The sequence below is a fragment of the Rathayibacter festucae DSM 15932 genome (genome assembly GCF_004011135.1).
Taxonomy (GTDB): domain Bacteria; phylum Actinomycetota; class Actinomycetes; order Actinomycetales; family Microbacteriaceae; genus Rathayibacter; species Rathayibacter festucae.
In genome coordinates this window covers 1,412,362-1,470,032 of the sequence record NZ_CP028137.1, presented here as the reverse complement: position 1 = coordinate 1,470,032, position 57,671 = coordinate 1,412,362, and the positions used below count along the sequence as shown (strand labels likewise).

The window sequence follows — 57,671 nt, the reverse complement described above, 5'->3', positions numbered from 1 at the left end:
GGACTTCAGTGCCGTCGTGACGCACTCCGAGATGGTCGCGATCACCGGCTCGTCGGGGAGGGGCAAGTCGACCCTGCTCTACATCCTGGGTCTGATGGCGACGCCGGAATCGGGACGAGTCCGGATCGACGGCGTCGATGTGAGTGGCATGAGCGATCGATCGAGGTCGGAGTACCGAGCCGAGAACATCGGGTTCGTCTTCCAGGACGCCGCTCTGGATCCCACGAGGACAGTCCTCGACAACATCGTCGAGACGGCTCTCTATCGCGGGTGCAGGGACTCGGCAGTGGAGCTCACAGCGCACGGGCTGATGGAGCGCTTCGGGGTCGCCCTGCGCGCCTCGGCGAGACCCCATCAGGTCTCCGGCGGCCAGGCGCAGCGGATCGCACTGTGCCGGGCGCTCATCAACGATCCGACGATCATCCTCGCGGACGAGCCGACGGGGAACCTCGATCCGGACTCCGCGGCGGTGGTCGTCGACGCACTGCGAGAGCGCGCCCGATCGGGATCCTCGGTGATCGTGGTCACTCACGACGAGACGGTCGTCGCCTCCTGCGATCGGAGGATCCGCCTGTGAAGCGGAGATTCGTCCTGCCCGTGCTCCGGGAAGCCCTCGCCTCCTCGCTCGCGCAACCGGTGACCTCCCTCCTCACCCTGGTGATGGTGGTGGCGATGTGCGCCGGGATCGTTCTGACGACCGGGCGGACCGTGGGAGCGGAGCAGAGCGTTCTCGCGACCGTGGACTCGGCGGGAACCCGTTCCATCCTGGTCCGAGCAGAGGCGCAGGCGGGCCTGTCGTCGGACGCACTGGAGAGGATCTCCCGACTCTCCGGAGTGCAGTGGGCGGCGGCGTTCTCGGATGCCACTGACGTCGGGAACTCCCGGATCGCGGAGGGGAGGAAGGTCGCTCTTCGATCGGCGTGGTCCTCCGACTTCGCAGAGCTGGGCATCGATGCGGCGCGCTCTCCCAGCGGGTCGGCGTGGGGGTCCGAGGAGGCGCTCGCGGCACTGGGCTTCGCCGAGGAGACCGGCTCGGTCTCGACGGGCAGTGGAGCCGGGGTCGACGTCGTCGGGACCTTCGCCTGGTCCGAGTACCTGTCCTTCCTCGGCCCGTCCGTCCTGGTCCCGATGCCTCCGTCCTCGACCGGGAGCGTGGGCTACGTGATCGTCATCGCCGAGGGACCCGAGTTGGTCCGCCCGCTGACGCGTTCGATCGGCTCCCTTCTGGCTCCGACGGACCCGCAGGGCGTCACCGTGACCACGAGCGCTCGGTACGCGGACCTGCGCGCCGTTCTCGAGGGCACTCTCGGAGGTTTCGGGCGAGATCTCGTGGGTCTCATCGCCGGCGCGGGCGCCGTCCTGGTCGGTGCGACGCAGTACGGTCTCGTCCTGATGCGACGGAAGGACTTCGGACGTCGGAGGGCTCTCGGCGCCACGAGGGGCCTCATCGTCCTGCTCGTCGTGTGTCAGGTCCTCCTCGTCGCGACGGTCGGCGCTCTGCTCGGGACGGCGGGTGCCGCCGTGCTCCTGGTGGCCGGCGGCGACCCGCTTCCCGGCGTCGACTTCCTGGCCGCCACGGGGACTCTGGCGATCGTGGTCTCCGTCCTCGCCGCCCTGGTCCCCGCGCAGAGAGCGGCGAGCAGGGACCCCCTGCACGAGCTGAGAGTGCCGTGATCCTGTCGGACGCGAGCGTCCGATGGACGCGCTCCTCCGTTCGACAGGCTCCTCCGTGTTCGACAGGCTCCTCCGTTCGACAAGATGTGCTGTTCCGGACCCCGGTGAACAGCAGATCCTGGCGAATGGCGCACGGATTCGCTACGCGGTGACGGCCCGGGCGGCTCGGGTGCGCGTCCGCAGCCGGTAGAGGCTGGTGGTCGCGGCGATGAAGAGGTCGGTGCCGTCGGGCCCGCCGAAGCAGACGTTCGCCACGACCTCCGGCACGGGCACGAACAGGAGCTCGGCGCCGTCCGGGGCGAAGACGTGGACGCCGTCGCCGGCCGAGGACCACACCCGGCCGCGTTCGTCGACAGCGATCCCGTCGGGCAGGCCGTGTTCGATCACCGCGAAGAGGCGGCCGTCGCGGGCGCCGATCCCCCGGTCGACGACGTCGTAGGCGCGGATCCAGTGGCCGGGGCCGTCCTCGAGGCCGCGCGCGCTGTCGGTCACGTAGACCGTCGCGCCGTCCGGGGAGAAGGCGATGCCGTTCGGCTGCACGATGTCGGTGACGACCGGCGCGAGGCCGTCCTCGGCACTCCAGCGGAAGACCCAGCGCGCTCCGTACTCGCGCTCGCCCGGGTGCCCCTCGGCCGGCTGCCGGATGCCGTAGTCCGGATCGGTGAACCAGTAGGAGCCGTCGGGCGCGACCGCGACGTCGTTGGGCGAGTTCAGCCGGCCGCCGTTCCAGCTCGAGACGAGCTCCTCGACCGTGCCGTCCGGCCGCTCGCGCTCCAGTCGGCGCAGCCCGTGCGAGCACTGGACCACGCTCCCGTCCGCGTCCAGCAGCCGGCCGTTGGTGAACTCGACACCCTCGCGGTGCACCGAGGTCTCCCCGGTCGCGCTGTCCCACTGCAGGATCCGGTCGTTCGGGATGTCGCTCCAGCGCAGGCGCCCCTCGGCCGGCATCCAGAGCGGCCCCTCGCTCCAGACGGCGCCCGTCCACAGCCGCTCGAGTCCGCCGTCGCCCTGCAGGAGCGCCTCGGCGTCCGTTCGTCTCTCGTCCGTCCGTCTCTCGTCCGTTCGTCCCTCGTCCGCTGTCTCGTCGCTCATCGGCTCCCGCCCGTCCTCTCGTCGTGGTCCTCGCGGAGGGCCGCCCGGACGGCGCCCTCCAGCCTTCCCGTGTCCCCGAAATCCCTGCCGCGCTCCGCCACGACGGTCCGGAGGACCTCGTCGCTCCCGGCGCCCGCGGCGCGCAGCTCCATCACCCGATCGAGCACCCGGCGCAGATGAGCGTCGTAGCCGTCGATCAGCTCCGGACCTCCCGTCGGGCCGTGGCTCGGGACGATGATCGCGGGCGCCATGGAGCGCAGCCGCTCGAGGCTCCGCAGCCACGGTCCGATCCGCGAGTGCGGGCTCGCGAACGCCGGAGCACCCGCCATCGCGAGGTCGCCGGCGAACAGCACCCGGTCCTCCCGCACGAGGGCGACCGTGTCGCCCTCGGTGTGGTTCGTCCCCATGGCGGTGATCAGCACCGCGACTCCGCCGAGGTCCAGCTCGATCGCGTCGTCGAAGACGATGTCGGCGGGCCGGAACACCGCCCCCTCGAGCAGGCGCCGATAGTGCGGGGACGCCGCTCGGAAGTCGTCGGCCACCGCCGGGGCGGTCGTCTCGAGCTCGCGCACCTGGCTGCGCGCGCGCAGCAGCACGACGTCGGGAGGGAAGGCGCCGGCACCGAGATCGTGCTCGGGATGGGTGTGGGTGGTGAGCAGCAGCAGCGGGCGCTCCCCCGCGACGGACCGCGCGGCGGCGAGGACCCTCGCGCCGTTCTCCGCGCCCATCCCGGTGTCGACGACCAGGGCCCTGCGCTCGCCGACGACGATGCCGACGTTCGGGACACGGGCCCGCGAGCCGTCGGGGACGAGGTGCACGTGCTCGGAGAGCCGGTGCAGCGTCTCCGGCCGGATCAGCGGGTCGGGCAGCTCGGTCGTGTCGGGCCCGGTCATGCCGGGATCACCGCCGTCGACTCGCGCACGACCAGCTCGCATTCGTGCGGCAGGACCCCGCGCCGTTGCTCGCCGCCGAGCATCGCCAGGACAGACTCGGCGGCGAGGCGCCCGAGCTCGTCGAGCCGCGGATCGACCGTCGTCAGCGGCGGACGGGAGGCCAGCGCCATCACGTCCCAGTTGTCGAAGCCGACGACCGAGACGTCCTCGGGCACCCGCACGCCGTCCTCCTGGAGCTGCTCGACCACGCCGCGCGCGATCTGGTCGCTCCCGCAGAAGACGGCGTCGTAGGGCCGCCCGTCGCGGATGAGGATGCTGGCGGCCTGCCGCCCCCAAGCCTCACTCCAGCTGCCCCACATCGCGGTGACGTCCTCGGCAGCGACCCCGGCCGCGGCGAGCTCGTCGAGCATGCCGGCGTAGCGCAGCCGAGCGGCCAGGTGCTTCTGCGGTCCGGAGATGTAGGCGATGCGGCGACGGCCGAGGGCGAGGAGGTGCGAGACGGCGAGCCGTCCGCCGTGCTCGTCGTCGATGACGATCGACAGGTCGTCGGGCTGCTGCGACCGGGCCAGGACGTAGCAGACCGGGACCCGGGTCGAGATGGCGATCGGCGGCCGGGTCTCGGCGCGCCGGCCGGTGACGATCACGGCGTCCACCCGCCGGGCCAGGAAGGTCTGCAGGTGGTGGTTCTCGCGGATCGGATCGCCGCGGCCGTCCGCGAGCAGCACCGAGATCTGCCCCGCGCTCAGAGCGTCCTCGACACCGAGCATGAGCGGGATCGCGAAGCGGCTGAAGCTGTCCGTGGTCAGCAGGCCGATCGTGTACGCGCGGGTGGTGCGCACCTCGCGGCGAGCGACGCCCGGGTCGTAGCCCAGCCGACGGGCGACGCCCTCGATGTGCTCGCGCGTCTCGCCCCGCATCCGGCCGGTTCCGCTCAGCGCCTTCGACACCGTGCTCAGCGAGACGCCCGCCTCGCTCGCGATCCGCGCCAGCGTGATCCGCTGTCCATCCATTACGCACCTCCTTTGCGCAGTCAGTTTTCCCACTGTTCACCGGCACCGCAAGGCCGATTTGAGAAAGATTGGGAAAGTTTTGCTTTGTGCGCACTCCGACTCCGACACTGGGTGAGGCCCACGGCCCTGTCATCTCGAAGAGGAGAAATCATGAACAGACCGACGCGATTCACGGTCGGCGGCGCGACCGTCCTGGCCGCGACCCTGGCGCTCTCCGCCTGCGGAGCGGCGAGCGGCAGCACCGGCTCCGGCGAGGCGAGCGAGCTCACGATGTGGGCGCGCTCCTCCACCCAGGACTACACGGAGGCGCTCGTCGACGCCTACAACGAGTCGCACGACACGCAGATCGAGTTGACGATCGTCGCCTCGGAGAGCTTCCAGCAGAAGGTCGGCGCGGCGGCCGGAGCAGGCTCGCTCCCCGACATCCTCGCGTCCGACGTCGTCTACGCCCCCAACTACGCCAAGCAGTCGGTCTACCTCGACATCACCGACCGCATCGCCGAGCTCCCCTACGCGGACGATCTCGTCAAGGCGCACGTCGACGCCTCGACCTTCGACGGCGAGAGCTACGCCGTCCCGCACAAGGTCGACTCGAGCTTCATCTTCTACAACAAGGACCTCTTCGCGAAGGCGGGACTGGACCCGGAGAACCCGCCGACCACCTACGACGGCATCTACGACGCCGCGAAGGCGATCACCGCCCTGGGTGACGACACCTACGGCGCGTACTTCCCCGGCAGCTGCGCCGGCTGCAACGCCTACACCTCCTTCGGAGTGGCGAAGGCCGCGGACGAAGTGCCCTTCAGCGACGACGGCGCCACTGCCGACATCGACAGCGACGCGCTCGCCGACTGGTTCGGCCTCTACCAGCGCCTCTACGCCGACGGCCTCGTCGCTCCCGGAGCCTCGACCGGCGACTCCACCACCCAGCAGGAGCCCTTCCTGCAGGGCAAGGCGGGCATCTGGCCGAACGGCTCGTACTCCATCCCGTCCGTCAATGAGACCGTCGACTTCGACTGGGGCTACATGCCGCTCGCCACGGCGGACGGCAGCGGCACCGGCACGTTCGTGGGCGGCGACGTCATCGGCATCTCCGGAACCTCGAAGAACGCCGACGCCTCGTGGGACTTCATCCAGTGGACGCTGGAGGAGGACCAGCAGGTCGACATCGTCGCGAAGTCGGGCAACCTGCCTGTCCGCGTCGACCTCGCCGAGAACGAGTACACCGCCGCGGACCCGCGACTGGTCGCCATCACCGCCGGTCTGGCGAACGGCTACACCCCGTCGACCCTGGCCTACGGCGAGGCGATCAACTCCCCGAACGGTCCGTGGCTGACCGCCATGCGCGGTGTCGTCTTCAACGGCGAGTCCGGCGCGCTGGCGGACGGCCAGTCGGCGATCCAGTCCCTGCTGGACGGGGCCTACTGATCGTGGCCACCACCACTCTTCCCGCGGGGGCGGGGGCGGCGCCTGCGCTCCGTCCCCGCGGGCGGACCGCCGCCTCGCGCGAGCAGCTCGCCGGCTGGGCGTTCATCGCCCCGACGGCGGCGACGATCCTCGTCCTCTTCGTCCTGCCCCTGGGCATCGTCGTGTTCATGTCGCTGAGCGACTGGCCGCTGCTGGGGTCGCCCACGGTGATCGGCATCGGGAACTACATCGACATCTTCACCGACCCGGGCTACATCGGCGCCATCCTCTTCACGCTCGGCTACACCGCCCTGGCGACCGCCTCGATCTTCGTGCTCGCCCTGGTGCTCGCGGCGTTCCTCAACTCCACCCGGCGCGGAGCGAAGTTCTACCGAATCGCGATCTTCGCGCCCTACGTCGTCGGACTCTCGACGGCGAGCCTGATGTGGGTCGTGAACTACAACGACCAGGTCGGGATCTTCGCGCAGGCACTCCGCTGGCTCGGGATCGTCGACGGTCCGGTCGGCTTCTTCGACACCCCGCTCAGCGCCACCCTCGCGGTGACCTTCATGATCGTCTGGAAGTTCGTCGGCTTCCAGGTGGTGATCCTCCTGGTCGCGCTGCAGTCCATCCCGTCCAGCGTCAACGAGGCCGCCCTGATGGACGGCGCCAACGCGTGGCAGCGGTTCCTGTTCGTCACCCTGCCGTTCCTGCGGCCGACTCTCGCGCTCCTGCTCGTGCTGTCGGTCACCGGCTCGCTGCTGGCCTTCGACCAGTTCACCGTCATGACGCAGGGCGGACCCGACAACTCGACCGTGACGATGGTGATGTCGATCTACAACACCGCCTTCACCTCGTTCGACCTCGGCAAGGCCGCCGCCCTGTCGATCATCATGCTCATCGCCCTCGTGGTGATCAACGGCGTGCAGCTGCGCCTGGTGAAGGGATCCGAGAAATGAGCACCACCGCCGTCCGACCTCCCGCGACGACTCCTCCGGAGCCCTCCCTGCACGCGAAGCCGCCCCGGCGCCGGGAGGGCTGGCGCTCGAGGGTGCGGGGCGTCCCGTTCCACGTCACCGGCATCGTCCTGGCGTTCCTCTTCCTCTTCCCCCTGCTCTGGTCGGTGCTCAACTCGTTCAAGACCCCGGGCGAGGCGAGCGCCGCGCCGCCCACGCTCTGGCCGCAGGAGTGGAGCACCGCGAACTACGACGAGCTCGTGCAGAACGGTGAGGGGCTCGGCCAGTACGTCGGCAACTCGCTGATCGTGGCGACGGTCTCGGTCGTCCTCACCATGGTGATCGCGACGCTGGGCGGCTACGGCTTCGCCCGCTTCCGGTTCCGCGGCAAGAACCTCGTCTTCCTCGCGGTGATCGCGGTGCTGATGGTGCCGCACGCCACGCTCGTGCTCCCGCTCTACTTCATGTTCGCCCGGGCCGGCATGCAGGACAGCCTCGTCGCGGTGGGCCTCGTGCTCACGGTGTTCCAGCTGCCCTTCAGCATCTTCCTGATGCGCAACAGCTTCGAGGCGATCCCGGTGGAGTTGGAGGAGGCCGCGCGGGTCGACGGCGCCTCCTCGATCGCCGTCTTCCTCCGCGTCTCGCTGCCGCTGGTGCTGCCGGGGGTGGTGACGGTCGCCCTCTTCGCCTTCCTGGTGTCCTGGAACGAGTTCTTCATCCCGCTCCTGCTGCTGAACGACGGCTCGACGTTCACCCTCTCGGTGATGCTCGTCAACATCCGCACCGGCGCCTACGGATCGATCGACTGGGGGCTGCTGCAGGCCGGCACCACCGTCGCGATCCTGCCCTGCCTGGTCCTCTACCTGCTGCTGCAGCGCTTCTACATCGGTGGTCTCACCGAGGGCGCCCTGCGCGGCTGACCTCTTCCACGCCCTTTCACGAACTGAGGAAACACCTGTGACGATTCACGCCTCCTTCGACGCGCTCCCCCTCGGGTCGGTGCGTCCCGCCGGCTGGCTGCGCCGCCAGCTCCGGATCCAGGCCGACGGTCTCTCCGGACACATCGAGGAGATCTGGAAGGACCTCGGTCCCGACTCCGGCTGGCTGGGTGGGCCCGGCGAGAGCTGGGAGCGCGGCCCCTACTACCTCGACGGCCTCGTGCCGCTCGCGCACCTGCTCGACGACGACGCCCTGATCGAGCGCACGCAGAAGTGGATCGAGTGGATGCTCGCCAGCCAGCGGCCGGACGGGCAGTTCGGCCCGGCCGGCAACGACGACTGGTGGCCGCGGATGGTCGCGGCCAAGGTGCTGCAGCAGCACGCGGAGGTCACCGGCGATGCCCGCGTGCTCCCCTTCCTCGAGCGCTACTTCGAGCACCAGCTGCGCGAGCTGCCGACCCGGCCGCTGCACGACTGGGCCGCCGCGCGCGCCGCCGAGAACGTCCTCGCCCTGGCCTGGGTGCAGGAGCGCGCCCCGCGGGACGAGTGGACGCGCCTGGCCGAGTTGCTCTTCGGCCAGGGACCCGACTGGGACGACGCCTTCTCGGACGGCCTGATCACCGGACGCGCGATGTACTTCGACCACCGCACGCACGGGCCGAACGTCGCGATGGCGCTGAAGAACCCGGCGGTCCGCGCCCTCATGCTCGGCGGCGACGCCCACGAGGCGACCCAGCGCGCGCTGGCGAACCTGGACCGCTGGCACGGGCAGGTGCACGGGCTCTTCTCCGGGGACGAGTGGCTCGCCGGCCGCGAGGCCAACCGCGGCGTGGAGACCTGCCAGATCGTCGAGTACATGTTCACAATGGCGATCGCCGCCCGGGTCACCGGCCGCTCGGAGTACTCCGACCTCCTCGAGGGAGCCGCCTACAACCTGCTGCCCGCCTCGTCGGACCCGCGGATGGTCGCGCACCAGTACCACCAGCAGGCGAACCAGATCGAGGCGTCGACCGCCGACCGGGACTGGTCCTACAGCACCAACGGGGCCAACGTCTTCGGGTTCGAGCCGCACTTCGGCTGCTGCACGGCGAACTACCACCAGGGCTGGCCGAAGTTCGTCGCGGCGCTGTGGCTGCGCCGAGACGACGCACTGGCCGTCACCGCCTACGGGCCGAGCGAGGTGCGCGCGAGCATCGGCGGCGGCGAGCTGCGGATCGAGGAGATCACGGACTACCCCTTCACCGAGACGGTCACCTTCCGCGTGGTGTCGTCCACGACGACGGAGCCGATCAAGCTCCTGCTGCGCGTCCCGGGCTGGGCGACCTCGTTCGACCTCGCGGTCGCCGGCGAGGCTCTCGATGCGAGCCCCGACGACGACGGCTACGTCACCGTCGATCGTCTCTGGACCGAGGGCGACGAGGTCGTCCTGCACCTCCCGATGAGCCCGCGCCGCATCCGCCGCGAGCGCCAGGCCGTGGGAGTGCGGGTCGGGCCGCTGGTCATGGTCGCGACGCCCGACGAGTACTGGCGTCCGGTGCCGGAGGCTCGGGGCATGGGCGAGTGGGAGGTCTTCCCGCAGCGCTCCTGGAACCAGGCGCTCTACCCGGACGCCCCGGTCCCGCTCGAGGAGTGGGACGTGCGCCGGTCTCCGGTCGGCGACGTGCCCTTCGACCGCGCGGATCCGCCCGTCCGCGTGCACGCGGTCGGCATCCGCGACCTCGCCGAGTGGACCCGCGACGGGGCGAGCGCGAGCCACCCGGTCGACGGTCCTGCGCCGGCGCGCTGGATCAACACCATCGACCTCGTGCCCTACGGCACCGCGCGGCTGCGGATCGCCGAGTTCCCGACCGTGCGGCCGGTGATCGGGGCCAAGGTGCCGCCGGACTTCACCGGCTGATGCAGCACTGCACGAGCCACCACCCGACCCCGTCGGCGGACGTCGCCGACGACGAGAGGACCCTCATGACGATCCCCCTGGCCGTGACCACCGGAGACCCGGCCGGCGTCGGCCCCGAGCTCATCGTGCGGCTGCTCGACGAGCTGCGGGGCTCGGCCGCCGACCCGCTCGTCGTCGTCTCCTCCCGCGAGGAGCTGGCGGAGGGGCTGGAGCGGAGCGGCCTCGCGGTCGCTCTCGACGGGATCCTGGAGCCCGGTCGCGTTCGCCTGGTCGAGCCGGCCGGCTCCTGGCCGTCCGCTCGCGGTGCCGTGAGTGCCGCGAGCGGACGGTGGGCGCTCGCCTGCCTCGAGCGCGGACTCGAGCTGCACGCGGCGGGCGAGATCGGCGGGCTGGTCTTCGGCCCGCTGAACAAGACGTCGCTGCACGAGGCGGGGATGACGGAGCCGGACGAGATGCGCTGGTTCGAGAACCGCCTCACGGGCTCGCACACGGCCTCGGAGGTGAACGTCACCACGTCGTTCTGGACCTCGCGGGTGACCTCCCACGTCGCCCTCCGCGAAGTCGCGGACCTCGTCACGAGCGACCGCGTCCTCGAGTCGATCGTGCTCCTGCACGATCTACTGGTCGGCGCGGGCACTCCGGCCCCGCGGATCGCCGTCTGCGCGCTCAACCCGCACGCCGGCGAGCACGGCCTCTTCGGCGACGAGGAGATCACTCGGATCCGCCCGGGAGTCGAGCGCGCGGTCGCCTCCGGGCTCGATGCGGCGGGGCCGTTCCCCTGCGACACCCTGTTCCGGAGGGGCTTCGACGGCTCCTTCGACGGGATCGTCACGATGTACCACGACCAGGGCCAGATCGCGCTGAAGACCCGGGCCTTCAACGGCGGGGTGACGCTGGAGGCCGGGCTCGACCTGCCGATCTGCACGCCGGCCCACGGCACCGCCTTCGACATCGTCGGCACCGGAGCGGCGACGCTCGACTCGACCCGCAACGCCTACCGGCTCGCGCGGCGCCTCGCCTCGGCCGGCGTCTCCGCTCACTGAGTCGCGGCGGCCTCGACGGTCAGCCCGCGGAGCACCGCGGCGATCGTCACGCGCTGGGTGAGCGCCGCGTCGGCGTCCACGGGCCACTGGCTCACGGTGCCGACGTGCGCCGCGACGACGGCCTTCGCCAGGACGGACGGCTCGACGATCGGGACGCGGCCGTGCACGGCGGCGAGAGCGACGAACCGCTCCCCCAGCTCGCGGGGGACGCGGCCGTCGTCGATCAGCATCAGCGCGGCGAAGGCGGGGTCGGCGGCGGCCCGCGCCAGCAGCACCGACCGCAGGGAGAACCACTCGCGGCTGGTGGGCAGCGCATCGAGGAGGGCGCGCACGGCGTCGTCGAGCGTCTCCTCGCGGCCGTCCTCCTGCACCCGGGCTTCGAGGGCGAGGTGGAGCCGCCCCCACACTCGCGCCGCCTGCTCCTCGTGCAGGGCGAGATAGAGCTGGTCGACGCCGGCGAAGTTGGAGTAGAAGGCGCCGCGGGTGAAGCCGGCCTGCGCGCAGATGTCCTCGACGCGCTGGCCGATGGTGCCGCTGCTCTCGAAGAGGGTGGCGGCCGCCGCGAGGAGGCGTCGTCGCGTCTCGCTCCGACGCCGGACCGGGGTGGGCTCGCCGTTGTTCACAGAGTCAGCCTAGGCGCGACCTTGCTCGGCGCGCACTTTTTCAGTACGTTCTGTATTCGATGCGAAGCGTATTGAGTTCAGAACCGAAACCGACGAACGAAGCGACGGGACGGGGTCGACGGAGGACGCCGTGGCCGTCCTTGGCGGCCGTCGGCCTCGTCGGTGCGGTGCTCGCCTGGCTGAACCAGGTGCCGTGGTGGGGCTGGCTCGTCGTCGCTGCGGCTCTGGCAGTGGTGGCGTTCGCCGCGAGGACCTGGCGTCCCCGGCGCTGGTTCGTTCGAGGAGCGGCCTGGATCGCGGCTGCGACAGTCGTCGGAGCGGCGGCGCTCGCGGCGGGGCCGCCCGCGGCGACCCGGACCCTCGACGGTCCGCGCACCGACCCGGTGGCCACCCGGCAGGGCGATGTCGTCGGGGTCCGGAACTCCTCGGCCGGCGTCGACGCGTTCGCCGGCATCCCCTACGCCGCTCCGCCGGTCGGGGCGCTGCGCTGGGCGGCGCCGAGCCCGGCCCCGCAGCGGTCGACCGTCCTCGTCGCCGACGACTTCGGACCCTCGGCCGTCCAGCCCGAGCCGTCGTTCGTCTCCCGGGCCGCCACCCGCGTGCTCGACCTGCCGCTGGAGGAGACGCTGCTCGGCGGCTACGACACGGACGAGGACAGCCTGCACCTGAACATCTGGCGGCCGTCCGCCGCGGCCGCCGAGCCCCGCCCCGTGCTCGTCTACCTGCACGGCGGCGGATTCGTGGCCGGCTCCGGCGCTCTGCCCGCCTACGACGGCACCGCGCTCGCGTCGCGCGGCGGCACCGTGGTCGTCACACTCAACTACCGGCTCGGGGTCTTCGGCTTCCTCGCTGAGGACGCCCTCGGCGGCAGCACCCCGGGCAACCAGGGCCTGCTCGACCAGGTCGCCGCGCTGCACTGGCTGCAGGACAACATCGCCGCCTTCGGCGGAGACCCGGACCGGGTGACCGTCGCCGGTCAGTCGGCCGGCTCGGGCAGCGCCTGCCTCCTCGGCGCCTCGCCGCTGGCGGCCGGACTCCTGCACGGGATCATCGGCGAGAGCGGCGGCTGCCTGGGAACGGCGGGCGATCGCGACCAGGGCGACCTCTACGACACCGCCGCCGTGGCGCGCGAGGCGGCGGTCGGCCTGAGCGAGGCCCTCGGCGGGGCGAGCCTGGCGGAGATGCGGGCGATGCCGGCCGCGCGCATCGCCGAGGCCGCGAAGAGCCTCTCGACGCACTGGTGGCCGACCGTCGACGGCGTGGTCCTCGTGGACACCCCGAGCGCCGTCTACGCGGCCGGGCGGCAGAACGACGTCCCCCTCCTCCTCGGCAGCAACTCCGACGAGACGTCACTCGACCTGATCAGCGGCGTCGACTCGGACCCCGAGACCTTGGCCCGGGAGGCGCGGGAGGACTACGGCCAGGATGCGGACCGCTTCCTCGAGCTGTACCCGGGCGGCGACGCGGACCAGGTCACGGAGTCGCGCCTGCGGGCCGGCACCGACGAGTCGATGACCGCGCCGATGCGCCGGTGGGCGCTCGCGGCCGCCGCCTCGGGGTCGGCGCCCGTCCACGTCTACTCCTTCACCCGCACCCCGCCCGGCCGCGGCCTGGAGCGCTTCGGCGCGTACCACGGCGCGGAGGTCATGTACGCGTTCGGCAACCTCGGCGCGGACGGCGACGCCGACTACACGGCCGTCGACCGCCGGCTCGAGAGCGAGATGAGCGGGCGCTGGCTCGCCTTCGTCGCCGGCGACGAGCCGGACACCCCCGGCGGGGAGCGCTGGCCCACGTTCCAAGAGTCTCCCGACAGCGTCCTGGAGTTCGGCGACGTCGTCCGCGTCACCGGCCGCCCCACCCCGGATGCGGTCGACTTCTGGCTGAGCCGAACGAGCTGACCCGGAGCCGTCAGGCCGTCTTCGTGGTCGGCCGGACGTCCGGGTCCTTGCCGAAGCGGCGGACGAAGGTCTGGCGCAGCTCCTCGAGCTGCTCGCGCTCGCGGTCGCTGATCGGATCCGCCTGTCCCGCAGCGATCCGACGCTGCAGACTGTTCGCTCGCCTGATCACCTGAACCATGGGAACCACCTCCGTCTTCCATTTTCCGTCGCCTCGGGCAGCGTGTCCATGCTCCGCGGGGGCGCCGATCACGACGCGCTCGCGACCGCGTCGTCCGCGCTGGCGGAGGACCGCGTTCTCCGGTCGTGGGGTGACGGGTCTCGCTCGTTCGGGGGGTAGGGACGGCGCGAGATGACGGCCGGGACCCGTTGTCGCGGGTCATCGCGAGTGCCAGGGTCGGCACTGGGCGAGTCGTGCAGGCGCCCGGTCGCTCCGTCCGTAGAGGAACCCGCTGATGCGTTTCACTATCCGCCGATCCACTGTCCGCCGATCCGCTGTCCCCCGCAGTCTCGCCGTCGCCGTGCTGGCCGTCGCGCTCATCGTCTCGGGCGCTCCCGCCCAGGCGGCGCCCGCTCCGGCGCAGGCGGCGGCCGCGGCGGCAGCGGCGGCTCCCGTCGTCGGCCCGATCACCGGGGTCGCGTCGAAGCGCTGCCTCGACGTGCCGAACGGGTCGACCGCGAACCGGACGATCGTCGTCCTCTACGACTGCAACAGCGGCGCCAACCAGAAGTGGACGATCGCCACGACCGGCGAGATCACCGTGTACGGCGGCGCGAAGTGCCTGGAGGTGCGCAACCGCTCGACGACGGCCGGGGCCGACGTGCAGATCTCGGACTGCGTCGGCGGGGACGGACAGCGCTGGCGGGTCGAGAGCGACGGCACGATCCGCGCTGTCGCCTCGGGCCTCTGCCTGAGCGTGAAGGACCGCAAGACGGCGAACCGCTCGTCCGTGCAGATCGCGGCCTGCGCCGGCGGCGACTGGCAGAAGTGGCGGACCAGCGCGGTCGTCGCGGACACGACGGCCCCGTCCGCGCCGGGGAGCCCGCGGGTGACGAACCTCGCCTGCCGCACGGCGACCTTCTCCTGGAACGCGTCCACGGACGCCGTCGGAGTGGCGGGCTACGACGTCTATCACGACGGCCAGTTCATGAAGTCCGTCGCCGGGAACGTCCTGTCGACCGGCCTCGACGTGGTGCCGGGCGCGCAGTGGGGCCTCTACGTGAACGCCCGTGACGCCGCCGGCAACGTCTCACAGGCCAGCGCCACCGTCGCGGTGACCATCCCACAGTGCAGCACCGACACGCAGGCGCCGACGAGCCCGACCGGGCTCACCGCGCGGGCGTCCGGCACCGCCGTCACCCTCACCTGGACCGCGAGCACCGACGACGTCGGGGTCCGCAGCTACACCGTCTTCCGCGGCTCCGCGCAGGTCGGCACGGTCGCCGGCAGCGGCACGACGGCGCCGGTCACGACGTTCACCGAGAGCGGCCTCGCGGCGAACACCGCCTACTCCTACACGGTCGCGGCCGTCGACGCCCAGGGCAACACCTCCGCACGCAGCGCCGCCGCCGCGGTGACGACCGGCGGCGCCTGCAGCACCGCGTTCTGCACCGTCACCCAGACCGCCACCGACACCGACATCCCCTGGGGGCTGACCACCGTCCCCGACGGGACCGTGCTCTACTCCCGCCGCGACGCGCAGGACATCATCCGACTCAACCCCACGACGGGCGTGAAGACGAGCCTCGGGACCGTGCCGAACGTGCAGAGCACGGACGGCGAGGGCGGCCTGCTGGGCATCGCGGTGTCGCCGACGTTCGCCACCGACCAGTGGCTGTACGTGATGCACACCTCCCCCACCGACAACCGGGTGATCCGACTCAAGCTCGTCGGCGACCGCTTCGACACGAGCACGGTGCAGGTCCTCGCCTCCGGGATCCTGCGGAACAAGTACCACAACGGCGGGCGCCTGCGCTTCGGCCCGGACGGCAAGCTCTACGTCAGCACCGGCGACGGCCAGAACACCGCCACCGCGCAGAACCTCAACTCCCTCAGCGGCAAGATCCTGCGGATCAACCCCGACGGCTCGATCCCCTCGGACAACCCGTTCGGGAACGCCGTCTGGAGCTACGGGCACCGGAACCCCCAGGGTCTCGCCTTCGACTCGCAGGGCCGTCTGTGGGAGCAGGAGTTCGGCAACAGCGTCATGGACGAGACGAACCTCATCGTCCGCGGCGGCAACTACGGCTGGCCGGCCTGCGAGGGCACCAGCGGCAGCTGCGGCACCGCCGGCTTCCTCGCCCCGAAGGCGACGTACCCGACCTCCGCGGGCTCCTGCTCCGGCCTGACGGTCGTCCGCGACGTCGTCTACATCGCCTGCCTCCGCGGCACCCGCCTCTACCGCGCGCCGATCACCGGCGACGCGCTGGCCACCCCGACCTCGGCTTTCGTCGGCACCTACGGCCGCCTGCGCACCGTCGAGCCCGACGGCCGGGGCGGCCTCTGGATGACGACCTCCAACACCGGCGACAAGGACAGCATCCCGAACAACAGCAGCGAGAAGATCCTCCGCGTGACCCTCGGCGGCTGACCCGCGAGATCGGCCTGCAGACCCGTCTTCTGACGCTGGTGGATCTCGATACGCCCGCTGCGCGGGCTGCTCGATCAACATGCATCCGCGCCGGTGGATGGGCGTGCCCCCATTCATGCTGGTCGAGTAGCCGCCGCAGGCAGCGTATCGAGACCCACCGTCCTCAGCGAGGTGGTCTGCAGACCCGCCTTCCGACGCGGGTGGATCTCGATACGCCCGCTGCGCGGGCTACTCGATCAGCATGGTTCCCCGCTCCGCGGGCTGCTCGATCAGCATGGATCCCCGTTGCGCGGGCTGCTCGATCAGCATGGATCCCCGTTGCGCGCGCTACTCGATCAGCATGGATCCTCGCTGCGCGGGCTGCTCGATCAGCAGGCATCCGCCCTTCCTCGTCGTGTGAAGCGTGCTCGGCCTTCCACGGCGCGATTGACTACGCAGTCAAACCGTGTTGTACTCGTCGGACGGCGCCGTTGACTGCGCTGTCAACCTCGGATCCGAGGACGAGCGAAGGAGCTGCGACGTGGACGCATCGAAGGCTGTGCCGCAGCCGGACGACCGCGGTCGCCGGGTCTCGATGGCCGACGTGGCCCGCGCCGCCGGCGTGAGTCAGAAGACGGTCTCCCGCGTCGTCAACGGGGAGGCGCACGTCTCCCCCGAGATCGGCGAGCGCGTCGCCACGGCGATCCGCACCCTCGGCTTCCGGCCGAACGCCGCCGCCCGAGCCCTGGTCACCCAGCGGAGCCGCCGGATCGGGATGGTGACGATGAGCACCTCCCTCTACGGTCCGTCCGCGATCCTCGACGGCGTGGAGCAGGCCTCCCGTGCCGCCGGCTACTCCCTCAGCGTCGTGCGCACAACGCAGAACAGCGGCGCGGAGCTGCAGGAAGCGGTCGACGCCCTCGTCGACCAGGGCGTCGACGGCATCATCCTCTCGGAGCCGGTCGATCTCGGGCATCCGCGCCTCGCCATCCCCGCCGACGTCACGGTGCTCAGCTTCGACCACCCGAGCGAGGCGCACCGCCCGGAGGAGCTCGTGGTCGGCACCGACGAGGCCGGGGCCGCCCGCAGCGCCACCGAGCACCTCCTCGCCCTCGGCCATGAGACGGTCTGGCACATCGCCGGCGCCGGCACCTGGTCGGCCACCCGCCGTCGCATCGACGGCTGGCGGACCGCCCTCGCCGACGCCGACGCCGCCGAGCCGCCCGTGCTGAGCGGCGACTGGAGCCCGCGCTCGGGGGCGGAGGCGATGGCGTCGATCCTGCACCGCCGCGATGTCACCGCCGTCTTCGCCGCCAACGACCAGATGGCCGTCGGGGCGATCCACGCCGCCGAGGCCGCCGGCCTGCGCATCCCCGAGGACCTCAGCGTCGTCGGCTTCGACGACGACCCGATCTCGGAGTTCCTGCACCGGCCGCTCACCACGGTCAAGCAGGACTTCGCCGAGGTCACGCGCATCGCGATGCACCGGATGATCCGCACCCTCGACGGCCATGCGCCGACCGAGCGGCACCGCTCGGTCCCCGCCCAGCTGATCGTCCGCGCATCCAGCGGGCCGGCGAACCCCGAGCGCGCGGCGCTGGCGCCCGCGTCGCCCGTCCCTGTCCCGTAGCTCCCCGACCGCGCCCTCGGCTCCCTTCCAGCTTTCTCCCCGTCCCTTCCCACCGCCGTCCGTGCGGTCAGCACGAGCCGCCTCCGCGCGGTCCCTCCGGCGCGCCCGTCGGCCCGTCCCTCCCCCTTCTCCGAAGGAGCTCCTCCATGCACCCACTGTCCCCCGCGCTCTCGCGCCGCGGGCTGCTCCGTCTCGGCGCCGCCGCCGGCGGCTCGGCGGCCCTCGCCTCCCTGCTCGCCTCGTGCGCCGCGACCGGCCCGCAGGCGGCCGTCGAGTCCGGAGCCGTCGACCTCTCGTTCTGGACGCACGACGACGGCTACGTGACGTTCTTCACGGAGGCGCTCGCCCTCGCCGATGCGCGCACCGACTTCTCCTACTCGCTCGATGTCACCAAGATCGGCGCGACCGACATCGTCACCAAGCTGATCGCGCAGGCCGTCGCCGGCTCCGGCACGCCGGACCTCGTCGGCATCGAGGTCGCGAACTTCGCCCGCACGCTCCGCGGCTCGATCGCCCCCGAGCTGCTGGTGGACCTCACCGAGGCGACCGCCCCCTACCGCGACGACCTGATCGCCGCCCGCGTCGACGCGTTCAGCAAGGACGGCGCCCTCTACGCGCTCGACTCCGACACTCCGCTCGCCGTCTACTACTACCGGGAGGACGAGTTCGCGCGCCTCGGCGTGCCGACCGACCTCGAGACCTGGGAGGAGTTCGCCCGCGTCGGCGGCGAGATCAGCGCGCGGGAGGGCGTGTCCTTCGGCGCGCTCTCCGTCGGAAGCGATCTGCCGCAGGTCGTGCAGGGCTACCAGCTGCTGCTGATGCAGCGCGGCGGACAGCTCTTCGACCGCGACGGGAACCTCGACCTCGCCACTCCGGAGGCCGAGGAGGCCCTGCAGTTCGCGGTCGACGGACTCGCCTCCGGCTTCTTCACGACCGTCGCCGACTACTACGGCCCGAGCATGCAGAGCGGCCTGAAGCAGGGCTCGATCCTCGGCGTCGACATGCCCACCTGGTACTCGAGCTACGGCATCAAGCCGAACGTGCCCGAGCAGGCCGGCCTCTGGCGGGTGAAGACGCTCCCCCGCTTCGCGAACGGCGGCAGCCGCACGGCCGTGGGCGGCGGCACCGGCTTCGCGGCGGTCACCGGCAAGGCCAACAGCGACGCCGCGGTCGAGCTCGTCCTCGCCGCCTACCTCGATCCGGCCCAGCAGGTGAAGCGCTACCGCGACCTCGGCTATCTGCCGACGCTGCGCTCGGTCTACGACGACCCCGAGCTCGCGACGATCACCGACGACTACTTCGGCGGCCAGGCGCTCTTCGACGTCTACGGCGAGATCATCGACGAGGTCCCGTCGCTCTTCCAGAGCCAGGACCAGCAGATCCTCACGACCGTGCTGTCGGGCTACCTCCTCCAGGCCTACAAGGGCACCCTCTCCCCGGCGCAGGCGCTCCGCGCCACGGCCGAGGACTTCCGCGGCCAGGCCCGCAGCTAAGGATCGATGATGTCGACTCTCACCACGGCCGGGGCGCCCGCCTCCGCTCAGGACGGCCGCGGCGGCTCACCGCTCGAGGCCCGGCGCGCCGCGAAGCGGAAGCGCCTGAACACCTCCGGCGGGCGGGCCCCGTACCTCTTCATCGCGCCGTTCTACCTGCTCTACGCGCTGTTCATGATCGTCCCGGTCGGGGCGGCGATCTACCTGAGCCTCACCGAGTGGGTCGGCCTCGGCTCGCCCGAGTTCGTCGGGCTGGCCAACTACGGGAACCTGCTCGGCGACACGAGCTTCGGCGTCGCGCTGGTGAACACGCTGATCTACACGCTGATCGCGGTGTTCGTGATCGTGCCGTGCTCGCTGCTGATCGCACAGGGCCTGAACGCCCGCGGGCTCAAGGCGCGCGACCTCTTCCGGCTCACCTTCTTCATCCCGATGGTGCTCTCGCCGATCGTCATCGCGCTGATCTACAGCCTGATCTTCGACCGCAGCTACGGACTCCTGAACTCGCTGATCCGCGCGGTCTTCGGGTTCGGCGACATCGACTGGCTCGGCGACCCGACACTCGCCAAGGTCGCGATCGGCTTCGTCCTGCTCTGGCGCACGGTCGGCTATCTGACGATCTTCTTCCTCGCCGCACTGCAGGCCGTGCCGAAGGAGCTGTACGAGGCGGCCGAGCTCGACGGCGCCGGTGTGCTCGCGAAGTTCCGCACCGTGACGCTCCCCGCGATCCGCCCGGTGACCGCGTTCGTCGTCGTCACCTCCTTCATCAGCGCCGCCCAGCTCTTCGACGAGCCGTACCTGCTCACGCGGGGCGGACCGGGCGAGGCGACCCTCTCCGTCTCGATGTTCATCTACCGCGCCGCGTTCGAACGCCAGCAGTTCGGCTACGCCGCCGCGGCCGGAGTCGTGCTCTTCGTGCTCGTCTTCGCCGTCAGCCAGATCCTCAACCGCGCCCTCGCCATCGGGAGAACCTCATGACCGCCACCACGGGAATCGTCACCGCCGACGCTCCGGAGCGCCGCCTTCCGCGGAGGCAGCGCCGGGCGAGCGGCGGCGAGCGCGCCCGCCGAGGACTGCTCTACGTCACCCTCTCGGCCCTGCTGCTCGTCTTCGTGTTCCCGCTGCTGTGGGCGCTGAGCGGCTCGTTCAAGAACCGCGGCGACATCTTCTCCACTCCCCCGTCGCTCGTCCCGAACCCCGCGACCACCGACAACTACGTCAACCTGCTGACCACGCAGCCCTTCTGGGCCTGGTTCGGCATGAGCGTCGGCACCTCGCTGCTGGCGACCGCGGTCTCGGTCTTCGTCTGCGCCATGGCGGGCTACGGCTTCGCGAAGTTCGCCTTCCGCGGCAAGAAGGTGCTCTTCACGATCATGTTCTCGTCGCTGTCGGTGCCGTTCGTCGTGATCCTGGTGCCGCTGTTCATCCTGATCGTGAAGGCGGGGCTCTCGAACCCGTGGTTCGCGCTGATCGTGCCGTGGGTCGCTCCCGCGTTCGGGATCTTCATGATGCAGCAGTTCATCGTCCAGTCGATCCCGGACGAGATCATCGAGGCGGCCCGGATCGACGGCAACAGCGAGTTCGGCACCTTCTGGCGCGTGGTGCTGCCGCTGCTGCGCCCCTCCCTCGGAGCGCTGGGCGTCTGGGGCTTCCTGCAGAGCTACAACAGCTTCCTCTGGCCGCTCGTGCTGCTCTCGGACTCGTCGCAGTACACGATCCCCCTGGGCCTGAACATCCTGTTCGCGTCGGAGAACCGCTCCTACGACCTCGTCCTGGCGGGCGCGGTCCTCGCCTCGGTGCCGACGATCCTGGTGTTCTTCCTGCTGCGCAAGCAGCTGCTCGACGGGCTGACCGCGGGCGCCGTCAAGGGCTGACACCCCCACCGCCCTCCTCCGCCACTCCTCTCCCGAACGTCCGAAAGGCCCTCCCATGCAGCACCTCACCGACCGCATCCTGTTCGGCGCGGCCTACTACCACGAGTACCAGCCGACCTCGCGGCTGGGCCGCCGCGACCTCGCCGAGGACTTCCGGCTGATGAAGGCCGCGGGCTTCACGGTCGTCCGCGTCGGCGAGTCGGTCTGGTCGACCTGGGAGCCCGAGAACGGGGTCTTCGAGCTCGACTGGCTGCAGCCGGTGCTCGATGCGGCCCACGAGCACGGCATCGCGGTCGTGCTGGGCACGCCGACCTACGCGGCGCCGATGTGGCTCGCGCGGCTGTACCCCGAGATCAACGTCGAGCGCTCGAGCGGTCGGCCGATGGGCTGGGGAGCCCGGCAGGAGATCGACTACTCGCACCCGGCCTTCCTCTTCCACGCCGAGCGGCTCATCCGGAGGATCGTCGAGCGCTACGCCGCGCATCCGGCGGTGATCGGCTTCCAGGTCGACAACGAGCCCGGCAACGAGATCTTCCACAACCGGCAGGTCTTCCAGCGCTTCGTCGACCACCTGCGCGCGCGCTACGGCACCGTCGAGACGCTGAACGACGAGTGGGGGCTGACCTACTGGTCGCACCGCCTGTCGACCTGGGCCGACCTGTGGACCCCGGACGCCAATCAGCAGCCGCAGTACGACCTGGCCTGGCGCCGCTTCCAGGCCTCGCTGACCACGGACTTCATCGGCTGGCAGGCCGACATGGTCCGGGAGATCACCGCGCGGGCCGGCCGCGACGACCAGTTCGTCACCACCTGCATCTCCTACGAGCGCAGGACGGTGCAGGACGAGGAGCTCGTGCGCTCCCTCGACATCGCCGCCGGCAATCCCTACTACCGGATGCAGGACGGGCTCGAGCTGCCGGACGCGCGGGTGTTCGATCAGCACTGGACGACCTCGGGCACCTGGGCGCTCTACGCCACCGCGGACCGCATGTACGGATCGAAGCAGGCGCCGTTCCTGGTGACCGAGACCGATGCGCAGGCGATCGGCATGCCGTGGTCGAACGAGCCCGGCTACGACGGTCAGTGGCGCCAGGCCGCCTGGGCTCTGGTCTCGCGGGGCGCGACGATGATCGAGTACTGGCACTGGCACACGCTGCACCACGGCGCCGAGACCTACTGGGGCGGGATCCTGCCGCACTCGCAGGAGCCGGGCCGGGTCTACGAGCAGATCGCCGCGCTGGGAGCCGACTTCGCCGCCGCCGGCGACCGGGTGACCGAGCTGACCCCCGACTCCGATGTGGCGATCCTGTTCTCGAACGAGAGCAAGTGGGCGCTCGAGGAGTACCCCTCGTTCAGTGATTCGGCGCACGGCACCGGGGCCGCCCGCGGCGTGCCCGTCGCGTCGACGCGCACCTTCCAGACCATCTTCGACTCCTTCGCGCGCGGCGCCTTCGAGGCGGGGCTGCAGTCGAACACGGTGCACCCCTCGCAGCTGACCGAGACGACGCCCGCCGCCTACGCGGCCGCGCATCCCGTGCTGGTCGCCGCGGCGTTCACCATCGCCGACGACGCGCAGCTGCAGTGGCTGGAGGCGTACGCGGCCGCGGGCGGGCACCTGGTCGTGGGCGTGCGCACCGGCTACGAGGACGAGGAGGCGCGGGCCCGGCTGCAGCGCAAGCCCGCCTTCCTCGACCGGGCCGCGGGCGTGCACTACGACGAGTTCGCGAACCTCGCAGTCCCGCTGCCGGTCGTCGCGGAGTCGGGCTTCCCGCTGCCGGTGGGCGCCACGGCGACCCTGTGGGCGGACGGCCTGCAGCCCGACGACGCCGACGTGCTGGTGCGCTACGTCCACCCGCACCACGGCCGGTTCGCCGCCGTGACGACGCGCGCGCACGGCGCGGGCCGGGTCACGACCGTCGGCACCGTGCCGGACCTCGAGCTGGCGCGTGCCCTGATGTCCTGGGCCGTCGGCGACCCCGCTTCGGGTTGGCGCCGCGCGACCGCGTCGCAGACGGTCACCAGCGCGACCAACCGCCACGGCGAGCGGATCCGCTTCGTGCACAACTGGTCCTGGGAGCCCTCGGTGTACCCGCTGCCGGCTGCCGCCACCGACGTGCTGACCGGAGCCGAGCTGCCCGCAGGCACCGAGCTCGAGCTCGGCCCGTGGGACGTGCGGGTCCTCGCCGCGAAGGACTGAGCGACCGGCCCGGAGACCCACCGTGCCTGCAGACCCGGCTCCTGACGCGGTGGATCTCGATACGCCCTTCGGGCTACTCGATCAGCATGCACACGCACCCGCGGATGCGCGTGCCCCTTCATGCTGGTCGAGTAGCCCCGCAGGGGCGTATCGAGACCCACCGCCCTCAGCAGCGCGGCCTGCAGCCCCGCCTCCTGGTGCGGGCGGGGCTCCACGTCTGTGCCAAGGTGGTCACGCGCCGGGTCTCCGGGCGGGCGACGCGGTGTGAAGGGGGTGGCCGACGCATGAGCGATGCGGCTGCAGGATTCTCGACGGCGCGAGCCGAGGATCCGCCGGCCTCACCCGAGGTGCTCTCAGGCCGTGGCGCCCCGCGCTCGGTGCGCGCGCTCCGGCTCGGCGTCGGCGGCGCGGGCCTCCTCCTGACGCTGGTGCTGCTCGTCCCGCACGCACCGGCGCTCCCCGGGCTGTGGCTGGCGTTCCTGGTGCTGCTCGCCGCGATGTGGATCACGGCCTCGTTCCGGCTCGAACTCGCCTCCGGCATCGGCACGGTCACCTTCGGGGTCGGCGTCTCGGTGCTCGCCTTCCTGGCCCAGGACGTGCCGCGCGTCCAGGCGCTGCTGCTCTGGGTGCTCGCGATCGCGCTCTTCCAGGTGATCTCGCGGCGCCCCTGGGCCGCCGTCGTCTACTGGACCGGACTCGCCGCGCTCTCGGGCGGGGCGTTCCTGCTCGTCCTCTCCCTCTTCCCGCAGTCGGGCTGGTGGCCGGTCCTCGCGGCGGTGCCGGCGGTGCTCGCCTACGGACTGCTCTCGATCGGGGCCGAGTACCTGCAGGCCTGGCTGACCCTGGCCGACGTCAGCGACGTGCCGCGGCCGGCGCTCCGGCCCGACCGCGTGCTGCTCGCCCTCGGCCTCAACATCGTGCTGGTGGCCCTCGCCTACGGCGCGCACCTCTCCGCCGGAGTCGAGCGCATCGATCTCGGCGCCGGCCTCGAGATCCGCTCGGCGAACACGCTCCTGATCGTCGCGCTGGCGGTCGCCGTGGTCAGCCAGTACCTCCGTCGCGCCCGGATCGAGCGCAAGCTGAACGGCCTGATCGAGGCGGCGCTGGCTCTGCCGTGGGGCGACCAGGAGGCGATCTTCGAGACGCTCGAGCGGGCGGCCCGCACGGCGATCCCGTCAGCGAGCACGCGGATCTCCGCCACTCCCGGGCGCGCGTTCGAGCTGTCGGCGCCGATCGCCACGCCCGGTCTGGGCCTGCGGCACGTGGTCCTGACGCGGCGCCCCGACTCCGGCGGCTTCACCACCCTCGAGCACCGCACCCTCCTCGCCCTCGCGCACATCGCGACCCAGGCCCTCTACGATCGCCGCAGCACCCGCGTGCTGCGCGATCAGGCCACGACCGACTCGGTCACCGGTCTCAGCAACCTCCGCGGCCTGTACGAGGAGTTCGCGGCGATCAGCGACCAGGAGGAGCGGGCGGTGCTGTTCATGGATCTCGACGACTTCAAGGCCGTCAACGACACCCACGGCCACTCGACGGGCAACACCGTCCTGCAGGAGGTCGCCCGTCGCATCCGCGAGAGCGTGCGCGGGGACGACGTCGTCGCGCGCATCGGCGGCGACGAGTTCGCCGTCCTCCTGGACTCGGTCACCGCCGGAGCCGTCGCGCTCCGGATCGCGCGCGCGGTCGAGCGGCCCCTGGTCGTCGGCGACGCCGAGCTCCACCCCCGCATCAGCATCGGCGCCCCGGTCGCTGTCGACGGCGGCTCATTCGACCGGGTGATGCAGGAGGCGGACGAGCGGATGTACGAGACGAAGAAGGAGCGCAAGGGCGAGGAGGCGCAGGCGGCGGCGGTGCTGGAGGCCGAGACGAAGGAGCTGGATCTCGTCGCCGAGGTCCGCGCCGCCGTCGCCGACGGGACGGTGCGGGTCGCCTTCCAGCCGGTGATCGACGTCGCCGAGCGGCGCATCGTCGGCTTCGAGGCGCTGGCCCGCTACACCCGGACCGACGGCACCGCGCTGAGCCCGATCACCCTCGTCGACATCGCGCGCTCGCTGGGCCTGCTGGACGAGCTGACGGTGCAGATCGTCGACCAGGCGGTGGCCTGCATGATCGAGTTCCGCGCGATCGATCCGTCGGTCACGTTCCTGAGCGTCAACATCGAGGCGGAGCAGCTGATGCACGACGGCGTCACCGACGTGATCTGCGCACATCGCACCGCCGACCAGGGCATCCAGCTCTGCCTGGAGCTGACGGAGGGCTCCATCGGGCACGTCGACGAGGCCGTCATCGAGCGGGTCCGCGCCCTCACCGCGGACGGCATCGCGATCGCGCTCGACGACTACGGCCAGGAGCACGCGGCCGCCGCGGCGCTGCTGACGGTGCCGCTGAGCATCGTCAAGATCGACCGCGTCTTCCTCGCCGACGAGGAGAACCCCCGGCACGCGACGATCCTCCGCTCGATCATCAACCTGGTCTCGGACCTCGACATGCACACGATCGTCGAGGGCGTCGAGACGCCGTCCGCGCACGAGCTGCTGACGAGCCTGCACGCCGACCGCGCCCAGGGCTACTTCTACGGCCGCCCCCTCTTCCCGGAGCTGGTCAAGGAGCGCCTGCGCGCCACGGGCACGGCGGCGATGCCGGAGCAGCCGTCGGCGTAGCCCGCGGGGCGGCGGCCGCCTGCTGATCGCGCAGCCCGCGGAGCGGGCCCTGCAAGCTGATCGAGCAGCCCGCGGAGTGGGCCCTGCATGCTGATCGAGTAGCCCGCGGAGCGGGCGTATCGAGATCCACCGTCCGCCGGAGCCGGGTCTCGATACGCGCTGCGCGCTGCTCGACCGGCATGTCTGCGGCGTCTCTTCCCCGTAGATCCACCGTGCGGCGGAACCCGGCTCCTGGTGCGCGCCGCTCGAGAGTCACGCGGCGGCGTGCTCGTCCGCTCTTGACAGCCGCGTCTAACGCGCGTTAGTTTGCTTCTGGAGCGCGACAGGGAGGTTGCCGGATGACACGCAGAGCAGTCACGATGAGCGACGTGGCGCGCCACATCGGCGTCTCCCGCTCGGCGGTCTCGTTCGCCTTCAACGACGAGAAGCAGGTCTCGAGCGAGACGAAGGCCCGGGTCCTCGCCGCGGCGGCCGAGCTCGGCTACCGGCCGAACGCCGGCGCCCGCGCCCTCGCCGGCCGCACCACCGACCTGTTCGGACTGGTCACGGACATCGTCTCGACCCCCTTCGCCGGCGAGCTGATCGCCGGCGCCCAGGAATGGTTCTGGGAGCACGGCAAGTCGCTGATCATCGTCGGCACCCCGACGCCCGACCGCCCGGACAGCAAGTCGGTCGAGATGATGCTCGAGCACCGGGTGGGCGGCGTGATGATCGCCACGACCTACAACCGCGCCATCGAGATCCCGCGTGAGCTCGACGACATCGACGTCGCCCTCGTGCACTGCTACGACGAGGCCGGCACGCACCCCTCGATCGTCCCCGACGAGCAGGACGGCGGCTACACGGCCACCCGGCTGATGCTCGAGCGCGGACGCCGCCGCATCGCGCTCGTCGGGATCGACGAGCACCTCGACGCGGCCCGCGGCCGCCTCGCCGGCTACCGGCAGGCGCTCGAGGAGGCCGGTGTCCCGGTCGACCCCGCGCTGATCGTGGCCGGCGGCGCGGATGCGACATCGGGCTACGACGCCACGAGGGCCCTGCTCGCCCGCGCGCGACCCGACGGCCTGTTCTGCGGCAACGACCGCATCGCCATGGGCGCCTACGACGCGGCTCGCGAGTCCGGCCTGGGCATCCCGACCGACCTCTCCATCGTCGGCTTCGACAATCACGAGGTCATCGCCGCGTATCTCCGTCCCTCGCTCACCACCATCGCCCTGCCGTTCCGCGAGATGGGCCGGCTCGGCGCCGAGCTCCTCGTGCGCGGCCCCGGCGATCACGACGTGCCGCGGCTCACCGTCCGCTGCCCCCCGATCCTGCGCGACTCGGTCTGACCCCGACCCCGTCTGACCGCGACCCCGCCCGACCCCGGCCCCGCCTGACCCCGACCCCTCCACCGAGACGGCTCCCTCCCCCACCCCTGACTCCCTCCGCCCCGGCGGAGGCGCACCCCGCGGCGACGATCCCGGCCCCCGGCGCTCGCCCGTTCCATTCACAGTCGAAAGGAAAAACCATGTCCCGACCTTCTGCGCGACGCTTCTGGCGCGCGTTAGTAGTCCCCACGGTCCTCGCCACCGCGGTCGCCCTCGGCGCCGCCGGCTGCACCACCGCTCCGAGCACGAGCACCGGCGACACCCTGCGGATCGCCTCGATCGGCAACGCCTCCTTCACCCGCAACTTCAACCCGTTCTCGCCGTCTGCGCTCAAGATCACCAACCGCGCGATCTACGAGTCGCCGATGGTGACGAACCTCGCGAAGGGCGAGATCGAGCCCTGGCTGGCCAGCGGCTACCAGTGGAGCGACGACGGCCTGCAGCTCACCTTCACGCTGAACGACGGCCTGACCTGGTCGGACGGCGAGGCGCTCACCGCCGCGGACGTGGCCTACACCTTCGGTCTGGTGCGGAAGGTCCTCGGCGACGCCACCTACGACTACGTCGACTCCGTCGCGGCTCCCGACGAGAAGACCGTCGTCTACACCTTCAACCGCCCGTACACCCCGGGCCTCTACGAGCTCGGCGTCCAGGTCGTCGTGCCCGAGCACGTCTGGAAGGACGTCGACGACCCGGCCACCTTCCAGAACCCCGACCCGGTCGGCTCCGGCCCCTTCACCCAGGTGCAGAGCTTCTCGGCGCAGTCCTTCGACCTGCTGCGGAACCCGGACTACTGGCAGAAGGACAAGGCCGACTACTCGGGGATCCGCGTCATCGCCTACGGTGCCAACGACGCCGCCAACATCGCGGCGATCAACGGCGACATCGACTTCGGCCTCGGCTTCATCCAGGACATCCAGAAGACCTACGTGGACCCCGATCCCGAGCACCGCGGCTACTGGTTCCCCGCCGTCGGCAACACGGTCTCGCTCACGCTCAACACCACGCAGGCGCCGTTCGACGACGTGCAGCTGCGCAAGGCGATCAGCATGGGCATCGACCGCGACAAGGTCGCCGCGACCGGCATGAGCGGCTACACCCACCCCGCCGACTGCACCGGGCTGAGCGACGCCTACGACTCCTGGCGCGATGAGACCGTCGTCGCACAGTGCGACTGGACGACCTACGACGTCGACGCCGCGAACGCGATGCTCGACGCGGCGGGCTACGCGAAGGGCTCCGACGGCATGCGCGTCGCGCCCGACGGCACCCCCGTCTCGTTCTCGATCGGCGTCGGCTCGGCGTCGACCGACTGGATCGCGGTAGCGCAGGTGATCTCCGACGACATGAAGGCCATCGGCGTCGACGCCCCGCTCAAGGTGCAGGACTGGTCGCAGATCAACCAGGCGCTGTTCGGCGGCACCTTCCAGGGCAACATCGCCTGGAGCCAGACCGGCGTCACCCCCTACGAGTTCTACCGGGGCATGCTCTCCTGCCGCACGGTCCAGCCCGAGGGCGAGCAGGCCACGCAGAACTTCCAGCGCTTCTGCGACCCTCAGGCCGACGTCCTGCTCGATCAGTTCGCCGCGGCGACGAGCGAGGACGAGCAGCGCTCGGTGATGAACCAGCTGCAGGCCCTCTACTCCGAGCAGGCGCCGACCGTCCCGCTGTTCCCCGGCCCGGAGTGGGGCGCGTACAACAGCACCACCTTCGTCGGCTGGCCCAGCGAGGAGGACCCCTACGCGACCCTCTCCCCCGAGGCGTCCAGCACGGTCAAGGTCCTGACCACGATCCACCCGCGCTGATCGCGCCCGTCGGCGGCGGAGCCTCCGGGCTCCGCCGCCCCCTCCTCCTGTGAAAGGGACTCCCGTGACCCTGTTCTACAAGCCCGAGCGCGCGCGCCTCGGCGACACCATCCCCTACTTCGCGGACGGCGTCTTCCACGTCTTCTACCTCAAGCGCTACGCCGACGACACCCACGACCGCATCGAGACGGACTGGTGGCACGTCTCGACGACCGACTTCGTCGAGTTCGAGGAGCACGGCCCGGCCGTCCGCCGCGGCGGCCTCCGCGACGCCGACGCCTCGGCGGCGACCGGCAGCGTGATCCGCATCGGCGACCGCTGGTACGCCTACTACACCGGCTTCGGCGAGTGGCAGAAGGAGCAGGGCGGCCGTCACCAGACCGTCCTCCGCGCCACCAGCACCGACCTCGTCACCTGGGAGAAGGACGCCGGCTTCGCACTCGTCGCCGACGCCGAGCGCTACGACGCCCATGAGTGGCGCGACCCCTTCGTCCTCGAGCAGGAGGACGGCACGTACCTGATGCTGATCGCCGGCCAGAGCCTCGAGGGTCCTGCGCTGCGTCGCGGAGTGACGGCCACCGCCACCTCGCCCGACGGCCTGACCTGGACCGTCGGCGAGCCGCTCTGGGCGCCCGGCCTGTTCTCCATGCACGAGTGCCCCGACCTGTTCCGGATGGGCGACCGCTGGTACCTCGTCTACTCCACCCTCACCGACCGCACCGTCACCCGGTACCGCACCGCGACCTCACTCGAGGGCCCGTGGACCGCGCCGGACGACGACGAGCTCGACGGCCTCGGCCTCTACGCCGCGAAGACCGTCTCCGACGGCGAGCGCCGCTACCTGGTCGGCTGGTGCCCGAACTACGCCGTCGGCAAAGACGGCGCGCCGTGGCTCTGGGGCGGGAACCTCGTCGTGCACGAGCTGCTGCAGAACGAGGACGGCACGCTCCGCGTCGTGGAGGCGGCCCTCACCCGCAGGACGCTGGAGCGGGATCGTGCGGCCGCTCCGGTCGCCCTCGCGCCGGCGAGCCTCGGCTCCGAGCACGGCTTCGAGCGGCGGATCCTCACCCGGATGCCGCACACGGGACTCGTCGACCTCGTGCTCATGCCGCAGCCCGGCACGAAGGCGTTCGGCGTGGAGCTGCGGACCGACGAGACCGGCCGCTCCGGCTACTCCGTGACGATCGAGCCCGGGAAGCACCGCGTGCGGATCGACCGCCTCGACCGGTTCGGCTCGGACGCGCCGTTCGACGTGCGCCCGTTCGAGGTGCCGGAGGGCGAGCTGGCGATGACCGTCGTGTTCGACGGCGAGGTCTCCGTCGTCTACGTCGGCGGCACGTCCGCCTTCACCTTCCGTGGCTACGACCAGCGGGGCGGCTCCCTCGCGGTCTTCGCGCAGGAAGGGCGCATCGAGGTCTCCGGGGAGCTCCGGAGCATCCAGGACGAGAAGGAGGACGACCGATGAGCAGTGAGTTCCTGACCCGCTCGAACGCCGCACTGACCGCTGGGGACCGCTCGCGGTCCGTCACGGCGGAGAACCCGACCGGTGCGCCGGGCGAGGGCGGGCGCGCCGCCTCGATCCTCGGCCCGGGCCGGAAGGGCGCCCCGTGCATCACCCTCCCCGCCGGCGAGACGACCGTGCTGGCCGATCTCTCCGGCGCCGGCGAGATCCGGCACGTCTGGTTCACGGTCGGCACGCACACCGAGGCTGTCGGCTTCGTGCTGCGCGACCTGGTGCTGCGGATGTACTGGGACGGCTCCGAGACGCCCGCCGTCGAGGCGCCGCTGGGCGACTTCTTCTGCAACGGCAACGGCCAGCGGAGCCTGGTCACCTCGAGCCTCGTGCTCGTCGCGCCGACCGGCGGGATGAACGCCTACTTCGCGATGCCGTTCGCCGAGGGCGCGCGGGTCACCATCGAGAACCAGCACCCGGTCGACGTCGGCGGGCTGTTCTATCAGATCGACTACGTCGAGAAGCAGGACGCGTCGGCGATCGGCCCGCTGCGCTTCCACGCGGAGTACCGGCGCGAGAACCCGACGGTGCGCGGCGTGGACTACACGGTCCTCGACGGTGTCGAGGGCTCGGGCGTCCTCGTCGGCACCTCGCTGACGATCGTCCAGCTGGAGCGCTACTGGTGGGGCGAGGGTGAGATGAAGTTCTTCCTCGACGGCGACACCGAGCACCCGACGATCTGCGGCACCGGCACCGAGGACTACTACGGCGGGGCCTGGGCGTTCCAGGACCGGCTGTCGAAGGAGTTCGAGCCGCAGGTCCTCACCTACAGCGCCCCGTACGTCGGCTACCCGACCTACGCCACCCGGGACGAGTCGCAGCAGGCGGTCTACGCGACCGCGATGGCGCCCGTCCACGGCATGTACCGCTGGCACGAGCCCGATCCGATCTACTTCCACTCGAGCCTGCGGGTGACCCTGCAGCAGATCGGGCAGGTCGGCCCGGACCTCGTCGAGCGCTCGGACGACGTGTCCTCGGTCGCCTACTGGTACCAGGACGCGCCGAGCCGCCCCGCTCGCCCCTTCCCGGCTCGCGCGGACCGTGTCCCCCGCTGAGTCCGTCCCGTCCGGCGCGCGCCGGGCGGGACGCCCCTCCCCCTCCCTTCGATCCTCCGGAGGACCGCAGTCATGACCTTCGTGCTCCGCCGCCTCGGCTTCTACCTCATCGCCTTCTGGGCGTCGCTGACGATCAACTTCCTGCTTCCGCGCCTCATCCCCGGCGACCCCGTCGGCCGGATGATCGGCACGATGCAGGGCACGCTCACCGACGAGCAGATCGATCAGTTCCGCCACCTCTTCGGCCTCGACGACCGCCCGCTGCCGCTGCAGTACGTGCAGTACCTCGGCGACGTGCTCACCGGGCACCTGGGCATGTCGATCTCGCAGTTCCCCACCCCGGTCACCGAGGTGATCGGGACGCAGCTCGGCTGGACCCTGCTCCTGGGCGGCTCCGCCCTGATCGTCGCCGTGGTCCTCGGCAACCTGCTCGGCGTCGTCGTCGCCTGGCGGCGGAACGGCGTGCTCGACCGGATCCTCCCGCCGCTGCTCGTCTTCGTCGGCTCGTTCCCCTACTTCTTCATCGCGATGGGCGCGCTGTTCCTGTTCGCGGTGTCGCTGAAGTGGTTCCCGATCGGGCAGGCCTTCACCCTCGGATCGCAGCCGTCGTTCTCGCCGCAGTTCCTCGGCGACGTGCTCACGCACCTCTTCCTGCCGGCGGTGACCATCGTCGCCGTCTCGATCGGCGGCTGGATGCTCGGCATGCGCAACACGATGATCGCCACCTCGGCCGAGGACTACATCACGATGGCCCGCGCCAAGGGCCTGCGGGAGGGCCGGATCATGTTCCGCTACGCCGCCCGCAACGCGATGCTGCCCTCGATCACCTCGTTCGGCATGTCCATCGGCTTCGTCGTCGGCGGCGCCCTGCTGACCGAGGTCGTCTTCGCCTACCCGGGCATCGGCTACCAGCTGCTGCGCGCCGTCCAGGCCCTGGACTACCCGCTGATGCAGGGGATCTTCCTCACCCTGACCGCGGCGGTCCTGATCGCCAACTTCCTGATCGACATCGTCTACGTGCGGCTCGACCCGCGCGTGCGAGTGAGGTAGTCATGTCCCTGCAGAACCCGATCCCCGCCACCGCCGTCGACGACCCGCTGAGCGCGAAGCCCGCGCCGCCCCGAGTGGTCCGCAGCCACTTCCTCGCGCGGATCCTCCGGGACCGCCGGGCGCTCGTCGGCGTCGTGATCCTCGCCCTCTTCGTGCTGCTCTCGCTGGCGGCTCCGCTCCTCTCGCCCGGCGATCCGAACACCGCCGTCGTCGCCGGCTCCGAGCCGCCCTCGCTCGCGCACCTGCTCGGCACGACGGCCAAGGGCGAGGACGTGCTCGCCCTGCTGATCTGGGGCTCGCGCAGCTCGCTCTCGATCGGCTTCGCGGTCGGCATCGCCGCCACCGTCGTCGGCCTGATCGTCGGCCTGGCCTCCGCCTACTTCGGCCGCGTCGTCGACGACGTGCTCTCGGTCGTCACCAACGTCTTCCTGCTCATCCCCGGGCTGCCGCTGCTGATCATCCTCGCCGCGTTCCTGCCGCCGGGGCCGGCCACGATCGTCCTGGTCCTCGTCGCCACCGGCTGGGCGGGCTCGGCCCGCGTCATCCGCTCGCAGGCGCTCTCGCTGCGCGGCAAGGACTTCATCGACGCCTCCGTGGTCACCGGCGAGCGCTCGCCGCACATCATGCTGCGCGAGATGCTCCCCAACATGGCGTCCGTCGTGATGAGCACCTTCCTCGCCTGCGTCATCTTCGGCATCGGCGCCCAGGCCGGCCTCGAGTTCCTCGGCCTCGGCGACGTCTCCTCGGTCAGCTGGGGCACGAACCTCTACTGGTCCAGCATCGAGGGCTCCCTCATCCGCGCGACCTGGTGGACCTTCGTCCCCTCGGGCGTCGCGATCGCTCTCGTCGCCTTCTCGCTCGCCCTCATCAACTACGCGGTCGACGAGATCACCAACCCGCGTCTCATCCGCGCCACGAAGAAGGGCCCCCGGAAATGAGCACCCTCCGCACCGAGGACGACGTCGTCCTCGACGTCCGCAACCTGACCATCGAGTACGAGACCGCCGCCGGCACCGTGCGCGCGGTCGACGACGTCTCCTTCACCATCCGCCGCGGGGAGACCTTCGGACTCGCGGGCGAGTCCGGCAGCGGCAAGTCCACGATCGCCACCGCGATCCTGCGGCTGCTCGGCGCCAACGGCCGTGTCGTCTCCGGCTCGATCCACTGCGACGGCGTCGACGTCACCTCGCTCGGCGCCGAGGAGCTGCGCCGTTTCCGCTGGAGCCGCGTCTCGATGGTGTTCCAGAGTGCGATGAACGCGCTCAACCCGGTGATGACCGTCGGCGACCAGATCGTCGACGTCCTCACCACGCACCGGGGCGACAGCCGGCGGGCGGCCAGGGCTCGCGCGGCCGAGCTGCTCGAGCTGGTCGGGATCGACCCCGCCCGCATCGACGCCTTCCCGCACCAGCTCTCCGGCGGGATGCGCCAGCGCGCCGTCATCGCGATCGCCCTCGCGCTCGAGCCGCCGATGCTGATCATGGACGAGCCGACCACCGCGCTCGACGCGGTCGTGCAGCAGGAGATCATCCACGAGATCAAGGAGCTCCAGCGCCGGCTGGGCTTCGCGATCCTCTTCATCACCCACGACCTCTCGCTCATGGTCGAGATCTCGCAGCGACTCGGCGTGATGCGCCACGGCCGGCTGCTCGAGAGCGGGGTCTCCCGCGAGGTCTACGCGAACCCGCAGAGCGACTACACCCGCACGCTGATCGCGGCGTTCCCGCCGATCCAGAAGGGCGGACCGGGAGCCGCCGCGGTCGCACCCGTTCCGCAGGAGACCGACGTGGTCGTCTCCCTCGGCGGGCTGACCAAGGAGTTCCGCACCGGCGGTCTCCTCTCGAAGAAGTCGACCGTCGCGGTGGACCACGCCGACCTCGAGCTGCACCGCGGCGAGATCATGGCCCTGGTCGGCGAGTCGGGCAGCGGGAAGAGCACCATCGCCCGGATGCTCGCGCGGCTGGTCGAGCCGACCTCCGGCCGCATGGTGGTCGGCGGCGTCGACGTGCTGGCGAAGGAGCCGCGGCGGGCGTCTCGCGCCTACCGCCGCACCGTGCAGATGGTCTTCCAGGACCCGTTCGGCTCGCTGAACCCGACCAAGAAGGTCCGCCACTTCCTCGAGCGGCCCCTGGTGCTGCACGCCCCCGAGCTGAGCGCCCGCGAGCGCGCGGTCCGGGCGGAGGAGCTCATGCGGTCGGTCGAGCTGGATCCCGGATTCCTGGACCGCTACCCGCACGAGCTCTCCGGCGGCCAGCGCCAGCGCGTCGCCGTCGCTCGGGCCCTCGCCGCCGACCCGACGGTCATCCTCGCCGACGAGCCGACCTCGATGCTCGACGTCTCGGTGCGGATGGGCGTCCTCCAGCTGCTGCGCCGCCTGCGCGACGAGCGCGGGATCTCGATCCTCTACATCACCCACGACCTCGCCTCGGCCCGCTTCCTCGCCGACACCACCAGCGTGATGCTCCAGGGCGTGATCGTCGAGGGCGGCAGCAGCGCCGAGGTGATGGACACGCCCAGCCACCCCTACACGCGCCTGCTGATCTCTGCCGCACCCGACCCGCACCGCACCACGGCCTTCGACCGCGCCGACCGCGCCCGGGCCCGCGCCGAGATCGCGGGCATCACCGCCCGCCGCAGCGCGGGCGCCGACCGCGGGGCCGTGCACTGGGTGACCGCCACGCACTGGGTGAACCGCGACGGCATCGAGGACGCCGACCGGCCCGTCGTCGGCGCCCTCGGCGGCAGCCCGTCCCTGGGCAGCCCGCCGCCGGGCACCCCGTCGCCGGGCACGCCGTCCCTGGGCACTGCCGATCCGACCCTGCTCCCGAACTCCGGAAGGACCCCTCGATGACCACCACCGCTCTCTCCGTGCGCCCGGCCGTGCACTTCGCACCGGCCCGCCACTGGATGAACGACCCCAACGGCCTGATCCACCACGACGGCCGCTACCACCTCTACTTCCAGCACAATCCGAGCGGCGACGACTGGGGCAACATGAGCTGGGGCCACGCCTCCAGCGCCGACCTCCTCGAGTGGACCGAGCACCCCGTCGCCCTGCTGCACGACGAGCACGAGGGCGTCTTCTCGGGCTCGATCGTGTCCGACCGCACGAACTCCTCCGGGCTGGGCACCGCCGAGCGGCCGCCGCTCGTCGCGCTGTACACCTCCGCGCGCGAGGGCAGCCAGGCGCAGGCCCTCGCGTCGAGCCTGAACGGCGGCGAGACCTGGACCAAGCACGGCGTGGTCCTGGACCGCGGCACGGCCGACTTCCGCGACCCGAAGGTCTTCCGCCATGGGGACCACTGGATCATGGCGACCGTGGAGGCGCTCGACCGGCAGGTGCACCTCTTCCGCTCGGAGGATCTGCGCGACTGGGAGCCGCTCTCGGTCTTCGGCCCGGCCGGCTCCACCGAGGGGATGTGGGAGTGCCCCGACCTCTTCCCGCTCGACGACCGCTGGGTCCTCGTGATCTCGACCAACCCGGGCAACCCGGCCGGCGGCTCGGGCATGCAGTACTTCGTCGGCGACTTCGACGGCACGACCTTCACGGCGACGTCCTGGGACTGGCTCGACCGTGGCCGCGACTTCTACGCGGGCGTGACCGTGTCCGACGCTCCGGAGCCGACGATGATCGGCTGGATGAGCAACTGGGACTACGCGCACACGGTGCCGACCTCCCCCTGGCGCGGATCCGCCGCTCTGCCCCGCCTGCTCTCGCTCGAGGGCGAGCGGCTGGTCCAGCGTCCGGCGCTCCCGTCGACCGGGGAGCCCGACTTCTCCTCCGACGACGCCTCCCCGGAAGCGGGGCTCTTCACGGTCCCGGAGAGCGCGCACGGTCGGGCTCTGCGGATCCGCCTCGTGGGCCGGCCCGCCGAGGCTCCCCTCGAGCTCGTCGTGCGCGCCTCGGCCGACGGCCTGCGCGGCACGATCGTGCGCCTCGAGGAGGGTCGCCTGAGCATCGACCGCCGCGACTCCGGCGACAGCGCCTTCTCGGACATCTTCGCGAGCGTCTCGGAGACCGCGCTCCCGCACCGCCCCGACGGGACCGTCGAGCTCGACGTGTGGGTCGACGCGTCCTCGATCGAGGTGTTCGCCGACGACGGCCGGATCGTCCTCACGGACCAGATCTTCCCCGCCGACGACGACATCGCCGTGCTGCTGCGCTCCGAGTCCGCGGTCCTCGCGGGCGTCTCCCTCGATGTCACCGTGCTCGATGGCCGGTGAGCGGGGCGGAGGTGAGCGGGGCGGCGCCGACCGTCCCGCGGTCCTCGTCCTCGGCGACGTGCTGATCGACGAGCTGCGCACGCCGGACGGGTCGACCGACGTCGCGGGAGGCTCCGCGCTGAACGTCGCGGTGGGGTTCGCGGTCCTGGGGGTTCCGGCCGTGCTCGCCGGCATGGTCGGCGACGATCCGGCCGGCGCGCTGCTCCGCGCCCACCTCGAGGAGCACGGTGTGCCGCTGCTGGCGACCGCGGCTCCGCTCGGAACCGGTCGCGCCGTCTCGGACCGCACCGCGGGCGAGCCGCGGTACTCGTTCTCGGAGGCGTCGCGGCGGCGGACGATCATGGCGACTCCGGCGCTGCGGCGGGCGGCCGCGCGGGCCGACCTGATCGTCGTCAGCGGGTTCCCCTTCGACGACCCCGACGAGGTGCAGACCCTGACGGCGCTCGTGCCCCCCACGGCCCGGCTGGCGATCGACGCGAACCCGCGGACCGGCCTGCTGCGCGACCGGGCCGCCTTCGCCGAGGGCCTGCTGCGACTCGCGGCCCGCGCCGATCTGGTGAAGCTGGGCGCCGAGGACGCCGAGCTCGTCTTCGGCGCCGCTCTGGCCCACGGCACCAGGCGGCTGCTCGCCTCCGGTGCGCGGGCCGTGCTCGAGACGGCGGGCTCCGCCGGAGCCGCGCTGGTGCGCGGTTCGGAGCGCACCGACGCGCCCGTCACGACGGCCCCGGGCGCGATCGTCGACACCATGGGTGCCGGTGACGCCACGTTCACCACGGTCGTCGCCGCCCTCACCTCCGACGAGAGCGACTCCGCCGTCCTCGGCAGAGCCATGGCGATCGCCGCAGCGACGATCCGCTCCCCCGGTGGGCTGCTCCGGCCGGCCGTCTGACGCGACGCCCCCCTCGGCCCCGAATGCGCTCCCCGCGCACCGGGGCCTCGATCGTGCCCACGGACGACTCGCGCCGGCGTCCGGTGGACGTCACTCTGATTAAACGGTTGATCAATCGCCCTCCGAGCCGGTAGGGTCTGCGTAACCGATTAACCACACGACGGAGTGACATGAGTCAACGCGGCTTCTTCCGCCCCGAGAACGCCTGGGTCGGGGATCTCATCCCCTGGCAGGCCGACGGGGAGTTCCACCTCTTCCACCTGCACGAGACCCGGGCGACCCCGAAGGAGGGCATGCCCTGGCGCCGCGTGATCACGCGGAACCTGATCGACTTCGAGGACGCGGGAGTCGCACTCGCCTCCGGCGGTCCGCTCGCCGACGACTTCAACGTCTACACGGGCAGCGTCGTGCAGGACTCCGACGGCGTCCACCACGTGTTCTACACCGGGCAGAACCCGGAGCGCCGGGGCACCGACGGCCTCCCGCTGCAGCTGGTCCTGCACGCGACCAGCCGCGACGGCATGCGCTCCTGGCAGCGCCGCCCCGCGGACACCTTCGGCGCGACACCCGGGTACGAGACGGCCGACTGGCGCGATCCCTTCGTGCTCCGCGACGAGGAGGCCGGAGTCTGGCGCATGCTGATCACCGCGCGGCACGCCGACGGCCCGTCTCGACGGCGCGGCGTGATCGCCCAGTGCACCTCGACCGACCTCGTCACCTGGGACGCGGCCGAGCCGTTCTGGGACCCGCGCCGCTACCTCGCCCACGAGTGCCCGGAGGTCTTCCAGTGGGGCGGATGGTGGTACCTCGTCTGGTCCGAGTTCAGCGACTCCTTCACCACCCGCTACCGGATGTCGCGCGATCTGCACGGGCCCTGGCTCGTGCCGGAGCACGATACCGTCGACGGCCGGGCCTTCTACGCCGCGAAGTCGGCCGAGCGCGACGGACGCCGCTTCTTCTTCGGCTGGATCGCCTCCCGCGAGGGCTCGAGCGATGACGGCGCCTGGCAGTGGGCCGGCACCCTCTCGGTGCTCGAGGCCGAGCAGCGCGGCGACGGCACTCTCGCCTTCCACCTGACGGAGGAGCTGCGCGAGAGCTTCGAGGAGCCCCGGCCCCTGGCACCGGAGGGGAGCGTCCTCGACGCGCCCGACGGCTACGCGCAGCTGCTGAGCGGGGAGGAGGCGCCCAGCGCGTTCCGACTGGTCGCCACCCTCGACATCGGCGCCGGCATGACCGAGTGCGGCGTGCTCCTCCGGGCGAGCGCCGACGGCGACGAGAGCTACGTCCTGCGTCTCGAGCCGCGTCGCCACCGTCTCGTCCTCGACCGCTGGCCCCGCCGCGCGACCGGGACGGAGCAGTGGCAGATCTCCGGAGACGTCCCCTTCGCCGTCGAGCTCGAGCGGCCGGTCCGGCTCGAGCCCGGGCGCCACGAGCTCGAGGTCGTCGTCGACGGCGACCTCTGCATCGCGACGGTCGACGACGCCGTCGTGCTCAGCACGCGCCTCTACGACCGCCCCGCCGGCGACGTCGGCGTCTTCGTCGGCGAGGGCCGGATCGACGTCCTCGGCTTCGCGCTCGCCGCCCGCCGCCGCTCGAGCGGCACCGACCGGACGCGCCGGCTCGTCTCCGCCGGCGCCTGACCAACCGCCGCCCGACCACCCCAGCCCGACCACCCCGGCCCGACCACCACCGCCCCCACCTCACCGCACACCGATCAATGGAGATTCCGACCATGCCCGCCATCACGCGCAGAGGCTCGTTCCTCGCCGCAGCCTCGACCGCCCTCGTCCTCCTGCTCTCCGGCTGCGCCGGGGGCTCGGCGGGCGTCGCTCCCACCGACGTGCACCCCGAGGGCGAGATCGTCCCCCGCCCGATCTCGTGGCTGCTCTCGAGACCCGCCGACGGAGGCGTCATCACCGCGATGCAGCAGATCGCGGACGAGTACGCGGCCGATCACCCCGGCTTCGAGCTCGACCTGATCACGACTCCCGACCGTCCCTCCTACGTGCAGAAGTACGAGACGCTCGCTGCGGCGAACAAGCTGCCCGAGCTCTTCGACACCGACGCCACCCCGTTCGCGCAGAAGCTCGCCTCGCAGGGCCGCATGATGGACGTCGACGCGCTGCTCGAGGACCTCGGACTCGCGGACGACTACCGCACGGCCGCCCTCGACTACCAGCGCTTCGACGACGGCTCCCTCCACATGGTGCCGTTCGAGTTCCAGCTCGAGTTCTTCTGGTACAACTCGGCGCTCCTCGAGAAGGCCGGCGTCCCGGTCCCGGCGACCCTCGACGACTTCCCGGCGATGTGCGAGGCGCTGCGCGCCCAGGGCGTCACTCCGATCGCCCTCGACGGCCAGGACCAGTGGCCGCTCGAGCGCTACATGGCCTACTACCCGTTCCGCACGGCCGGCCCGCAGTACGTGCAGGACCTCAAGAGCGGCAAGGCCTCCTTCTCGGACGCGCCCGGTCGCGCCGCGGCCGAGTGGCTCTCGTCCCTCGGTGAGGCGGGCTGCTTCCAGGAGGGCTTCTCCTCGACCGGCTACGCCGATGCGCAGGCGCTCTTCACCTCGGGGAAGGCCGCGGTCTACAACATCGGCACCTGGGAGCTGGGCAACCTCGCGACCGAGTCCCTCGATCCGGCCGTGCGCGACTCCGTCGACTACTTCACCCTGCCGAGCGTCGAGGGAGCGGTGACGGCCGACGACGAGTACGTCACGCCGTCCGGCATCGGCATGGCCGTCAACGCCCGGACCTACGACCCGCTGGTGCGCGACTTCCTCGCCTTCGCCCTGAAGCGCTACCCCGAGGTCTACGCCGCCACCGGCGCCCTCTCGCCCACCACCACGGCCACCACGGCGGTCCCCGGCGACGCGACCCCGCTGTACTCCCGCGCGGTCGAGCAGGCCGACAGCGTCGGCTCCGCCATCGCGATGCCCTGGGACACCCAGCTCGACCCCGCGACCAACACCCGCCTGCAGCAGGAGCTGACCCTGCTCGTCCAGGGGGACACCACGCCGGACCAGTTCGTCGAGACCATGGACGCGGCCCTCGCGGAGAACAGCGATGACTGAGCTCGCCCACACCCCGACGCGGCGACGCGCGCGTCCGGCCGTCACCTCGATGCTCCCCCGCCGCTCCCGCCTCTCCGTCCTCGTCTTCCTGCTGCCACCGCTCGTGGTCTACGGCCTGGCGGTGCTGCTGCCGATCGTGCAGTCGCTCGTCCTGAGCTTCTTCCGCTGGGACGGCATCACCGACATGGCCTTCGTCGGGCTCGACAACTACATCAAGATGCTGACCCGCGACGACGTCTTCTGGACCTCGTTCGGCAACGCCCTCGGCTATCTGGCGATCTGCCTCGTCCTGCAGCTCGGCGGCGCTCTGATCGTGGCGAGCCTGCTCACCGCCCTCCCGCGGTTCCGCGAGCTGGTCAAGACGCTCTACCTGCTGCCCGCGGTCATCTCGACGGTCGCGATCGCGATCCTGTTCCAGCGGATCTACTCGCTGGAGCCGCTGGGCCTGGTCAACCAGGCACTCAGCTGGATCGGGCTCGACGGCCTGCAGACCGCCTGGCTCTCGAACGTCTCGACCGTGCTCGCCGCCGTCTCGATCCCCGAGGGCTGGCGCTTCACCGGCCTCTACATGCTGATCATCTACGCCGCCCTGCTCGCGGTGCCGCGAGAGCTCGAGGAGGCGGCGCGGCTGGACGGCGCCACCTGGTGGCAGCTCTTCCGGCGGGTGCGCTTCCCCTACATCCGCCCGGTCTGGATCACGACGACGATCATGGCCACCACCTTCGCCCTGCGCGGGTTCGACATCCCGTACCTGCTCACCAACGGCGGACCGGGCCAGTCGTCCGAGCTGCTGACCACCTACATGTACAAGACGGCCTTCGTGCACACCGACTACGGCTACGCCAGCGCGATCTCGGTGTTCATCGTGATCGAGTGCCTGATCGCGGTCGGCGTCATCCTCCTGCTCCTGCGTCGAAGGGACGACTCATGACCACGCCCGTGCTCACCCGCCCGGCGGCGACGCCGTCCGCCTCCGCGCCCGGACCCCGCCCTCGCCGACCGCGCCGGTCCCCGCGGCTCCGGGTGCAGCGCACGCTGCTCACGGTGACGATCGTCGCGATCGTCCTCGTGCAGGTGTACCCGCTCGCCTGGCTGTTCCTGACCAGCTTCCGCACGGCGGCCGACTTCGCCGGCGGCGACCCCTTCGCGCTGCCCGCGGCGGTCACGCTCGAGAACTACTCCCGGGCCTTCGCCACCGGGAACCTGGGTCTGAACATCGTGAACAGCCTCATCGTCACCCTCGGCGCCAGCGCCGTCATCGTCGTGGCCGGCATGATGGCGGCGTTCGCCCTGCAGGTGCTCGGATTCCGGTTCAGCAGGCTCGTGCGATCGCTGTTCCTGCTCGGGATCATCGTCCCCGTGCAGATCGCGCTCGTCCCGCTGTTCATCGACTACTCGCAGGTCGGGCTCCTCGACACGCACCTGTCGATGATCATCCCGCTCGCCGCCTTCGCGCTGCCGATGGCGGTGTACCTCTTCTCGTCGTTCTACGAGTACATCCCCGCCGAGATGTACGAGGCGGCCTCGCTGGACGGAGCCGGGCCGTACCGGATCTTCCTCCGGATCACCTCGCCGCTCTCGGTCAACACCATCATCACGGTGGTGCTCGTCAACAGCATCTTCATCTGGAACGACTTCATCTTCGCCAACACCTTCGTCCTCTCGGACGGATTGAAGACCATTCCGCTCGGCCTGCAGAACTACATCGGTGCGATGGGGAACACTGACTGGACGGCCACCTTCGCGGCGGTCTGCGTGACGGTGACGCCACTGCTGCTGGTCTTCCTCGTCCTGAACAAGGCCATGATCCAAGGCCTGGAGAGCGGAGCGACCAAGGGATGAGCACGACGGACCACGGACGCAACGGACCGGTCGTCACCATGCGGGATGTGGCGAAGGCCGCCGGCGTGTCCGTGGCGACCGTCTCGCACGTCATCAACGACAAGCCGGGGGCCCGCATCGGCGAGGGTGCGCGCCTGCGGGTGCAGGAGGCGGTGGCCGCTCTCGGCTACCGCCCGAACGCCCTGGCGAAGACGCTCCGGCACGGGAGCTCTCGCTTCATCGGCCTCGTGGCCGACGCGATCGCGACCACTCCCTTCGCCGGCCAGATCATCCACGGCGCCCAGGACGAGGCCTGGAAGCACGGCTACGTCCTGCTGATCGCGAACACCGAGGGCGACCGCGCCGCCGAGGACGAGGCGATCGCGATGATGCTCGAGCACCAGGTGCACGGCATCCTCTACTCGACATGGGTCCACCGCGAGATCGTCGTCCCCGAGATGCTCCAGCAGGCCGGCACCGTTCTCGTCAACTGCTTCGCCCCCGGCAGTGGGCTGCCGGCGGTCGTGCCGGACGAGGAGCAGGGCGGGAGGACAGCAGCCGAGGAGCTGCTCGCCGCGGGCCACCGGCGCATCGCCTTCCTGAACACGACCACCGACTCCCCCGCGCGCAACGGCCGGCTGGCCGGCTACCGCGCCGCTCTCGCCGCGGCCGGGATCTCCTTCGACGTCGAGCTGGTCGTCGACACCTCCCCCGAGCAGGAGGGCGGCTACCTCGCGACGGAGCGCGTCCTCGCCTCCCGCGCCACCGCGGTCTTCTGCCACAACGACCGCGTGGCGATGGGTCTCTACGACGGACTCCGCGAGCGCGGACTGCGGATCCCCGAGGACGTCGCGGTGATCGGCTTCGACAACCAGGACGTCATCGCGGCGCACCTCCGCCCCCCGCTCAGCACTGTCGCGCTGCCGCACTACGAGCTCGGCGCCGCCGGTGTGCGCGCTCTTCTCGGCACTGAGCGCGGAGCCGCCGACCGCCCGCAGCTGATCCCCTGCCCACCCGTGCGACGCCGGTCGATCTGACCCGGAGGACCGTCCGTCGCGAGCGAGACCGGAGGGCACCGGCTCGCCCACCTCGGGCCTGCCCGAGAACCACGGCCTCGGCGCTCGCTCGGTCGAGCAGGCGTCTCTCGAATCCGGCCCGTCTTCGCAGATCGGACTTCAGCGGCTTTCGAAAGAATAGCGCGGACTTTCGCAAGAACGGCTTCTCGGACTTTCGAAAGAATAGCGTTCCCCGGCTTCGCGGGAACTCGCTCGAGAAGTACACGAAACGTTTCGTTTTCTTATTGACACGGGTGTTATCGGCTGCTTAGTCTCGTCCTCGTTCCGAATCACCGGCGATTGGATGCTCTCGACATGACGACCCGACCAGGGGCACGCGACGCCTGCACGGCGACCCGTCCGCCCCTCCTCCCGACACCGGTCGGCACGGCATGGTGATGCCGCTGACCGGCGCGCCCGGGACCACCGTCCCCGGCTCGACCGTGCCCGGCGCCCCCGGCCCGGAGGCGCCCGTCCCCGGCGGCCCGGCGTCGATCCGGGGCCGCTCGAACGCCCGCGGCTTCCGCGCCGCCCGGCGCAGCTTCCGGCGGCACTGGCAGCTCTACCTGCTGATCCTGCCGCCGCTGCTCTACTTCATCGTCTTCAAGTACGTGCCGATGTCGAACGCGATCATCGCGTTCAAGGACTACAACGTCATCGACGGCGTCTGGGGCAGCCCGTGGGTGGGCTTCAAGCACTTCGAGCGGTTCTTCTCGAACCCGATCTTCTGGACGCTGCTGAAGAACACCTTCCTGCTCTCCGCCTACGTGGTGCTGGCCGGCTTCCCGTTCCCGATCCTGCTCGCGCTCGCGCTGAACGAGGTGCGGCTGCGGTTCTTCCAGCGGACCGTGCAGATGGTCACCTACGCGCCGTACTTCATCTCCACGGTCGTCGTGATCTCGATGACGATCCTCTTCCTCTCGCCCAAGCTCGGCCCGGTCAGCGACGTCACGTCGTTCTTCGGACTCGGGGCGATCGACTTCCTCGGCGACCCGGACTTCTTCCGGCACATCTACGTCTTCAGCGACGTCTGGCAGACGACCGGCTATTCCGCCGTCCTCTATCTCGCGGCCCTCTCCTCCATCGACACCTCGCTCTACGAGGCCGCCCGGATGGACGGCGCGAGCCGGCTGCAGAAGATCTGGCACGTCGACATCCCGGGCATCATGCCCACGGCGATCACCATCCTGATCCTCGGCGTCGGCAATGTGATGGCGATCGGATTCGAGAAGGCCTTCCTCCTGCAGAACTCCCTCAATCTCTCGCAGTCCGAGATCATCCCCACCTACGTCTACAAAGTGGGTCTGCTCAACGCCGACTTCAGTCAGGCCGCAGCCATCGGGCTCTTCAACGGAATGATCAATCTGGTCCTGCTCCTGGGCGTCAACTCGCTCGCGAAGCGGATCACGGGACAGGGGCTCTGGTGACCGCACTCGACACGCCATCGACGACCGCTCACGAGGACGGCGAGGCCGCCCGGCCGCCGCGCCGCCGGCAGCGTGCGACCCGGATCAAGGACCCGATGGTCGACCGCGTCTTCATGATCGCCGTCTACGTCCTGCTCACGACGTTCCTGCTCGCAGTCCTCCTGCCGCTGCTCTACATCCTGGCCAGCTCGTTCAGCTCGCCGCTGGCCGTCTCGTCCGGCCGGGTGAGCTTCTGGCCGATCGACTTCACCCTCGAGGGCTACGAGCGCGCCCTCGGCGACTCGACGATCGTCACCGGCTTCGCCAACTCGCTCTTCTACACGGCCGCCGGCACCTTCGTCAGCCTCGCGCTGACCGTCGCGATCGCCTATCCGCTCTCGCGGAAGGACTTCTGGGGCCGCGGCGGGATCACCCTCGGCGTCATCTTCACGATGCTCTTCGCCGGCGGCATCATCCCCACCTATCTGGTGGTGCAGCAGCTCGGCCTGCTCGACACCCGCTGGGCGCTGATCCTCCCCCAGGCCGTCGGCGTCTGGCAGGTGATCATCGCCGTCGTCTTCTTCCGCTCCTCCATCCCGGACGAGCTGTACGAGGCGGCGCAGCTGGACGGCGCGAGCGATCTGCGCTTCCTCTGGACGATCGTGCTCCCGCTCTCGAAGCCGCTGCTCGCGGTGATCGCGCTGATGTACGCGATCTACCAGTGGAACTCCTACTTCGACGCACTGCTCTATCTCCGCGATCCAAGCCTCTATCCGCTGCAGCTCGTGCTGCGGAACGTCCTGATCCTCAATCAGGCGACACCGGGCATGGACGCGGCCGCGCAGATCGAGCGCCAGCAGCTCGCGGATCTCCTCAAGTACTCGCTGATCGTCATCTCGACGGTCCCGGTGATGATCCTCTACCCCTTCGTCGCCCGGTACTTCAACAAGGGCATCATGCTCGGCGCCGTCAAGGGCTGAGCACCCCGAGCACGGCCCGCACAGGGCCGACTCCCCCCGGTCGCGCGGAACTCCCCCGCGGCTCTCTCACCCATGGAAGGAAACACCTTGTTCTCTCGCACACAGCACGGCAGAGTCGCCGCGCGGAGGAAGCACCTCCTCCTCGGCGCCGTCCTCACCACCGCGATCATCGGGCTCACCGGCTGCACCGGCGAGAGCCCGGAGGCGGACCGCAAGGTCATCCGGATCTTCGGCGAGCAGGGCGCGCAGATCGACCTGAACACCAACTCGTTCACCAAGGTCCTCGAGGACGAGTTCGACGTCGACATCCAGTTCGAGACCACCTCGTACGGCGCGTCCGAGGCGGCCGAGGCGCGGCAGATCTCGCTCGCCGGCGGCGACCTGCCCGAGGCGTACATGCTCGTCCCGTGGGCCTCGCAGTTCAGCCGCGCCGAGCTCCAGCGCTACGGCGACCAGGGCCTGCTCGTGCAGCTCAACGACCTCATCGACGAGAACGGCCCGAACATCAAGGCGGCCCTCGACGCGGAGCCGGGCTTCAAGGAGCTCACCGAAACGCCGGACGGGAAGATCTGGGGCCTGCCGCAGTGGAACGACTGCTACCACTGCTCCTACCCGTACAAGTTCTGGATCAACACCGACTGGCTCGACACCCTCGGCCTCGCCGCTCCCACCACGCCCGACGAGTTCTTCGCGGTGATGCAGGCCTTCAAGACCCAGGACCCGAACGGCAACGGCCAGGCCGACGAGATCCCGCTGACCGGCAGCACCCAGCAGTCGCTTGTGCCGTACATCATGAACGCCTTCATCTACAACGCGTTCAACACCGGCTCCGGCGCGAACGGGCAGCCCGTCTCGCTCGGACTCGACGGCGACACCGTGCAGCTGCAGACCATGCAGGACGGCTGGCGCGACGGCCTGAAGTTCCTCCGCAAGCTGTGGGACGCCGGCCTGATCGACCCCGCCACCTTCTCGCAGGGCGGCGACCAGATGACCGCGACCGGCAACGCGGCGCAGGGCGTGCTCATCGGCGGCTTCACCGCCATCCACCCCGGCTTCGCCGTGACCATCGGCCAGGAGGACGGGCGCGACACGCAGTACGACCTGCTCCCGCCGCTGACGGGCCCCGGCGGCCAGAACGCCACCTTCCTGCTCCCGAGCGTCCCCGGCGCGACCTTCGTCGTGACCAAGGCGGCCGACGAGGTGGAGCAGAAGGTCATCGTCGAGATGATGGACTACCTGTTCTCGCCCGAGGGCCACGTCCGCGGCGAGTTCGGCGAGGAGGGCATCGGCTGGCGCGCCCCCGAGGAGGGCGAGATCGCGCTCGACCAGAGCCTCGAGCCGTCCCTCGTCGACACCAAGATGGACGAGTCGAACGAGGCCGACTACAACGGCAACTGGGGCCCGATGGCCCAGGTGTTCGACACGGCCGAGTTCCGCGCCAGCCAGGTCCAGCCGCTCGACATCTACACCGAGGCGGGCTTCGAGCGCCGCCTGTTCGAGGCGACCGACCAGTACGCCGGCAAGGAGTCCGACGCGATGTTCCCCTACTGGAACATCTGGGTCCCCTCCGAGGACGCGAGCGAGCTCTCCACCCTCACCGCCAACGTCGAGAGCAGCGTCGCCACGGCGACCGCCGAGTTCGTCACCGGCGTCCGCGACCCCGAGAGCGACGCCGACTGGCAGTCCTACCTCGACGCCCTGACCAGCCTCGGCGCCGACCGCTACGCCGAGATCTGGCAGAGCGCCTACGACCAGTAGCGGCTCACCCGTCCCCTCCCCTCGCCCGCGACCCGGGCGGAGGGAGGGGACTCCGTTGTCACCGCGCACCGCTGCACGCCCGACGCACCAAGCCCGACGCCCCACGCACGACGCACCCCAAGGAGCACCGCATGACCCTCGCCCAGGAGTGGAACGACCCCGACGTGTTCGAGTGGGGCACGGAGCCGGCGCACGCCGTGCTCACCCCCTTCGCCACGCTCGACGCCGCACTGGAGGGCGACCGCGCGAGCACGCCGCTCGCGCACAGCCTCGACGGCGACTGGCGCTTCCACTGGGCGCCGAACCCGGCCGGCCGCCTGGACGGCTTCGCGGCCGAGGACTGGGACGACTCGGCGTGGCCGACCGTCCCGGTCCCCGCCAGCTGGCAGCTGCACGGCTACGACTTCCCGATCGGCACCAATCTCGTGCTGCCCTGGACCGGCGCGAACGGGCGGCACGAGCAGCCGGACCCGCGCGGCGACTACCCGAACGCGCCGACCCTCTACAACCCGGTCGGCCAGTACCGCACCGCCTTCGAGCTGCCGGACGGCTGGGAGCAGCGCCGCACCTTCCTCCAGTTCGACGGCGTGGAGTCGGCCTGCTCGGTCTGGCTCAACGGGCACCGCCTCGGCTACCGGGAGGACAGCTACACGACCGGCGAGTTCGAGGTCACGGAGCACGTGCGGGCCGGCTCGAACGTCCTCGCCGTCGAGGTGCACCGCTGGTGCACGGGCTCCTACCTCGAGAACCAGGACAACGTCCGCCTCTCCGGGATCTTCCGGAGCGTGCGGCTGCTCTCGCGCGCGGCGGCGATGATCCGCGACGTCACGGTGCGCACCCCGCTCGATGACACGTTCACCGCCGGGTCGGTCGAGGTCTCGGTCGCGATCGACGCGCACGCCGGGGCGTCCGCGGCCGGTCTCGAGCTCCGCACGCGGCTGTTCGACGGCACCGCGCCGGGTGCGGCGGAGGTCGGCGGACAGAGTCGGACGGTCGCTCTCGACGCCGACGGACGCGCGGCGAGCCAGGCGAGCATCCCCGTCTCGTCCCCGCGACTCTGGTCCGCGGAGACGCCGGAGCTCTCCACGCTCCTCGTCGAGCTGAGCGACGCGACCGGCGCCGTCCTCGAGCGCGTCGCCGTGAGGGTCGGCTTCCGCCGCGTCGAGATCGTGGACGGCGTGCTGCTCGTGAACGGCCGGGCGGTCTCGCTCCGCGGCGTCAACCGGCACGAGTGGAGCCCGCGCACCGGCCGCACGCTGAGCCGCGACGACATGATCGCGGACATCCGGCTGATGAAGCAGAGCAACATCACCGCCGTCCGCACCTCGCACTACCCGAACGACCCGCGCTGGTACGACCTGGCCGACGAGTACGGGCTCTACCTCGTCGACGAGGCGAACAACGAGACGCACATCAACCGCATCGACGACGACGGGGCGCCCTTCCTGCCCGGCGACCGCCCCGAGCTGCGCGCGCCCCTGCTCCAGCGGATGCGGAGCATGGTCGAGCACGACAAGAACCACCCCAGCGTGATCGCCTGGTCGATCGGCAACGAGTCCGGAGTCGGCGCGAACCTGCAGGCGATGTACGAGTGGGCGAAGGAGCACGACCCGACCCGCCCCGTCAGCTACCAGGACCCCGTCGGCTCCGGCACCTGGGTCGTCCCGGCCGGTCTCTCGGACTTCGACGGCGACTTCTACCCGCCGGTCGCGCAGTTCGCCGAGCGCTCGCGCCGGGATCCGCGGCCCTACCTGCTGGTCGAGTACGCCTTCAGCCAGGGCAACACCTCCGGCTACCTCGAGGAGTACTGGGCGGCCGCGCGCGAGGACCCGCGCGCGATGCCCGGCGGCTTCCTCTGGGACTGGGCCGACAAGGGCCTGTACTGGCCGCGCCCCGACCGGCCCGAGGAGGAGTTCCTCGCCTACGGCGGCGACTGGGGCGACGAGCCGAACCAGGAGAGCGCCCACATGAGCGGCCTCGTCCTCGCCGACCGCACCCCGACCCCGAAGCTGGCCGAGGCGGCGCTCGCCTACCAGCCGGTCTCCGTCACCGCGGTCGATCTGCGCGCCGGCGAGCTCCTCGTCGCGAACGAGCACCTGTTCACCGGGCTCGACGGCTACGTCGTGCACTGGACCGTGTCGGCGGACGGCGAGCCGGTGCAGCAGGGCTCGCTGCCCGGCGCGGAGTGGGCGATCGGCCCGCAGGAGGAGGGGCGGGTCACGCTGCCCTACCTGCTGCCGGAGCCAGCTGCGCAGGACGCGGCGCGCGAGTGCCGCCTCGACGTGCAGCTGGCCCTCGCCGCGCCCACCGCCTGGGCGGAGGCGGGTCACGTCATCGCGCGCGCCCAGTTCGAGCTGCCCGTCGACGCCTCTGCGGCCCGCCGCCGGGCGTCGCGGGATCTGCCGCCGGTGACCGCGACCGAGGAGGGCACGGCGATCGTCGTGCGCGGGCCCGCGTTCTCGGCGACCGTCGACCGCTCCACCGGGCGCCTGACCTCGCTCCGCTACGGCGGTCGCGAGCGGCTCGCCGCGCCGCTGCTGCCGAACTTCTGGCGCACCCCGAACGACCCCGAGCTCTCCATCCCGGACATCCGGCTCGAGCGCCCGGAGCCGTCGCTGCCCTGGCGCGGCGTCGGCGAGGAGTGGGCGATCGATCGGGTCGACGTCGAGGAGACGCCGGGCGCCGTCCGCATCACGGTCGACGGGTCGGTGACCACGGCGGTGCCGTTCCGGCCGAGCGGCCGGGTGACGACCTCTCCGCAGTCGATCGTCTACACGATCCACGGCACGGGTCAGGTCGACGTGCTCTCCACCTTCTCGCCGGTCGAGGGCACGCCGAACCCGCAGGTCGTCGGCACCACGTTCGGGCTCGCGCCGGAGCTCTCGACCCTGCACTGGTACGGCCGCGGCCCGCACGAGTCGTCCGCCGACCGCCGGGCGTCGGCGTTCTTCGGCCGCTGGAGCGGTGCCGTCGACGACCAGCCGACCCGCTACAGCCGGCCGCAGGACAGTGCGAACAAGGCCGACACCCGCTGGGCCGCCCTCGTCGACGGCAGCGGCGCGGGCGTGCTCGTCCTGGCCGGCGACGGCACCTCCGGCGGCAGTGCGTCCGGCGGCAGTGCGTCCGGCGGCAGTGCGTCCGGCGGCAGCACGTCGGCCGGGAGCATGTTCTTCAACGCTCAGCCGAACAGCCCGGACGAGCTGGCCGACCGCAGGCACTGGCACGAGGTCCCCTCGTCGACGAGGACGGTCGTCCGGGTCGACGCCGCCCAGGAGGGCCTCCAGGGCGGCAACTGGGACGTGCAGACCCGCCCGGAGAAGTACAGCAACACCCCGGAGAAGGGCCCCTACCGCCAGCACTTCCGCCTCCTCCCCCTGCGCAGCGGCGAGGACCCGGCGTCGGTCGCCGCCGCCGCCGTGCCGACCGAGTCCCCTGTGTCGCAGCCTCGGCGGGTGCCCGCCTGACGGCGGCGGGTTTCGATGCGCCCTTCGGGCTACTCGACCAGCATGTGCGGACTCACACCGACGTCCTGCGCGCGATTCATGCTGATCGAGTAGTCCGCGGAGCGGGCGTATCGAGCGGAGGGGGCGACTCCGGCGCCAGCGCAGAGCGGGGAAGAGACCGACGTCCTCGGGTAGGAGGGTCTCGATACGCCCCTGCGGGGCTACTCGACCAGCATGTCTGCGGGCGTCTCTTCCAAGTAGATCCACCGCCCGGCACGACATCGGTCGCGAGGCGCGCTGCTCGACCAGCATGTGCGGACGTTCGCCGACATGCCTGCGGGCGATTCATGCTGATCGAGTAGCCCGCGCAGCGGGCGTATCGAGATCGACCGCTCTGCACGTCGTGGGTCTCGATACGCGCTGCGCGCTGCTCGACCGCATGTGCGGGCGCACGCCGGCGCACCCGACGCGCGGTTCAGGCAGCACGTGCGGGCTCACACCGACGCGTCCTGCGGGCGATTCATGCTGATCGAGTAGCCCGCGCAGCGGGCGTATCGAGATCCACCGTCGTCAGAACGGTGCGGGTACGTCCTCGAAGCGGGGCTTCGGTGGCGGGTCGGGCGGACGCCCGGGGAGTGCCGGTGGCCGGTTGCTGATCCGCCGGCCCGTCGGGCTCGTCCAGACGATCATTCCGTCGTCGCTTGTGACGTAGGTCCACTGGTCCCCGTGCCGGATGTGGTGGTGGGACGTGCAGAGCGAGACGAGGTTCTCCAAAGACGTCTCGCCGCCGTTGCGCCACTCGAGGGTGTGGTCGGCCTCGCTGGTCGCGGCGGGCCGGGTGCAGCCGGCGAAGCGGCAGGTCTGGTCCCGCAGCTGGAGGTGCAGGCGCATCTGCGGCGGCGGGACCCGGTGGGTGCGTCCCACGGAGACGACCGCGCCCGTCTCCGGATCGGTGAGGACCCGGGTGAACGAAGGAGCCGTGCGGATCAGCTCGCGGGCGATCTCGGCGGGGACCGGGCCGTATCCGTCGAGATCCGCGGGAGCGTCGTCGAGACCCACGGCGGTGGAGGCGGCGAGGGTCAGCCGGACCTCGGCGCGGATGCCGGGGACGAAGGTCGGGTCGGGCCGGTGCTCGGCGTTCGGCGTGGTTCCGGCGATGTCACCGTCGCAGAGCAGATCGACCGCCGCGTCCGCGCTCAACTGCTGAAGGGTGCGGGGGTCGCCGTCGTCGCGGAGGGTGCGCGCGATGCGGCGGAGGCGGTCGTAAGCGCCCGTCACCGCCGGCGCGGGAGCGTGGACGCAGAGGGTCGCCATGCCGTCGATGTCCGGGGTGACCCAGACGGCGCGGTCCTCCTTCGCGCGGGCGTGGCGTTCGGCGAGGGGCTGCTCGTGCAGCTCCTCGCGCCAGCGGCTGAGTGCGCGGCGCAGCTGCGTGGTCGTCATCGTGAGCGCGGCGACGGCTGCGCGTTCGTCGAGTGCGGAGCGGGAGGCCTCCGGGAGGCTGCTCGCGGTCCTGCAGACGGCCTCGCCGACCTCCCAGAGGATCCGACCGTCGCGGAGCAGGGCGCGGGTGAGGGGAAGGTGCTCCATCAGCATCTGCGCGGTCTCGAGCCGACGTGAGACCTCCCGCTCGGAGACGCCGATCGTGACCGCGAGCTCGGCGCGGATGGAGCGCTCGACCAGGTCCCGGGTCTCGCTCCGGGTCGCACCGCGGGCGAACGATTCCGGGACGGTGAGCGCGACGCGGTAGCCGCGGTGGATGCGTTCTGCGGCTCTCAGGCGCGTCGGGGATGCGGCGCGCTCGGCGGTCGCGGCGTCGGTGAAGCAGTCGCGCACCTCCGCGAGTGTTGCTGCGTTCTCATCTTCTGACATACGCGTATTGAAGCAGGAGCCACCGACACCGGAGGCGGAACCATCGGCTGATCGGGGACAACGCCGTCGGATCGCGAGTGTGGAGGAGACTCGCTCCCGGATGTCTCGGTGATGGTGGGTCTCGATACGCCGCCGGAGGCGGCTACTCGACCAGCATGCAAGGGCTGCCGGACGCGGCTACTCGACGAGCATGCAGGGGCCGCCGGAGGCGGCTACTCGACCAGCACGGGTGGGTCTACTTGGAAGAGAGGTCCGCAGACATGCTGGTCGAGTAGCCCCGAAGGGGCGTATCGAGACCCACCCACCGTGAGGACGGCCGTCTCTTACCCGCCATGCGCCGGCGCCGAAGCGCCCCCTCCGCTCGACACACCGTTGGAGGCAGTTGCTCGACCAGCACGACGGGCTGCCTCGGTGGCTCTTCGGGACAGCAGGAGTGGCCGTGTCGGTGGCTGCTCGACCGGCAGGAGCGGCCACCCTGCGGGCTGACCGGCGACCGCGCGGGGCCCCGGCACCGCCTCGTGGCGACCACGGTCCCCGTCCCGACCGCGGTGCGCGCGTGGGTCCGGGTGGCGTCGCCGTCAGCGCCGGGTGAGGAGCGCGACGTGGATCTCCTCCGCGAGGAGGTCCAGCGCTCGCGCGTGAGCGGCGAGGGAGTCCCGGCCGGCACGGGTGATCGAGAACTGCGCGATGCGCAGCAGCATCGTCCGGCGGTGTCCTTCGAGCAGCACCAGTCCTCGGTTCGCGAGCTCGCGGAGTCGTGACCGCAACTGCACGAGGCCGATCCGGTGATCCACTCGGACCGCCAGAGCCGACAGCAGGCGCGACTCATCGCAGTTCACGCCTCGCGCGAGCTCGATGAGGATCAGGGCGTCGAGGGACCGGCCGGCGGCGCAGGAGCGGCAGGTGCTGGGAACCGCGTCAGGGCGGAAGGCTGCCATCAGGAACGGAGGCCGAGTGATCGGGGGTGCGGTGAGCGCAAGGTCATCCCTGGGGGAAAGGGGCGGGCGGTGGCGGGCGGGGACGTCGGCGTGCTGATCGAGGAGGCCGCGGAGCGGGTGGGTCGAGATCCACCGTGGTCGGCGAGGTGGGTCTCGATACGCCGCCTGCGGCGGCTACTCGACCAGCATGAAGCGCACGCGCCGCCGGGGCGCCCACTCGACCAGCAGGGAAGGGGCACGACGGCGGCTGCTCGGCCGGCGTGCGCCGGGTCACTCGAAGAGGGAGAGGGTGAGGGTGGAGCTGTAGTCGCCCGCCTCGACGGTGGTGGGGGTCTTGAGGGTCAGGGCCGCGTTCGCGGTCCAGGAGCCCTCGGCGGCGACGCCGGCGCTGTCGTTGGTGATGGCGAGGAGTTCCTGGTCGACGAGGCCGACGCCGTCGGGGCCGCCGTCGAGGGCGGTGTCGACGACGTCGCCCTCCGCGACGAGACCGGAGTCGCCGCCGTCGATCAGGTTCGGCGCCCAGCCCAGGTTCTCCGCGCCGATGGTGTCGCCGGTCGACGAGACGAAGTCGCTCGCCGTGCCGAGCACGTACCAGCCGGCGCCGGCGGGGATGTCGGCCGCGTCGCGGGTGTCGGTGACGGTGACCGTGGGCAGCGTGCCGGTGAACTGGCGGGCCACGCTGTTCGAGCCGTTCTCGGTCAGCGCGGTGGAGTCGCTCGCGACGGTCATCGAGAGGGCGCCGCCGCCGGTGAGCGGCGCGATCTGCACGTTGACGTCGACGTCGTCGGCGCCCTGCTGCTCGTCGGCGAAGGCGGTGCCGGCGACGCCGAGCAGGAGCAGGCCTCCGGCGAGACCGGCGGTTCCGCGGAGGAGGAAGGAGCGAGCCGTGGAGGTGTGGTTCTGCATGCGGGTGTTCTCCGTTCTCGAGACGGCAGCTTCGCCGTCCGGTTCAGTGGTGTCGGGTGGTCGGTCGGGTCGTGGAAGGAACAGGGTTCAGCCGCAGCTCGCCGCCGCGTACGGCGCGGTGGCCGTCGCGGCGGCGGGCTTGCCCGCGACGAACGCGGTCGCCGTGGCGGTCGCGGAGCCGGCGGGCAGCGCAGCGGTGCGGGTCGTGAACGAGTGGGTGACGCTCTTGCCGGCGGCCACCTCCGCGAACGTCTTCGAGCCCGAGGTCGAGGTGACGACCATCTTCACCGGGAAGGCGTTCGGGTTCGTCGCGACGACCGAGAGGACGACCTTGCCCTGCACGCAGCGGGTCGACGCCGTGGCCGTCGCCGCGATCGCGGGGGCCGCCGGGGGCGCCGTAGCCGTGATCGTCGCCACGGCGAGGGTCGCCGACGAGTTCTGCAGCCGTCCCGTCACCTGGACGCTGTCGCCGGCCTTCTTCAGCCCTGAGAGGTCGGCCGTGCGCCAGGTCACGCCGACGGTCTCGCTGTGACCGTCCCGGAAGCCGGCCGAGACGGTGGCGGGCAGTGCCACCGTCGTGGCGCCGACCGGGGCGGTGGCGGCGACGGGCTTCACCGAGGTGACCAGGAGGGCCGGGTTCCACTTCGCCGCGAGCGCGTCGCGCTCCTTCGCCGTGATCGACACCACGGAGCCGTGCCGGGGCGAGCTCGGCAGCGAGAACGCGGCGGGGTACGTCCACTGGATGTCGCCCTCGAGCGAGTTCGTCGCGAGCGGGATGTACCCCACTCCCCCGTAGTTGTCGACCCAGAGGAAGTACCGGTAGCCGCTGGTGTCGCCGGGGTTCGCGCGGAAGATCTCGGGACCCTCCACCTCGGGGGTGCCGGCGGTGCGGCCGATGCAGGTGTCGATGAGGCTCCAGGCGCCGGAGGCGGTGGTGGCGCGGAGGTCGCTGGAGCGCTGGCCGATGATGTCCGGTGACGGGCACCCGGAGGACTGGGTGGCCTTGGTGAAGCGGTAGTACTGATCGCCCTCCCTGAGCACGGTCGCGTCGATCAGGCCGTTGCCCTTGTTCAGCCCGGCGACGTCGGCGGAGGCGAACCACGGCTCGGGCTCGGTGAAGGTGCGGAAGTCGCGGGTGATCGAGGTGACGATCTGCGGCCCGTTGCCGTCGGGCCGGGTGCGCGCGTCGTCGAGGTACATCGAGGAGGTCCAGTAGACGACGTAGGCGTCGATGGCCGGGTCGTAGGTCGCCTCGGGCGCCCAGGTCATCCCGGCGTTCGGGACGCTGACCTCGATGTGGCGCTGCTCGCCCCAGTTCACGAGATCGGTGGACTCCCAGACCTCCAGGTGGCGGCTGCCGTTGCTGGTCGCCTCTCCCCAGCCCGAGCGGCCGACGGAGAGGTCGGTCGCGATGAGGAAGAAGCGATCGCCCTCGGCCGAGCGCAGGATGTACGGGTCTCGGAGCCCCTGGGTCCCCTTGGTCGAGGTGAGGACCGGCTGGGCGTCGTTGAGGGTCTTCCACTGCAGGGCGTTGTCGCCGTCGGACGTCGCGAAGCGCAGCTTCTCGCCCTCGACGCTGTCGCCGGTGAAGTAGACGAACAGGTAGGCGTCCAGGTCGGCCGGGTCCAGAGGCGAGGCGGCGAGCACCGTGACCGGCAGCGACACCGTGACCGGGGTCGTCCCGGTGACGCGCACGGTGGCGGTCAGGGTGACGGCGGTGTCGGTGCTCCCGCGGGTGACCGAGCCCTTCCGGACGACGTCCGGCTCCGCGCCCTCATCGACGGCGCTGACGACGGTCGGAACGGAGGAGGACCACTCGATCACCGCGTCCGCGGCTCCCGCTCGGGAGGCGACCGCGTCGAGCTCGGCTCCCGAGTCGGGCAGCGAGAGACTGCCGCGGACCGGCCCCTGCAGCGCCGGGTCGCTGCGCACGGCGTCGGCGACGGCGCGAGCGAGCTCGGCCTGCGCGCTGTCACCGGCGGCGAACGCCTTCACGGTGACGGTGGTCGGTGAGCCGATGACGGTCGCCGCCCCGTGGGTGGCGGTCGGGGTCAGCTGCACGACGGCATCGGAGCTGCCGGCGGCCGGCCGGGTGACCGCTCCGGTGCTGGAGACCGTGCGGGGAGCGCTGGAAGACCAGGTGAGAGTCGAGCCGTTCGCGCCGCCGGCGGGGAGGGAGAGATCCGCGGTGACAGCGGACGTGCCGCCGAGCGACACCGCCGCGTCCTTGGTCGCGAGCGCCGAGTGGACATCCGCGGCGCTCTGCTGGACCTGCTCGGCGGACAGCGCGGAGGACCACACTCGGACGTCGTCGAGTGCACCGGCCCAGAAGGCGTCGGCGCCGTAGAACGACTTGCCGAGGTAGCCCGAGAAGGTGCTGGAGCCGATCGCGGCCACCGCGGTGGAGGTCGTCACCCCACGCCCGACGAGGCTGCCGTCGAGGTAGGTCGAGACGGAGTCGCCGCCGTCGACGACGACGGCCATGTGGACCCAGCGGGCGGCGGGGACCGGAGCCGGAGCGGACGCGCGCACCTCGGTGCCGTTCGTGAGGGCCCCGTAGGCGGACGCGCCGCACTGCGTGGTCGCGAGCAGGTGCGCGGAGACGCCCGACCCCAGGGTGAAGGGCCAGGTGCACTCCGGCGAGCCGCTCCAGAGCAG

General features: G+C 71.3%; 42 protein-coding genes (2 of these 42 only partly in view). 33 read left to right on the top strand and 9 right to left on the bottom strand.

What is annotated here, in order from left to right:
- Positions 1–577: the 3' portion of an ABC transporter ATP-binding protein gene (locus C1I64_RS06775; protein WP_127886673.1), read on the top strand. The gene continues 56 nt to the left of window position 1, outside the view; only the last 577 of its 633 coding nucleotides appear in the window; the start codon falls outside the window, past its left edge; it ends in the stop codon at positions 575–577.
- Positions 574–1,674, top strand: coding sequence for an ABC transporter permease (locus C1I64_RS06770; RefSeq protein ID WP_127886672.1), 1,101 nt, complete (start codon positions 574–576; stop codon positions 1,672–1,674). Before C1I64_RS06775 ends, C1I64_RS06770 begins: the two co-directional genes overlap by 4 nt.
- A 141-nt stretch (positions 1,675–1,815) precedes the next feature.
- Here C1I64_RS06770 and C1I64_RS06765 read toward each other — a convergent pair whose 3' ends face one another.
- Genes C1I64_RS06765 through C1I64_RS06755 form a run of 3 tightly spaced genes read right to left on the bottom strand, consistent with a single transcriptional unit; the run spans position 1,816 to position 4,669 of the window.
- On the bottom strand, positions 1,816–2,766 hold the full coding sequence (locus C1I64_RS06765) for an SMP-30/gluconolactonase/LRE family protein (RefSeq protein WP_127886671.1): 951 nt from the start codon (positions 2,764–2,766) through the stop codon (positions 1,816–1,818).
- Positions 2,763–3,659 carry an MBL fold metallo-hydrolase gene (locus C1I64_RS06760; protein ID WP_164874472.1) on the bottom strand — a complete coding sequence of 299 codons (897 nt, stop codon included), beginning with the start codon at positions 3,657–3,659 and terminating at the stop codon, positions 2,763–2,765. The genes C1I64_RS06765 and C1I64_RS06760 overlap by 4 nt, the downstream gene beginning before the upstream one ends.
- A complete protein-coding gene (locus C1I64_RS06755; RefSeq protein WP_127886669.1) occupies positions 3,656–4,669 on the bottom strand; it encodes a LacI family DNA-binding transcriptional regulator in 1,014 nt (337 codons plus the stop codon). The genes C1I64_RS06760 and C1I64_RS06755 overlap by 4 nt, the downstream gene beginning before the upstream one ends.
- 150 nt (positions 4,670–4,819) lie before the next feature.
- Between C1I64_RS06755 and C1I64_RS06750 the strand changes: the two genes are divergently transcribed.
- From C1I64_RS06750 to C1I64_RS06730, 5 genes are all read left to right on the top strand, one after another.
- The gene (locus C1I64_RS06750) at positions 4,820–6,097 is read left to right on the top strand and encodes an ABC transporter substrate-binding protein (protein ID WP_127886668.1); all 1,278 of its coding nucleotides are present in this window, start codon (positions 4,820–4,822) and stop codon (positions 6,095–6,097) included.
- A 2-nt stretch (positions 6,098–6,099) separates the two neighbouring features.
- Positions 6,100–7,035, top strand: coding sequence for a carbohydrate ABC transporter permease (locus C1I64_RS06745; protein ID WP_244209415.1), 936 nt, complete (start codon positions 6,100–6,102; stop codon positions 7,033–7,035).
- Positions 7,032–7,952, top strand: coding sequence for a carbohydrate ABC transporter permease (locus C1I64_RS06740; protein ID WP_123737057.1), 921 nt, complete (start codon positions 7,032–7,034; stop codon positions 7,950–7,952). The genes C1I64_RS06745 and C1I64_RS06740 overlap by 4 nt, the downstream gene beginning before the upstream one ends.
- A 37-nt stretch (positions 7,953–7,989) precedes the next feature.
- Positions 7,990–9,867, top strand: a complete 1,878-nt coding sequence (locus C1I64_RS06735) for a beta-L-arabinofuranosidase domain-containing protein (protein ID WP_164874471.1) — start codon at positions 7,990–7,992, stop codon at positions 9,865–9,867.
- A gap of 65 nt (positions 9,868–9,932) precedes the next feature.
- On the top strand, positions 9,933–10,910 hold the full coding sequence (locus tag C1I64_RS06730; protein ID WP_127886666.1) for a PdxA family dehydrogenase: 978 nt from the start codon (positions 9,933–9,935) through the stop codon (positions 10,908–10,910).
- Here C1I64_RS06730 and C1I64_RS06725 read toward each other — a convergent pair.
- The gene (locus tag C1I64_RS06725) at positions 10,904–11,533 is read right to left on the bottom strand and encodes a TetR/AcrR family transcriptional regulator (protein WP_127886665.1); all 630 of its coding nucleotides are present in this window, start codon (positions 11,531–11,533) and stop codon (positions 10,904–10,906) included. The genes C1I64_RS06730 and C1I64_RS06725 overlap by 7 nt on opposite strands.
- Positions 11,534–11,673: 140 nt before the next feature.
- On the opposite strand from C1I64_RS06725, the gene C1I64_RS06720 reads away from it, so the two are divergent.
- Positions 11,674–13,431, top strand: coding sequence for a carboxylesterase/lipase family protein (locus tag C1I64_RS06720; protein ID WP_164874470.1), 1,758 nt, complete (start codon positions 11,674–11,676; stop codon positions 13,429–13,431).
- A gap of 10 nt (positions 13,432–13,441) precedes the next feature.
- Here the strand turns inward: C1I64_RS06720 and C1I64_RS19995 are convergent, their stop codons facing one another.
- Positions 13,442–13,609, bottom strand: a complete 168-nt coding sequence (locus tag C1I64_RS19995; RefSeq protein WP_164874469.1) for a hypothetical protein — start codon at positions 13,607–13,609, stop codon at positions 13,442–13,444.
- A 274-nt stretch (positions 13,610–13,883) separates the two neighbouring features.
- Between C1I64_RS19995 and C1I64_RS06715 the strand changes: the two genes are divergently transcribed.
- The 25 genes from C1I64_RS06715 (at position 13,884) to C1I64_RS06595 (ending at position 51,318) form a co-directional block, all read left to right on the top strand.
- Entirely contained in the window at positions 13,884–16,019 is a 2,136-nt protein-coding gene (locus tag C1I64_RS06715; RefSeq protein ID WP_127886663.1) for a PQQ-dependent sugar dehydrogenase, read from the top strand.
- Positions 16,020–16,539: 520 nt separating this feature from the next.
- Positions 16,540–17,628, top strand: coding sequence for a LacI family DNA-binding transcriptional regulator (locus C1I64_RS06710; protein ID WP_244209414.1), 1,089 nt, complete (start codon positions 16,540–16,542; stop codon positions 17,626–17,628).
- A gap of 146 nt (positions 17,629–17,774) precedes the next feature.
- On the top strand, positions 17,775–19,121 hold the full coding sequence (locus C1I64_RS06705; protein ID WP_127886662.1) for an ABC transporter substrate-binding protein: 1,347 nt from the start codon (positions 17,775–17,777) through the stop codon (positions 19,119–19,121).
- Between the two features lie 9 nt (positions 19,122–19,130).
- Entirely contained in the window at positions 19,131–20,099 is a 969-nt protein-coding gene (locus tag C1I64_RS06700) for a carbohydrate ABC transporter permease (RefSeq protein ID WP_123446502.1), read from the top strand.
- Positions 20,096–20,995 (top strand): carbohydrate ABC transporter permease, encoded by a 900-nt coding sequence (locus C1I64_RS06695; protein ID WP_127886661.1) that lies wholly within the window; start codon positions 20,096–20,098, stop codon positions 20,993–20,995. The genes C1I64_RS06700 and C1I64_RS06695 overlap by 4 nt, the downstream gene beginning before the upstream one ends.
- A gap of 55 nt (positions 20,996–21,050) precedes the next feature.
- Positions 21,051–23,192 (top strand): beta-galactosidase, encoded by a 2,142-nt coding sequence (locus tag C1I64_RS06690; protein ID WP_127886660.1) that lies wholly within the window; start codon positions 21,051–21,053, stop codon positions 23,190–23,192.
- A 284-nt stretch (positions 23,193–23,476) separates the two neighbouring features.
- A complete protein-coding gene (locus tag C1I64_RS06685) occupies positions 23,477–25,855 on the top strand; it encodes a putative bifunctional diguanylate cyclase/phosphodiesterase (protein WP_164874468.1) in 2,379 nt (792 codons plus the stop codon).
- 338 nt (positions 25,856–26,193) lie between these two features.
- Positions 26,194–27,186: a LacI family DNA-binding transcriptional regulator gene (locus C1I64_RS06680; protein WP_127886658.1), complete on the top strand. Its 993-nt coding sequence runs from the start codon at positions 26,194–26,196 to the stop codon at positions 27,184–27,186.
- A gap of 179 nt (positions 27,187–27,365) precedes the next feature.
- Positions 27,366–29,030 carry an ABC transporter substrate-binding protein gene (locus C1I64_RS06675; RefSeq protein WP_127886657.1) on the top strand — a complete coding sequence of 555 codons (1,665 nt, stop codon included), beginning with the start codon at positions 27,366–27,368 and terminating at the stop codon, positions 29,028–29,030.
- A 64-nt stretch (positions 29,031–29,094) separates the two neighbouring features.
- Positions 29,095–30,495: a family 43 glycosylhydrolase gene (locus C1I64_RS06670; protein ID WP_164874467.1), complete on the top strand. Its 1,401-nt coding sequence runs from the start codon at positions 29,095–29,097 to the stop codon at positions 30,493–30,495.
- On the top strand, positions 30,492–31,598 hold the full coding sequence (locus tag C1I64_RS06665) for a glycoside hydrolase family 172 protein (protein ID WP_127886655.1): 1,107 nt from the start codon (positions 30,492–30,494) through the stop codon (positions 31,596–31,598). Before C1I64_RS06670 ends, C1I64_RS06665 begins: the two co-directional genes overlap by 4 nt.
- Positions 31,599–31,670: 72 nt before the next feature.
- The gene (locus C1I64_RS06660) at positions 31,671–32,648 is read left to right on the top strand and encodes an ABC transporter permease (protein WP_127886654.1); all 978 of its coding nucleotides are present in this window, start codon (positions 31,671–31,673) and stop codon (positions 32,646–32,648) included.
- Positions 32,649–32,650: 2 nt separating this feature from the next.
- A complete protein-coding gene (locus C1I64_RS06655) occupies positions 32,651–33,586 on the top strand; it encodes an ABC transporter permease (RefSeq protein WP_127886653.1) in 936 nt (311 codons plus the stop codon).
- A complete protein-coding gene (locus tag C1I64_RS20320; RefSeq protein ID WP_127886652.1) occupies positions 33,583–35,499 on the top strand; it encodes a dipeptide ABC transporter ATP-binding protein in 1,917 nt (638 codons plus the stop codon). Before C1I64_RS06655 ends, C1I64_RS20320 begins: the two co-directional genes overlap by 4 nt.
- Entirely contained in the window at positions 35,496–36,872 is a 1,377-nt protein-coding gene (locus C1I64_RS06645) for a glycoside hydrolase family 32 protein (protein ID WP_127886651.1), read from the top strand. The genes C1I64_RS20320 and C1I64_RS06645 overlap by 4 nt, the downstream gene beginning before the upstream one ends.
- On the top strand, positions 36,862–37,761 hold the full coding sequence (locus C1I64_RS06640; RefSeq protein WP_127886650.1) for a carbohydrate kinase family protein: 900 nt from the start codon (positions 36,862–36,864) through the stop codon (positions 37,759–37,761). The genes C1I64_RS06645 and C1I64_RS06640 overlap by 11 nt, the downstream gene beginning before the upstream one ends.
- A gap of 170 nt (positions 37,762–37,931) precedes the next feature.
- A complete protein-coding gene (locus tag C1I64_RS06635) occupies positions 37,932–39,401 on the top strand; it encodes a glycoside hydrolase family protein (RefSeq protein ID WP_127886649.1) in 1,470 nt (489 codons plus the stop codon).
- A gap of 92 nt (positions 39,402–39,493) precedes the next feature.
- Positions 39,494–40,834, top strand: a complete 1,341-nt coding sequence (locus C1I64_RS06630) for an ABC transporter substrate-binding protein (protein WP_127886648.1) — start codon at positions 39,494–39,496, stop codon at positions 40,832–40,834.
- Positions 40,835–40,883: 49 nt separating this feature from the next.
- On the top strand, positions 40,884–41,765 hold the full coding sequence (locus C1I64_RS06625) for a carbohydrate ABC transporter permease (RefSeq protein WP_127888481.1): 882 nt from the start codon (positions 40,884–40,886) through the stop codon (positions 41,763–41,765).
- The gene (locus tag C1I64_RS06620; protein WP_425272897.1) at positions 41,762–42,676 is read left to right on the top strand and encodes a carbohydrate ABC transporter permease; all 915 of its coding nucleotides are present in this window, start codon (positions 41,762–41,764) and stop codon (positions 42,674–42,676) included. The genes C1I64_RS06625 and C1I64_RS06620 overlap by 4 nt, the downstream gene beginning before the upstream one ends.
- Positions 42,673–43,692, top strand: coding sequence for a LacI family DNA-binding transcriptional regulator (locus C1I64_RS06615; protein WP_127886647.1), 1,020 nt, complete (start codon positions 42,673–42,675; stop codon positions 43,690–43,692). The genes C1I64_RS06620 and C1I64_RS06615 overlap by 4 nt, the downstream gene beginning before the upstream one ends.
- Before the next feature lie 410 nt (positions 43,693–44,102).
- Positions 44,103–45,137 carry an ABC transporter permease gene (locus tag C1I64_RS06610; RefSeq protein WP_243581908.1) on the top strand — a complete coding sequence of 345 codons (1,035 nt, stop codon included), beginning with the start codon at positions 44,103–44,105 and terminating at the stop codon, positions 45,135–45,137.
- A complete protein-coding gene (locus C1I64_RS06605) occupies positions 45,134–46,096 on the top strand; it encodes a carbohydrate ABC transporter permease (RefSeq protein WP_244209413.1) in 963 nt (320 codons plus the stop codon). The genes C1I64_RS06610 and C1I64_RS06605 overlap by 4 nt, the downstream gene beginning before the upstream one ends.
- Before the next feature lie 87 nt (positions 46,097–46,183).
- Complete coding sequence (locus C1I64_RS06600; RefSeq protein ID WP_164874466.1) at positions 46,184–47,854, top strand: type 2 periplasmic-binding domain-containing protein; 1,671 nt, start codon at positions 46,184–46,186, stop codon at positions 47,852–47,854.
- Between the two features lie 131 nt (positions 47,855–47,985).
- Positions 47,986–51,318, top strand: a complete 3,333-nt coding sequence (locus C1I64_RS06595) for a glycoside hydrolase family 2 TIM barrel-domain containing protein (RefSeq protein WP_127886646.1) — start codon at positions 47,986–47,988, stop codon at positions 51,316–51,318.
- A 549-nt stretch (positions 51,319–51,867) separates the two neighbouring features.
- Here C1I64_RS06595 and C1I64_RS06590 read toward each other — a convergent pair.
- The 4 genes from C1I64_RS06590 to C1I64_RS06580 all read right to left on the bottom strand — a co-directional run.
- Positions 51,868–53,169, bottom strand: coding sequence for an HNH endonuclease (locus C1I64_RS06590; RefSeq protein ID WP_127886645.1), 1,302 nt, complete (start codon positions 53,167–53,169; stop codon positions 51,868–51,870).
- Between the two features lie 578 nt (positions 53,170–53,747).
- Complete coding sequence (locus C1I64_RS19990) at positions 53,748–53,897, bottom strand: hypothetical protein (RefSeq protein ID WP_164874465.1); 150 nt, start codon at positions 53,895–53,897, stop codon at positions 53,748–53,750.
- A 480-nt stretch (positions 53,898–54,377) separates the two neighbouring features.
- Positions 54,378–55,013 carry a hypothetical protein gene (locus C1I64_RS06585; RefSeq protein WP_127886644.1) on the bottom strand — a complete coding sequence of 212 codons (636 nt, stop codon included), beginning with the start codon at positions 55,011–55,013 and terminating at the stop codon, positions 54,378–54,380.
- Positions 55,014–55,100: 87 nt separating this feature from the next.
- On the bottom strand, positions 55,101–57,671 hold the 3' portion of the coding sequence (locus tag C1I64_RS06580; protein WP_164874464.1) for a LamG-like jellyroll fold domain-containing protein. Its footprint extends 432 nt past the window's final position; 2,571 of the gene's 3,003 nt are visible here — the last part of the coding sequence; its start codon lies beyond the right edge, outside the window; it ends in the stop codon at positions 55,101–55,103.

Coding starts and splice junctions, on each gene's coding strand:
- C1I64_RS06765 (WP_127886671.1), bottom strand. CDS start 2,766: ATGAGCGACGAGACAGCGGACGAGGGACGAACGGACGAGAGACGGACG.
- C1I64_RS06760 (WP_164874472.1), bottom strand. CDS start 3,659: ATGACCGGGCCCGACACGACCGAGCTGCCCGACCCGCTGATCCGGCCG.
- C1I64_RS06755 (WP_127886669.1), bottom strand. CDS start 4,669: ATGGATGGACAGCGGATCACGCTGGCGCGGATCGCGAGCGAGGCGGGC.
- C1I64_RS06750 (WP_127886668.1), top strand. CDS start 4,820: ATGAACAGACCGACGCGATTCACGGTCGGCGGCGCGACCGTCCTGGCC.
- C1I64_RS06740 (WP_123737057.1), top strand. CDS start 7,032: ATGAGCACCACCGCCGTCCGACCTCCCGCGACGACTCCTCCGGAGCCC.
- C1I64_RS06730 (WP_127886666.1), top strand. CDS start 9,933: ATGACGATCCCCCTGGCCGTGACCACCGGAGACCCGGCCGGCGTCGGC.
- C1I64_RS19995 (WP_164874469.1), bottom strand. CDS start 13,609: ATGGTTCAGGTGATCAGGCGAGCGAACAGTCTGCAGCGTCGGATCGCT.
- C1I64_RS06715 (WP_127886663.1), top strand. CDS start 13,884: ATGCGTTTCACTATCCGCCGATCCACTGTCCGCCGATCCGCTGTCCCC.
- C1I64_RS06705 (WP_127886662.1), top strand. CDS start 17,775: ATGCACCCACTGTCCCCCGCGCTCTCGCGCCGCGGGCTGCTCCGTCTC.
- C1I64_RS06700 (WP_123446502.1), top strand. CDS start 19,131: ATGTCGACTCTCACCACGGCCGGGGCGCCCGCCTCCGCTCAGGACGGC.
- C1I64_RS06695 (WP_127886661.1), top strand. CDS start 20,096: ATGACCGCCACCACGGGAATCGTCACCGCCGACGCTCCGGAGCGCCGC.
- C1I64_RS06690 (WP_127886660.1), top strand. CDS start 21,051: ATGCAGCACCTCACCGACCGCATCCTGTTCGGCGCGGCCTACTACCAC.
- C1I64_RS06685 (WP_164874468.1), top strand. CDS start 23,477: ATGAGCGATGCGGCTGCAGGATTCTCGACGGCGCGAGCCGAGGATCCG.
- C1I64_RS06680 (WP_127886658.1), top strand. CDS start 26,194: ATGACACGCAGAGCAGTCACGATGAGCGACGTGGCGCGCCACATCGGC.
- C1I64_RS06675 (WP_127886657.1), top strand. CDS start 27,366: ATGTCCCGACCTTCTGCGCGACGCTTCTGGCGCGCGTTAGTAGTCCCC.
- C1I64_RS06665 (WP_127886655.1), top strand. CDS start 30,492: ATGAGCAGTGAGTTCCTGACCCGCTCGAACGCCGCACTGACCGCTGGG.
- C1I64_RS06660 (WP_127886654.1), top strand. CDS start 31,671: ATGACCTTCGTGCTCCGCCGCCTCGGCTTCTACCTCATCGCCTTCTGG.
- C1I64_RS06655 (WP_127886653.1), top strand. CDS start 32,651: ATGTCCCTGCAGAACCCGATCCCCGCCACCGCCGTCGACGACCCGCTG.
- C1I64_RS20320 (WP_127886652.1), top strand. CDS start 33,583: ATGAGCACCCTCCGCACCGAGGACGACGTCGTCCTCGACGTCCGCAAC.
- C1I64_RS06645 (WP_127886651.1), top strand. CDS start 35,496: ATGACCACCACCGCTCTCTCCGTGCGCCCGGCCGTGCACTTCGCACCG.
- C1I64_RS06640 (WP_127886650.1), top strand. CDS start 36,862: ATGGCCGGTGAGCGGGGCGGAGGTGAGCGGGGCGGCGCCGACCGTCCC.
- C1I64_RS06635 (WP_127886649.1), top strand. CDS start 37,932: ATGAGTCAACGCGGCTTCTTCCGCCCCGAGAACGCCTGGGTCGGGGAT.
- C1I64_RS06630 (WP_127886648.1), top strand. CDS start 39,494: ATGCCCGCCATCACGCGCAGAGGCTCGTTCCTCGCCGCAGCCTCGACC.
- C1I64_RS06625 (WP_127888481.1), top strand. CDS start 40,884: ATGCTCCCCCGCCGCTCCCGCCTCTCCGTCCTCGTCTTCCTGCTGCCA.
- C1I64_RS06620 (WP_425272897.1), top strand. CDS start 41,762: ATGACCACGCCCGTGCTCACCCGCCCGGCGGCGACGCCGTCCGCCTCC.
- C1I64_RS06615 (WP_127886647.1), top strand. CDS start 42,673: ATGAGCACGACGGACCACGGACGCAACGGACCGGTCGTCACCATGCGG.
- C1I64_RS06610 (WP_243581908.1), top strand. CDS start 44,103: ATGGTGATGCCGCTGACCGGCGCGCCCGGGACCACCGTCCCCGGCTCG.
- C1I64_RS06595 (WP_127886646.1), top strand. CDS start 47,986: ATGACCCTCGCCCAGGAGTGGAACGACCCCGACGTGTTCGAGTGGGGC.
- C1I64_RS06590 (WP_127886645.1), bottom strand. CDS start 53,169: ATGTCAGAAGATGAGAACGCAGCAACACTCGCGGAGGTGCGCGACTGC.
- C1I64_RS06585 (WP_127886644.1), bottom strand. CDS start 55,013: ATGCAGAACCACACCTCCACGGCTCGCTCCTTCCTCCTCCGCGGAACC.